The sequence below is a fragment of the Brevundimonas sp. genome, from assembly GCF_031412435.1.
Taxonomy (GTDB): domain Bacteria; phylum Pseudomonadota; class Alphaproteobacteria; order Caulobacterales; family Caulobacteraceae; genus Brevundimonas.
The window spans coordinates 1-46,364 of sequence record NZ_JANODA010000047.1 but is presented as its reverse complement, the minus strand read 5'-3'; the positions used below and the strand labels follow the sequence as shown (position 1 = coordinate 46,364).

At 69.4% G+C, this 46,364-nt stretch carries 52 protein-coding genes; 28 read left to right on the top strand and 24 right to left on the bottom strand.

The annotated features are described in order from the left end of the window. Positions 1-55: 55 nt before the first annotated feature. From RMO01_RS09870 to RMO01_RS09835, 8 genes are all read left to right on the top strand, one after another. Positions 56-268, top strand: coding sequence for a cold-shock protein (locus RMO01_RS09870; RefSeq protein WP_298158945.1), 213 nt, complete (start codon positions 56-58; stop codon positions 266-268). Between the two features lie 119 nt (positions 269-387). After that, on the top strand, positions 388-1,107 hold the full coding sequence (gene ccmC / locus RMO01_RS09865; RefSeq protein ID WP_309628880.1) for a heme ABC transporter permease CcmC: 720 nt from the start codon (positions 388-390) through the stop codon (positions 1,105-1,107). A 13-nt stretch (positions 1,108-1,120) separates the two neighbouring features. Beyond that, positions 1,121-1,273 (top strand): heme exporter protein CcmD, encoded by a 153-nt coding sequence (ccmD, locus tag RMO01_RS09860; protein ID WP_309628879.1) that lies wholly within the window; start codon positions 1,121-1,123, stop codon positions 1,271-1,273. After that, positions 1,270-1,869, top strand: a complete 600-nt coding sequence (locus RMO01_RS09855) for a DsbE family thiol:disulfide interchange protein (protein ID WP_309628878.1) — start codon at positions 1,270-1,272, stop codon at positions 1,867-1,869. The genes ccmD and RMO01_RS09855 overlap by 4 nt, the downstream gene beginning before the upstream one ends. A 97-nt stretch (positions 1,870-1,966) precedes the next feature. After that, a complete protein-coding gene (locus RMO01_RS09850; RefSeq protein WP_309628877.1) occupies positions 1,967-2,197 on the top strand; it encodes a hypothetical protein in 231 nt (76 codons plus the stop codon). Positions 2,198-2,275: 78 nt separating this feature from the next. Continuing rightward, positions 2,276-3,880, top strand: a complete 1,605-nt coding sequence (gene purH, locus RMO01_RS09845) for a bifunctional phosphoribosylaminoimidazolecarboxamide formyltransferase/IMP cyclohydrolase (protein WP_309628876.1) — start codon at positions 2,276-2,278, stop codon at positions 3,878-3,880. 207 nt (positions 3,881-4,087) lie between these two features. Beyond that, positions 4,088-4,861 carry a dienelactone hydrolase family protein gene (locus RMO01_RS09840; RefSeq protein ID WP_309628875.1) on the top strand — a complete coding sequence of 258 codons (774 nt, stop codon included), beginning with the start codon at positions 4,088-4,090 and terminating at the stop codon, positions 4,859-4,861. Further along, positions 4,861-5,607, top strand: coding sequence for a dienelactone hydrolase family protein (locus RMO01_RS09835; RefSeq protein ID WP_309628874.1), 747 nt, complete (start codon positions 4,861-4,863; stop codon positions 5,605-5,607). Before RMO01_RS09840 ends, RMO01_RS09835 begins: the two co-directional genes overlap by 1 nt. A 1-nt stretch (position 5,608) precedes the next feature. Here RMO01_RS09835 and RMO01_RS09830 read toward each other — a convergent pair whose 3' ends face one another. The 9 genes from RMO01_RS09830 to RMO01_RS09790 all read right to left on the bottom strand — a co-directional run bounded on the left by RMO01_RS09830 (position 5,609) and on the right by RMO01_RS09790 (position 17,492). Continuing rightward, complete coding sequence (locus RMO01_RS09830; protein ID WP_309628873.1) at positions 5,609-6,070, bottom strand: OsmC family protein; 462 nt, start codon at positions 6,068-6,070, stop codon at positions 5,609-5,611. 12 nt (positions 6,071-6,082) lie between these two features. Beyond that, positions 6,083-6,772: a GNAT family N-acetyltransferase gene (locus tag RMO01_RS09825; protein ID WP_309628872.1), complete on the bottom strand. Its 690-nt coding sequence runs from the start codon at positions 6,770-6,772 to the stop codon at positions 6,083-6,085. Positions 6,773-6,844: 72 nt separating this feature from the next. Continuing rightward, positions 6,845-7,888, bottom strand: a complete 1,044-nt coding sequence (gene trpS, locus RMO01_RS09820; RefSeq protein WP_309628871.1) for a tryptophan--tRNA ligase — start codon at positions 7,886-7,888, stop codon at positions 6,845-6,847. A gap of 47 nt (positions 7,889-7,935) precedes the next feature. Beyond that, positions 7,936-9,513 carry a murein biosynthesis integral membrane protein MurJ gene (gene murJ, locus RMO01_RS09815; protein WP_309628881.1) on the bottom strand — a complete coding sequence of 526 codons (1,578 nt, stop codon included), beginning with the start codon at positions 9,511-9,513 and terminating at the stop codon, positions 7,936-7,938. A 168-nt stretch (positions 9,514-9,681) separates the two neighbouring features. After that, on the bottom strand, positions 9,682-12,357 hold the full coding sequence (gene glnD, locus RMO01_RS09810) for a [protein-PII] uridylyltransferase (RefSeq protein WP_309628870.1): 2,676 nt from the start codon (positions 12,355-12,357) through the stop codon (positions 9,682-9,684). A 143-nt stretch (positions 12,358-12,500) separates the two neighbouring features. Beyond that, positions 12,501-15,194, bottom strand: coding sequence for a DNA mismatch repair protein MutS (mutS, locus tag RMO01_RS09805; RefSeq protein WP_309628869.1), 2,694 nt, complete (start codon positions 15,192-15,194; stop codon positions 12,501-12,503). Positions 15,195-15,240: 46 nt separating this feature from the next. Continuing rightward, positions 15,241-16,131, bottom strand: a complete 891-nt coding sequence (locus RMO01_RS09800) for an aldo/keto reductase (RefSeq protein WP_309628868.1) — start codon at positions 16,129-16,131, stop codon at positions 15,241-15,243. A gap of 78 nt (positions 16,132-16,209) precedes the next feature. Further along, on the bottom strand, positions 16,210-16,842 hold the full coding sequence (gene maiA, locus RMO01_RS09795) for a maleylacetoacetate isomerase (protein ID WP_309628867.1): 633 nt from the start codon (positions 16,840-16,842) through the stop codon (positions 16,210-16,212). After that, entirely contained in the window at positions 16,839-17,492 is a 654-nt protein-coding gene (locus RMO01_RS09790) for a fumarylacetoacetate hydrolase family protein (RefSeq protein ID WP_309628866.1), read from the bottom strand. The genes maiA and RMO01_RS09790 overlap by 4 nt, the downstream gene beginning before the upstream one ends. Positions 17,493-17,687: 195 nt before the next feature. Here RMO01_RS09790 and RMO01_RS09785 point away from each other — a divergent pair, with 195 nt between their 5' ends. The 3 genes from RMO01_RS09785 (at position 17,688) to RMO01_RS09775 (ending at position 18,735) form a co-directional block, all read left to right on the top strand. Next, positions 17,688-18,065: a glycine zipper domain-containing protein gene (locus RMO01_RS09785; RefSeq protein WP_309628865.1), complete on the top strand. Its 378-nt coding sequence runs from the start codon at positions 17,688-17,690 to the stop codon at positions 18,063-18,065. After that, positions 18,065-18,466, top strand: coding sequence for a hypothetical protein (locus RMO01_RS09780; RefSeq protein WP_309628864.1), 402 nt, complete (start codon positions 18,065-18,067; stop codon positions 18,464-18,466). Before RMO01_RS09785 ends, RMO01_RS09780 begins: the two co-directional genes overlap by 1 nt. A gap of 92 nt (positions 18,467-18,558) precedes the next feature. Next, the gene (locus RMO01_RS09775; RefSeq protein ID WP_309628863.1) at positions 18,559-18,735 is read left to right on the top strand and encodes a DUF1328 domain-containing protein; all 177 of its coding nucleotides are present in this window, start codon (positions 18,559-18,561) and stop codon (positions 18,733-18,735) included. Between the two features lie 152 nt (positions 18,736-18,887). On the opposite strand, the gene RMO01_RS09770 is transcribed toward RMO01_RS09775, so the two are convergent. Continuing rightward, positions 18,888-19,148, bottom strand: coding sequence for a helix-turn-helix transcriptional regulator (locus RMO01_RS09770; protein ID WP_309628862.1), 261 nt, complete (start codon positions 19,146-19,148; stop codon positions 18,888-18,890). Next, positions 19,148-19,750, bottom strand: coding sequence for a DUF2975 domain-containing protein (locus tag RMO01_RS09765; RefSeq protein ID WP_309628861.1), 603 nt, complete (start codon positions 19,748-19,750; stop codon positions 19,148-19,150). Before RMO01_RS09765 ends, RMO01_RS09770 begins: the two co-directional genes overlap by 1 nt. A gap of 80 nt (positions 19,751-19,830) precedes the next feature. Between RMO01_RS09765 and RMO01_RS09760 the strand changes: the two genes are divergently transcribed. Then, the gene (locus RMO01_RS09760) at positions 19,831-20,781 is read left to right on the top strand and encodes an MBL fold metallo-hydrolase (RefSeq protein WP_309628860.1); all 951 of its coding nucleotides are present in this window, start codon (positions 19,831-19,833) and stop codon (positions 20,779-20,781) included. Here RMO01_RS09760 and RMO01_RS09755 read toward each other — a convergent pair whose 3' ends face one another. The 3 genes from RMO01_RS09755 to RMO01_RS09745 are packed head-to-tail and all read right to left on the bottom strand — an operon-like array spanning position 20,782 to position 23,009. Further along, on the bottom strand, positions 20,782-21,633 hold the full coding sequence (locus tag RMO01_RS09755) for a metallophosphoesterase (RefSeq protein ID WP_309628859.1): 852 nt from the start codon (positions 21,631-21,633) through the stop codon (positions 20,782-20,784). It abuts the gene before it with no gap. Positions 21,634-21,635: 2 nt separating this feature from the next. Continuing rightward, positions 21,636-22,607 carry a diacylglycerol kinase family protein gene (locus RMO01_RS09750; RefSeq protein ID WP_309628858.1) on the bottom strand — a complete coding sequence of 324 codons (972 nt, stop codon included), beginning with the start codon at positions 22,605-22,607 and terminating at the stop codon, positions 21,636-21,638. Positions 22,608-22,652: 45 nt separating this feature from the next. Further along, positions 22,653-23,009 carry a hypothetical protein gene (locus RMO01_RS09745; RefSeq protein WP_309628857.1) on the bottom strand — a complete coding sequence of 119 codons (357 nt, stop codon included), beginning with the start codon at positions 23,007-23,009 and terminating at the stop codon, positions 22,653-22,655. Between the two features lie 159 nt (positions 23,010-23,168). Between RMO01_RS09745 and RMO01_RS09740 the strand changes: the two genes are divergently transcribed. Together RMO01_RS09740 and RMO01_RS09735 are read left to right on the top strand one after the other, a co-directional pair. Beyond that, positions 23,169-23,516, top strand: a complete 348-nt coding sequence (locus RMO01_RS09740) for a YMGG-like glycine zipper-containing protein (protein ID WP_309628856.1) — start codon at positions 23,169-23,171, stop codon at positions 23,514-23,516. A gap of 81 nt (positions 23,517-23,597) precedes the next feature. Beyond that, positions 23,598-24,050 carry an OmpA family protein gene (locus RMO01_RS09735; RefSeq protein WP_309628855.1) on the top strand — a complete coding sequence of 151 codons (453 nt, stop codon included), beginning with the start codon at positions 23,598-23,600 and terminating at the stop codon, positions 24,048-24,050. Here RMO01_RS09735 and RMO01_RS09730 read toward each other — a convergent pair. Further along, positions 24,047-24,931 carry a methyltransferase domain-containing protein gene (locus tag RMO01_RS09730; protein ID WP_309628854.1) on the bottom strand — a complete coding sequence of 295 codons (885 nt, stop codon included), beginning with the start codon at positions 24,929-24,931 and terminating at the stop codon, positions 24,047-24,049. The two genes, RMO01_RS09735 and RMO01_RS09730, sit on opposite strands and share 4 nt — an antisense overlap. Between RMO01_RS09730 and RMO01_RS09725 the strand changes: the two genes are divergently transcribed. The 7 genes from RMO01_RS09725 (at position 24,930) to RMO01_RS09695 (ending at position 29,167) form a co-directional block, all read left to right on the top strand. Further along, on the top strand, positions 24,930-25,736 hold the full coding sequence (locus RMO01_RS09725; protein ID WP_309628853.1) for a phosphoribosyltransferase family protein: 807 nt from the start codon (positions 24,930-24,932) through the stop codon (positions 25,734-25,736). The genes RMO01_RS09730 and RMO01_RS09725 overlap by 2 nt on opposite strands. Positions 25,737-25,806: 70 nt before the next feature. Then, entirely contained in the window at positions 25,807-26,064 is a 258-nt protein-coding gene (gene grxC / locus RMO01_RS09720; RefSeq protein WP_309628852.1) for a glutaredoxin 3, read from the top strand. Continuing rightward, positions 26,065-26,901 carry a carbon-nitrogen hydrolase family protein gene (locus tag RMO01_RS09715; RefSeq protein ID WP_309628851.1) on the top strand — a complete coding sequence of 279 codons (837 nt, stop codon included), beginning with the start codon at positions 26,065-26,067 and terminating at the stop codon, positions 26,899-26,901. It abuts the gene before it with no gap. Beyond that, on the top strand, positions 26,898-27,329 hold the full coding sequence (locus RMO01_RS09710; RefSeq protein ID WP_309628850.1) for a DUF1178 family protein: 432 nt from the start codon (positions 26,898-26,900) through the stop codon (positions 27,327-27,329). Before RMO01_RS09715 ends, RMO01_RS09710 begins: the two co-directional genes overlap by 4 nt. A 3-nt stretch (positions 27,330-27,332) precedes the next feature. Continuing rightward, positions 27,333-28,154 carry a DUF6597 domain-containing transcriptional factor gene (locus RMO01_RS09705; protein ID WP_309628849.1) on the top strand — a complete coding sequence of 274 codons (822 nt, stop codon included), beginning with the start codon at positions 27,333-27,335 and terminating at the stop codon, positions 28,152-28,154. 45 nt (positions 28,155-28,199) lie between these two features. Next, positions 28,200-28,667: a DUF6265 family protein gene (locus RMO01_RS09700; protein ID WP_309628848.1), complete on the top strand. Its 468-nt coding sequence runs from the start codon at positions 28,200-28,202 to the stop codon at positions 28,665-28,667. 26 nt (positions 28,668-28,693) lie between these two features. Next, positions 28,694-29,167: a GNAT family N-acetyltransferase gene (locus RMO01_RS09695; protein ID WP_309628847.1), complete on the top strand. Its 474-nt coding sequence runs from the start codon at positions 28,694-28,696 to the stop codon at positions 29,165-29,167. Here the strand turns inward: RMO01_RS09695 and RMO01_RS09690 are convergent. Continuing rightward, positions 29,164-29,388 carry a hypothetical protein gene (locus RMO01_RS09690; protein WP_309628846.1) on the bottom strand — a complete coding sequence of 75 codons (225 nt, stop codon included), beginning with the start codon at positions 29,386-29,388 and terminating at the stop codon, positions 29,164-29,166. The genes RMO01_RS09695 and RMO01_RS09690 overlap by 4 nt on opposite strands. A gap of 96 nt (positions 29,389-29,484) precedes the next feature. Beyond that, positions 29,485-30,273, bottom strand: a complete 789-nt coding sequence (ubiG, locus tag RMO01_RS09685) for a bifunctional 2-polyprenyl-6-hydroxyphenol methylase/3-demethylubiquinol 3-O-methyltransferase UbiG (protein ID WP_409013063.1) — start codon at positions 30,271-30,273, stop codon at positions 29,485-29,487. Between the two features lie 84 nt (positions 30,274-30,357). Here ubiG and RMO01_RS09680 point away from each other — a divergent pair, with 84 nt between their 5' ends. The 4 genes from RMO01_RS09680 to ispG all read left to right on the top strand — a co-directional run bounded on the left by RMO01_RS09680 (position 30,358) and on the right by ispG (position 36,470). Beyond that, on the top strand, positions 30,358-31,632 hold the full coding sequence (locus tag RMO01_RS09680; RefSeq protein WP_309628844.1) for an aspartate kinase: 1,275 nt from the start codon (positions 30,358-30,360) through the stop codon (positions 31,630-31,632). Positions 31,633-31,678: 46 nt separating this feature from the next. After that, positions 31,679-33,952 (top strand): phosphoenolpyruvate--protein phosphotransferase, encoded by a 2,274-nt coding sequence (ptsP, locus tag RMO01_RS09675; protein WP_309628843.1) that lies wholly within the window; start codon positions 31,679-31,681, stop codon positions 33,950-33,952. A gap of 254 nt (positions 33,953-34,206) precedes the next feature. After that, positions 34,207-35,211: a helix-turn-helix domain-containing protein gene (locus RMO01_RS09670; protein ID WP_309628842.1), complete on the top strand. Its 1,005-nt coding sequence runs from the start codon at positions 34,207-34,209 to the stop codon at positions 35,209-35,211. Positions 35,212-35,333: 122 nt separating this feature from the next. Continuing rightward, positions 35,334-36,470 carry a flavodoxin-dependent (E)-4-hydroxy-3-methylbut-2-enyl-diphosphate synthase gene (gene ispG, locus RMO01_RS09665; protein ID WP_309628841.1) on the top strand — a complete coding sequence of 379 codons (1,137 nt, stop codon included), beginning with the start codon at positions 35,334-35,336 and terminating at the stop codon, positions 36,468-36,470. Between the two features lie 2 nt (positions 36,471-36,472). On the opposite strand, the gene RMO01_RS09660 is transcribed toward ispG, so the two are convergent. Next, positions 36,473-37,240 (bottom strand): sulfite exporter TauE/SafE family protein, encoded by a 768-nt coding sequence (locus tag RMO01_RS09660; protein ID WP_309628840.1) that lies wholly within the window; start codon positions 37,238-37,240, stop codon positions 36,473-36,475. Positions 37,241-37,346: 106 nt separating this feature from the next. Further along, the gene (locus RMO01_RS09655; protein WP_309628839.1) at positions 37,347-37,967 is read right to left on the bottom strand and encodes a response regulator; all 621 of its coding nucleotides are present in this window, start codon (positions 37,965-37,967) and stop codon (positions 37,347-37,349) included. Between the two features lie 196 nt (positions 37,968-38,163). On the opposite strand from RMO01_RS09655, the gene prfA reads away from it, so the two are divergent. After that, positions 38,164-39,231: a peptide chain release factor 1 gene (prfA, locus tag RMO01_RS09650; protein ID WP_309628838.1), complete on the top strand. Its 1,068-nt coding sequence runs from the start codon at positions 38,164-38,166 to the stop codon at positions 39,229-39,231. Here prfA and ligD read toward each other — a convergent pair. The 3 genes from ligD to greA form a co-directional block, all read right to left on the bottom strand. Beyond that, positions 39,228-41,828: a DNA ligase D gene (gene ligD / locus RMO01_RS09645; RefSeq protein ID WP_309628837.1), complete on the bottom strand. Its 2,601-nt coding sequence runs from the start codon at positions 41,826-41,828 to the stop codon at positions 39,228-39,230. The two genes, prfA and ligD, sit on opposite strands and share 4 nt — an antisense overlap. 36 nt (positions 41,829-41,864) lie before the next feature. Beyond that, a complete protein-coding gene (locus RMO01_RS09640; protein WP_303694703.1) occupies positions 41,865-42,032 on the bottom strand; it encodes a hypothetical protein in 168 nt (55 codons plus the stop codon). 79 nt (positions 42,033-42,111) lie between these two features. Then, positions 42,112-42,588, bottom strand: a complete 477-nt coding sequence (greA, locus tag RMO01_RS09635; protein WP_309628836.1) for a transcription elongation factor GreA — start codon at positions 42,586-42,588, stop codon at positions 42,112-42,114. Positions 42,589-42,653: 65 nt separating this feature from the next. Between greA and RMO01_RS09630 the strand changes: the two genes are divergently transcribed. Continuing rightward, complete coding sequence (locus RMO01_RS09630; RefSeq protein ID WP_309628835.1) at positions 42,654-43,889, top strand: TIGR03862 family flavoprotein; 1,236 nt, start codon at positions 42,654-42,656, stop codon at positions 43,887-43,889. Continuing rightward, positions 43,886-45,034 (top strand): serine hydrolase domain-containing protein, encoded by a 1,149-nt coding sequence (locus RMO01_RS09625; RefSeq protein ID WP_309628834.1) that lies wholly within the window; start codon positions 43,886-43,888, stop codon positions 45,032-45,034. Before RMO01_RS09630 ends, RMO01_RS09625 begins: the two co-directional genes overlap by 4 nt. Here the strand turns inward: RMO01_RS09625 and rarD are convergent, their stop codons facing one another. Continuing rightward, positions 45,035-45,952 (bottom strand): EamA family transporter RarD, encoded by a 918-nt coding sequence (gene rarD / locus RMO01_RS09620; RefSeq protein ID WP_309628833.1) that lies wholly within the window; start codon positions 45,950-45,952, stop codon positions 45,035-45,037. A 4-nt stretch (positions 45,953-45,956) separates the two neighbouring features. After that, positions 45,957-46,364, bottom strand: a 408-nt coding sequence (locus tag RMO01_RS09615; protein WP_309628832.1) for an Asd/ArgC dimerization domain-containing protein, incomplete at its 5' end; no start/stop codon positions are given.

Genomic DNA, 46,364 nt, shown 5'->3' with positions numbered 1-46,364 from the left:
CCGACAGGCTTCAGGCGCTCTTGCCTGATGCAAACTGCTAACGGAGGTCCTTAAAATGGCTACCGGCACTGTCAAATGGTACAACTCCACTAAAGGCTACGGCTTCATCGAGCCCTCGGACGGCGGCAAGGACGTGTTCGTGCACGTTTCGGCCGTTGAAGGCGCAGGCATGAACGGCCTGAACGAAGGCCAGAAGGTCTCGTATGAAGTCGAACGCGACCGTCGCACCGGCAAGGAATCTGCCGGCCAGCTGAAGGCCGCTGAATAGTCCTTCACGGATTTTTCAAGTGACTGACGGGGTCGGGGCGCAAGTCCCGGCCCCGTTTTCGTATCCGCGACCCGGCGTGCGCTTGCTCCATCCCGCCGTGGCGCGTAATCGCGCGGACGATGTTCGGCCTCGCCAATCCCGCCCGCTTCATGAGTTTCACCCGGCCGTTGACGCCGGTGCTGTGGGCGATTGCGGCCGTTCTGCTGGCCGTGGGGACCTGGCTCAGCTTCGCAGCGCCCGGCGACTATCAGCAGGGCGACACAGTGCGGATCATGTTCATGCATGTGCCGGCCTCCAGCCTTGGTCTCGGCGCCTATGCCGCACTGGGCGTCTCCAGCTTCTTCGCCCTGGTCTTCCGCCACCCCCTGGCCGATGCGGCGGCCCGGGCGGCCGCCCTGCCCGGCGCGGCCTTCACGGCCCTGGCCCTGATCACCGGCTCGCTCTGGGGCCAGCCGATGTGGGGGACCTGGTGGGTGTGGGACGCGCGGCTGACCAGCGTCCTCGTGCTGTTCCTCTTCTACCTCGGCTACATGGCGCTGCGGGCGTCGATCGACGATGAGGCCAAGGCCGCCCGCGCAGCCGCCGTCCTTGGTCTCGTCGGCCTGATCAACCTGCCGATCGTCAAGTTCTCGGTCGACTGGTGGAACACCCTTCATCAACCGGCCTCCCTGCTGCGCGCTGGAGGATCGAGCCTCGATCCGGTCTTCCTCGCGCCCCTGCTCACCATGATGGCGGCCTATGGCGCGCTGTTTCTGGCCATCTGGCTGACCTCGATCCGCACCGAGATCACCCGCCGCCGCGTCCAGACCCTGCGCGCGCGACAAGCCCAGGAAGCGTAAAGGAAGGCCTGAGATGCTCGACCTCGACATGAGCCCCTACGCCGCCTTCGTCTGGCCCGCCTGGGGAATCAGCGCCCTTGTGCTCGGAGCGGTCGTCGCGCGTGCGGTGGCCGCTTCGCGCAAGTGGAAAGCCGAGCTCAAGCGGCTGGAGGAGGACGCGTCGTGAGCAGGTGGCTGACCGTCATCCCGCTGGTCGTGCTGGCCGCGCTCGCCGCCCTGTTCATCGGCTGGTCCCTGAAGCGCGATCCCGAGTTCAAGCCGGACGCCCTCGTCGGCCAGACCGTGCCCGAGACCGTCCTGCCCATCCTTCAGAACGGCGTCGCCGGTCCCCAGAACGTGGACATCCGCACCGCCGGCGTGGGCAGGCCGATGATCGTTAACGTCTTCGCCAGCTGGTGCGCACCCTGCCGCATCGAGCATCCACGCCTTCTGGCCCTGCAGGCGCAGGGAATCGCCGTCGTCGGCGTCGCCTACAAGGACGAACCCGAAGCGACCCAGGCCTTCCTCGACGAACTCGGCGATCCCTTCGCCATGGTCCTGGTCGATCGCGAGGGCCGCGCCGGCCTCGACCTCGGCGTCTCGGGCGTGCCCGAAAGCTTCGCGGTCGACGCCATGGGCCGGATCGTCGCCAAGTCGTCCGGGCCGCTGCTGACCGACGAGGATGTCGAACGCCTGACCTCGGCTCTGAACGCGCCGCTACGGCCGCTCCCGACCGCCACTACGCTGGAAGAGGTGCAAGCCCGCCGCGACGCCGCGAACTGACGCCCTCGGGCTCGAGCAGCGAGCGACCGCGTCGTGAGCGGTAGCCATCGACAAGACTGTTAACCTTTTTTCGACAGGTTTCGTTAACCCTGTCGTCATGAGCGCGATCCGGCCCGACATTCCTCAGTCCCTGCCCGCCACGACCCCCGCGGGTCCGTCGGCGCAAGCCAAAGCGGCCCAGGCGGCCTTCTTCCGCGCCGCGCTCAACGAGGTGCAGGCGACGGCGCCCCGCCCGCAGTCCGCGCAGACAGCCCAGACCGCCGCGGCCATCGAGCCGGAACAGCCCCGCCTGCCCCGTCCCGGCCAGCTTCTCGACATCCGGGTCTAGTTTCCCGTCGCCAAAGGTGACCCCGGCCGCAGCCGGTGCTAGACGCGCGCGCATCCGCCCTCCCCCAGGATTCGCTCCATGCCCGCCGCCCCCGACTTTCCCCCCGCCCCCGACGCGGTGAAGCCCGTCCGCGCCCTGATCTCCCTCTCGGACAAGACAGGGCTGGAAGCCGCCGCGCGCGCGATGCACGAGGCGGGCGTCGAGCTGGTCTCGACCGGCGGCACCCGCGCCGCCATCGCCGGGTTCGGACTGCCGGTGAAGGATGTCGCCGACCTGACCGGCTTCCCCGAAATGATGGACGGCCGGGTCAAGACCCTGCACCCCCTGGTCCACGGCGGCCTGCTGGGCGTCCGCGACGCCGCCGAGCACAGGGCGGCGATGGACGAACACGGCATCGGCCCGATCGATATTGTGTGGATTGATCTGTACCCGTTCGAATCAACTGTCGCCTCGGGCGCCGGTTTCGACGCCGTGATCGAGAATATCGACATCGGCGGCCCCGCCATGATCCGTTCGGGGTCGAAGAACCACGGCTATGTCGCCGTCGCCGTCGACGGCGAGAGCATCGGCCTGATCGTCGAGGCGCTGAAGGCCTCGGGTTCGACGTCCCTGACCCTGCGCAAGCAACTGGCCGCCCGCGCCTTCGCCCGCACAGCCGCCTATGACGCCGCCGTCTCCGGCTGGTTCGCCGGTCAGCTCGAAGACGCCGCCCCGGCCCGCAAATCGATCGCCGGCAGCCTCGCCCAGACCCTGCGCTACGGCGAGAACCCGCACCAGACCGGCGCCTTCTACCGCACCGGCGAGGCCCGTCCCGGCGTCGCCCACGCGACCCAGATCCAGGGCAAGGAACTGGGCTACAACAACATCGCCGACGCCGACGCCGCCTATGAACTGGTCGCCGAGTTCGAGAGCCCGGCCTGTGTCATCGTCAAACACGCCAACCCCTGCGGCGTGGCCGTCGGCAAGGACCTCGGCGAGGCCTACGCCCGGGCCCTGGAATGCGACGCCGTTTCGGCCTTCGGCGGCGTCATCGCCGTCAACCGTCCGCTGAACGGCGCCGACGCCCGGGCCATAACCGAGATCTTCACCGAGGTGGTCATCGCCCCCGGCGCCGACGACGAGGCGAAGGAAGTCTTCGCCGCCAAGAAGAACCTGCGCCTTCTGATCACCGACGGCCTGCCGGATCCGCACGGCCCGGGCGAGGTCTTCCGCAGCGTCGCCGGCGGCTTCCTGGTCCAGTCGCGCGACCGCAGCCTGATCAGGCCCGCCGACCTCAAGATCGTCACCCGCCGCCAGCCGACGCCGCAGGAGATCGAGGACATGCTGTTCGCCTTCACCGTGGCCAAGCACGTCAAGTCGAACGCCATCGTCTATGCCAAAGACGGCCAGACCGCCGGCATCGGCGCCGGCCAGATGAACCGCCGCGACAGTGCCCGTATCGCCGCCATCCGCGCCCGCGAGGCCGGCGAAGCCAAGGGTCTGGCCCATTCCCTGGCCGAGGGGTCTGCCTGCGCCTCCGAGGCCTTCTTCCCCTTCGCCGACGGTCTGCTGGAAGCGGTCGCGGCGGGAGCCACCTCGGTGATCCAGACGGGCGGCTCCATGCGCGACGCCGAGGTCATCGCCGCCGCTGACGAGCAAGGCATCGCCATGGCCTTCACCGGGGTTCGCGTGTTCAGGCACTAGATCCCAATCCCTCTCCCCTTGCGGGAGAGGGAGCCCGCACACGGCGGCGCAGCCGTCGTCCTCGTGCGGTCGGGTGAGGGGTGAAACGCACTCTCACCGGGGACCCGCTTCTCGACGCACCGCATCTGCTTACGCAGACCCCTCATCCGACTTCGCTTCGCTCAGTCACCTTCTCCCTCAAGGGGAGAAGGGACTAAGGTGCCTCCCATGGACACCCTCTCCGACCGCTGGGCGAAGCTCGAGCCCCTTATCCAGGTCGTCGGCCCCGACGACGACCTGCCGCGTCCGACCGTCCTCCTGTTCCACGGCTGCGGCGGGCTGCGCGGCCATCTGCCGATGTACGCGGCGGCTGCGAAGGAGGCCGGCTGGCGGGCGGTGATCGTCGACTCCTACGCCCCCCGCGGCTGGAGCCGGGAGTTCGCCATGGCCACCGTCTGCACCGGCCTTCTGCTGCGCGGCTGGGAGCGGGGCGGCGACGTGCTCGCCGCGATCCAGGGCGTCTCGGCCCGGCCCGACGTGGACGCGACCCGCATCGCCCTTGCCGGCTGGAGCCACGGCGGCTGGGGCATCATGGAGGCGATGAGCTGCGACCCGAATCCGGCCGGAGCGCTCGGCGTCCGCGACGCGGAGACCGCCGACCTGTCGGGCGTCAAGGCGATCTACCTGGCCTATCCCTATGTCGGGGTCGCCGCCCTGAACCGGATGCGGCCGTGGCGGCATTGTCCGAAGATCCTCGCCGTCATCTCACAGCGGGACCACCTGACCACCGTCCGCAACGCCGAGCGGGTCCATGACATGGTCCGCAACTGCGGCGCAGAGGTCGAGACCTGGGTCGCACCGGGCACCCATAGTTTCGACGAACCGATGACGGCTCTGCCGATGAAATACGACGCCGAACTGACCGGCGAGGCGATCCGCCGGTTCAGCGCCCTGCTGGAAGACGTCGCCATCGCGCCGCGCCCGGTCAACGCCGCCGCCTGATGGACACCCTGGCGGAACGCTGGGCCCGCCTGAAACCGTCGCTCGTCATCCGGCGTCCCGACGGTCCTGGCCCGTTTCCCGTCGTCCTGATCTTCCCCGGCTGCGGCGGGGTGCGCTCTCATCTGCACCGCTACGCCGAGGCGGCGGCCGAGGCCGGCTGGATGGCCGTGACGGTCGAGAGTTTTATCGCCCGTGGCTGGTCCGACGCCTTCGTCCGCATTTTCGTTTGCACAGGCCTGCTGCTGCGCGGCGGGACGCGGGCGGGCGACGTGATGGCGGCGGCGACCTTCGTGAAGAGCCTGCCCGACGCCGACCCCGACCGCATCGTCCTGGCGGGATGGAGCCACGGGGCCTGGGCCATCATGGACCTGATGACCGAAACGCTGGAAAAGCGCGGCGAGGCGATGATTGCCGACCCGATAAACGCCAACCTCTCGGGCGTCATCGGGGCCTTCATGCCCTATCCCTACGTCGCCTTCCCGACGCGCAGCCGCTGGTTCCGCTGGCGGCGGGCGCTGGACGCTCTGGTCATCCTGCCGACACGGGATCACCTGGCCAGGCGTCCCGACTACGAGCGCGTCCTGAAACGGGCCCGCGAGGCGGGATCGGAGATCGAGGAATGGGTCGTCGACGCCACCCACGCCTTCGACGAACCCGGTCTGACCCATCCGAAGATCCGCCATGACCGCGAGGCGACGAAGGAGGCGATCCGCCGTTTCGCCGGTTTCCTGAAGACGCGGACCTGATCTAGCCGATCGTCGCCTCGATCGTCATCGTCGCCCGCACGCTATGGGCCATCTCGCAGTGATCGTGTGCCGCGTGGTGCAGGGCGTCGAGCTGGTCCTGCGTCGGGGCCGGGCCGGCGAAGGCCGTGACCGGCCGCAACGTCACCCGAGCCAGATAGCGGCGGCCCTCCGGGTTGCGATCCAGCGCGCCAGAGGCCTGGTCGAAATAGCGGTCGACGACCCAGCCGGCCTTGGCCGCGAAGGCCAGGAACCACAGCATGTGGCAACTGGACAGGGAGGCCACCATCGCCTCCTCCGGGTCGACGGCCGAGGCGTCCGAATAGGGCAGGGGCACGCTGGCCGGCGCCGAGGAGCCCGGCACCACCGCCCCGCCGTCGAAGCGCCAGACGTGGGCGCGGGAATACTTGTTATCGACGTAGGCCTGATCGCCCCGGGTCCACTCGATCGTCGCGTCGTAGTTCATGCCGCCCTCCCGCTATTTCAGAATCGTATAGGTCATCCGCGCCCGAACCTCGAAGCCCAGCGACCGATAAAAGGCGATGGTCGCGTCATGTTCGGCGAAGGCGTGCAGGAACACCCCCTCGCCCGAGGCCAGAATCTCGCCCGTCACGGCCCGTGACAGGCCGGCCGCATAGCCGAGCCCCCGATGATCCGGGTGGGTGCAGACGCCGCTGAGTTCGGTGAAGCCCTCGACCCGCAACCGCCGCCCCGCCATGGCGAGCAGCCGTCCGTCCTGTTTCACCCCGATGAAGGGCCCCAGCCGCCGCGTCGCTGAGCGGAACGGCCCCGGCTTCGTCAGGGTCGCCAACGCCAACATCTCGGGCGCATCGGCCTCGGTCAGGGTCTCATAGGCGAGGTCCGGCCCGCCGGGCGTCAGGGCCGTGCAAACCATCTGCACGAGCGGAACGCGGTTGACGACCTCGACGCCTGGCAGATCCAGCGCGCCCGTCGGCCCGCCGGTCAGCTCGACCATCCCCGCCCCCGGGTGGCGCCGGGCCAGGTCCGCCATGGCCTTCAGCGTTTCGGGTTCCGCATCCTCCCCTGAGACGAAGATTCCCACGTCCGGATCGATCCGCACGGCGCGAACGTCGGAGTCCTCCGTGACGAAGCCCGACAACCGGGTCGTCAGGGCGTTCCACACGGCGCGGTCCAGCGGATGGCTCATGACGACGCTTTAGCGCGCGGGCGATTCCGCGTCAGCCCCGCCGAGGAGGCCACGTCCGAGACCCGCGAATGCTTACGCCTGCCAGAAGCCGACGATCTTCTTGACCTCGGCGACGACCGGATCGGCGATCCCGGCGGCGCGTTCGGCGCCGTCCTTCAGCACCCGGTCAATCTCGGCCGGATCGTCCATCAGACGGCGCATCTCGGCCGTGACCGGGGCGAGCGACGACACGGCCAGATCGGCCAGGGCCGGCTTGAAGGCGCCGAAGCCCTGGCCGGCGAACTGGGCCGTGACCTGTTCGCGCGTCTGGTCCGACAGGGCGGCGTAGATGGCGATCAGGTTCTTGATCTCGGGCCGCTCGTCCAGGCTCTCGCCCGGCTCGGGCATGACGCCCATGTCGGTCTTGGACTTGCGGATTTTCGACGCGATCGTGTCGGCGTCGTCGGTCAGGTTGATGCGCGACTGGTCCGAGGGATCGGACTTGGACATCTTGGCGGCGCCGTCGCGCAGGCTCATGACCCGCGTCGCCGGACCCTGGATCAGGGGTTCGGGCAGGGGGAAGAAGCCTGGCGCGTTGAAGTCGTTGTTGAACTTGCCGGCGATGTCGCGGGTCAGTTCCAGATGCTGTTTCTGATCCTCGCCGACCGGCACCTCGGTCGCCTTGTACAGGAGGATGTCGGCGGCCTGGAGCACGGGGTAGGTGTAGAGGCCGACCGAGGCCCGTTCCTTGTGCTTGCCCGACTTCTCCTTGAACTGGGTCATCCGGTCCAGCCAGCCGAGGCGGGCGACGCAGTTGAAGATCCAGGCCAGTTCGGCGTGGGCGCGCACCGCCGACTGCGGGAAGATGGTCGACTTCGCCGGATCGAGACCCGAGGCGATATAGGCGGCGGCGATCTCGCGCGTCTGGGCGGTCAGCAGGGCCGGGTCCTGCCACACGGTGATGGCGTGCATATCGGCGACGAACAGGAAACAGGGCGCACCTGAGTCCTGCAGCGCCGTGAACCGCTTCAACGCGCCCAGATAGTTGCCCAGATGCAGGGCGCCGGAGGCCTGGATGCCGCTGAGGATGCGGCGCGGGCCGGTGTAGGCGGGAACGGTCGGGGAGGCGTCAGACATGGCTCGGGCAATGCCCTAGCGCGGGTCACAGGGCAAGACGTCGAGCGTCACCGGGAGCGTCTCACCAGACCCTTGACCTCGGCGAGGGTGATCGCCCGCGTGGCGAAGGCCATGGCGACGTAGGTCAGGCCGCCGGCGGCGGCGACCAGAACGACGGTGATCTCCTTGCCGCCGTGGGCCGATCCAAGGGCGGACAGGACCGCCTCGACCCCTCCCTGCATCCACGGCCGCGCTCCGGAAGCGAACGCCACGACGACCGCCAGACCCGCACTGGCCAGGGCGATCCGGGCCAGTCGCGAGGTCGCCGCCACGCTGGGCCGATAGTGGCCGCGCTTCCACAGGAAGCCGCCGAGCAGAAGGGCGTTGGCCCAGGCCCCGATACTGGTCCCCGCCGCGATCCCGGGCACGCCGAGACCGAGGTTATAGAGCGCCAGCATCCCCGCCGACCCGACCGCCACATTGACCAGGGCGAAGATCATCGGCGAGCGCGTGTCTCGCCGGGCGAAGAAGGCCGGGGCGAGGATGCGGATCAGGACAAAGGCCGGAACACCCCAGCCGAAGTGGAAGAGGGCCGCCGCCGTCTGTTCGGCGTCGACCTGCAGGAAGGCGCCGCGCGTGAACAGGGCGTCGATCAGGAAATAGGGCATGGCCATCAGGGCCGCCGCCGCCGGCAGGGTCAGGGCCATGGACAGGGCCAGGGCCTCGTCCATCGAGGACTGTTGCTGCTGATGGTTGTCTGACGCCACCGCCGCCGACAGACGCGGTAAAAGAGCGATGCCGATCGCCACCCCGACGAGCCCGAGCGGCAGCTGATAGAGGCGGTCCGCCGTCGCCAGCCAGGTCCGCCCCCCCGCCTGGAAACTGGCGAGGTTGCCGGAGATGAAGACGTTGATCTGCGTCGCGGAATTGCCGATGGCGGCGGGCACGGCGGTGATGATGATGGCCTTCACCGCCGGGGTCAGGCGCGGCAGAGCCAGGCGGATGTTGGCTCCGGCCTTGCGAACGGCCCACCAGCACAGGCCCGCCTGGGCGACCCCGGCGACAAGCACCGCCCAGGACGCAGCGTAGGCCGCACCGATCTGGTCGCCGCGCGCGGGCCAGACCGCCGCCAGCATGATCAGGTTGAGCAGGATCGGATAGGCGCCCGAAACGATGAACCGTCCGCGTGCGTTCAGCGCCCCCGACAGCAGGGCGGCGACTGCCATGCAGGGCAGATAGGGCATGGTGATCTGGGTCAGGATCACGGCCAGCTTGAAGCGGGCCGGATCGTCAAGGAAGCCGATGTTGATCACGGTCATGATCCACGGCATCGCCAGCTGGGCCGCGATGGTCAGGGCGACGGTGACAAGGGCTACGGCGGCCAGCGCATCCGTGGCGACCCTGTCGGCGGCTTCGGGTCCCTCGGTCTGCAGCGTCTTCGCGTAGGCGGGCACGAAGGCGGCGGCGAAGGCCCCCTCGGCGAAGATGCGGCGGAACAGGTTGGGGAAGCTCAGTGCGGTGTTGTAGGCGTCCGCTGCGGGCCCGTTCGACGCCCCAAGCGCCGCAGAGATCACCACGTCGCGGGCGAACCCGGCCAGCCGGCTGATCAGGGTCAGGCCGCTGAAGATCGCCGACGACCGCATCATGCCGCCGCCCTTGCCGGATGTGGTGGCGGAGGCCGGTGGCTGGACGATGGGCTCGACGGTGGCGGTGGCGCCGGCGATCGGGGCGGCGGGCTCGATCGGTTCGGGGAGATCAGGCTTGGACACGGACGAACCTCGATTGCCGTGCCCGGGCGCGCGGCGAAATGTCGCTTAACCCGCTTCCGGCGCGGGCGAAACGGGCTTCCTCGGCCGCAGGTCGGAGACGTCGCGGGCGCTGGCCCGGGCGGCTGTGATCCGACGTCCCTCGGGGGCGGCGGGCGCGCGGTCCAGCACGGCCTCCAGCGCCGCATGGACATCATCCAGCAGACCATCAGACTTCAGCTTCCGCCCCTTGCGGTCCGTCACATAGAAGCTGTCGACCGCCCGCTCGCCGAAGCCGGCGACATGGGCCGAGCGGATCGACAGGTCGTGGTCCGACAGGGTGCGCGACAGCTCGGCCAGCAGTCCCGGCCGGTCGGCGCCCGAGACCTCGATCACCGTGGCGTCGGCGGAGGCTGCGTTGTCGATCATCACCACCGGCCGCACGTCGAAGACGGCCCGGCGCGGCGAGGGGTTGGGCATGGCGGGCGGCTGGACGGGGGTCTCGCCCCTCGCCGCCGCCTCCAGCGCTGCGATCAGGGATTTGAGCCGACGCGGCTCGGCCTGGCCATAGGGCTGGTCGGCGCCGTCCTGCACCTGAAACACGTCGAGCACCGTGCCGTCGGGCGCGGTGGCGACCCGCGCCCCTGTCACATCGGCGCCGGCGGCGGCCAGCACGGCGGCGAGGTCGGCGAAGAGGCCGGGCCGGTCGCGGGCCGCCAGCGCGATCTCCGTCGTCTCCTCGATCCGCCCGGCGACACAGGTCCGGGCCTCGACCGCCGCCCCGCCTTCCAGGGCCCGGGCGACGAGGTCGGCGTGTTCGGCCAGGGGATCGACGGTCTGGATGTCCTCGCCCCGGAACAGGGCCTCGACGGCCGCATAGAGGCTGCGCATCAGCTGGCCCTTCCAGCTGTTCCACACCCCCGGCCCCACGGCCCGGATATCGGCGACGGTCAGGACCAGCAGCATCCGCAGCCGCTCCGGATCGCCGACGATCTCGGCGAAGGCCTGGACCGTCGCCGGGTCGGAAATGTCCCGCTTCTGGGCGTAGTCGCTCAGGGCCAGGTGGTGCCGCACCAGCCAGACGACGATCTCGATCCGGCGAGGATCGACGCCCAGCCGCTCGCACGCCCGGCGGGCGGCGATCGCCCCGTCCTCCAGCTGCCCCCGTTCCCCGCCCTTGCCGACGTCGTGCAGCAGCATGGCCAGCATCAGGGCCTCCGGGTCCGCGATCAGGTGGATCACCTCGGTGGCCAGCGGATGGTCGTCCTTGAGCTTGCCGCGCTGGATATCGTTGATGATGCCTATGGCCTGGAGGGTGTGCTCGTCGACCGTATAGGCGTGGTACATGTTGAACTGGGTCTGGCCGACGATCCGGCCCCATTCCGGCAGGAATCGGCCGAGCAACCCCGCCTCGTTCATGATGGTCAGGACCCGATAGGGCCTCTGCCCGTGCGCCAGCACATGAAGCAACGCCGCCGTCGCGCGCGGATCGCGCCTCAGCTTCGGCGTCACCAGGGCCAGCGAGCGCGTCACGGCCGAAAAGGCATGCGGATGGACGTCGAGGTCGTGTTGGTCGGCGCAGACGAACAGAGTCAGCAGCTTGACCGGGTCCCCGGCGAAGACCTCGGGTCCTGTGACGGACAGTCGCCCGCCGTCCTCGATGAATCCCTCCACGCCGAGATTCCGCTTCCGTCCCGGGATCAGCCGCGACAGGCTCATGGTCTTCTTCTGCTGGCGCGCCTCCAGCGTGGCGCTCATGGCCCGGGTCAGGGCGCCGACGTCGCGGGCGACGAGGAAATAGCGGCGCATGAAGCGCTCGACCGCCGGCTCGTCGCCCCGGCCGCGCCAGCCCATCCGCCGCGCCACCTCGGGCTGCAGGTCGAAGGTCAGCTTCTCCTCGGCCCGTCCCGCCGCCAGATGCAGATGCGCCCTGACCCGCCACAGGAAGTCGAACGCCTCCTCGAAGGTCCGGCGCTCGCGCGGCGTCAGCAGTTCGTCCAGCACCCGCGCGCCCAGGGGACTGTCGGGCGCCAGGGACCGGGCGATCCAGAACAGGGTGTTGAGGTCGCGCAAGCCCCCCTTGCCGTCCTTGATGTTCGGCTCAACGCGGTAGCGGACCGCGCCGGTCCGGGAATGGCGGCTGTCGCGTTCCTCCATCTTGGCGGCGATGAAGGGGCGCGGATCGGCGTTGGTGACCATGCCCCGGAAGCGCCAGAGGAAGTCCTCGGTCAGCCTCTCGTCGCCCGCCAGCGGCCGCGCCTCCAGCAGGGCCGTGCGGATGGTCATGTCGGATCGGGCCAGGCTCAGGGCCTCCTCCACCGACCGCGCGGACGACCCGACCTTCAGTCCCAGATCCCACAGAACGTAGAGCATGAACTCCGCCACCGTCTCGGTCCGGGCGGTCGTCTTCCAGGGTCTGAGGAAGACGAGGTCGAGGTCCGAGAACGGCGCCAGCACGCCCCGGCCGTAGCCGCCGACCGCGATCAGGCTGAGCTTCTCCGCCTCGGTCGGATTGTGCGACGGATAGAGAGTCTCGGTCGTGAAGCGCCACAGGGCGGTCAGCAGTTCGTCGGCCGCCGCCGAATACAGCCGCGCCACCTCCACCCCCGGCAGACCGTTGGCCAGTTTCGTCGCGATCTTCTCGCGCGCCGCGTCGTAGTGGGCTTTCAGCACCGCCGCGACGGCGGGCCGGACGCCCGGACCGGAAACAATGGCGTCGAGGCGGGCGTCGAGGGCGGACGACATCTATTCCTCCCCCATCGGGGGAGGTGGCGCGGCGCCGCTTTGCGCCGTGACGGAGGGGGCTCGCCGCGCGTTCGGTGTCTGCGGCCGGCCCCCTCCACCACTTCGTGGTCCCCCTCCCCCGATGGGGGAGGAATGGCGCGGCGTCACTTCGCCAATCCCTTCAGCCGGTAGAGCGCCTCCAGCGCTTCTCGCGGGCTGAGCGTATCCGGATCCAGCGCCGCCACCGCGTCGTCGATCGCGGACCTCATCGGAGGCGGCGGAGGTTCGGCCATGGCGAACAACGGCAGGTCGTCCAGCCGCCCGTGCGCCGCCTTCTCCGTCTCCAGCCGGTCCAGCACGGCCCGCGCCCGCGCCACCACCGCCGGAGGCACGCCCGCCAGTTTCGCGACCTGGACGCCATAGGAGCGGTCCGCCGCCCCGGGCGCCGCCTCGTGCAGGAAGACCAGTTCGCCGTTCCACTCACGCGCCCGCATGGACAGGTTGCAGACGTGGTCGAGCCGTTCCTCCAGCCGGGCCAGCTCGTGATAGTGGGTCGCGAACAGGGTCCGGGACCGGTTCACGTCGTGCAGGGCCTCGGCGCAGGCCCAGGCGATGGCCAGTCCGTCATAGGTGGCCGTGCCACGCCCGATCTCGTCCAGAACGATAAAGCTCTGCGGCGTCGCCTGGGTCAGGATGGCGGCCGTCTCGACCATCTCCATCATGAAAGTGGAACGGCCGCGCGCCAGATCGTCGCCTGCTCCTACCCGGCTGAACAGCCGGTCGACGGCGCCCAGCCGCATCGATTTCGCGGGCACGAAGCATCCGCCCTGCGCCAGCACCACCAGCAGGGCGTTCTGGCGCAGGAAGGTCGACTTGCCGGCCATGTTCGGCCCGGTGACGATGCTGAGGCGCGCACAACCGACGCCATCCCCATCAAGTCTGCAGTCGTTCGGCGTGAACGGATCGCCCGCCTTTTTCACCGCCGCCTCGACCCCCGGGTGACGCCCGGCCTCGACCACGAAGACCTTCGAATCGTCCACCATCGGCCGCACGGCCCCGACCTCCTCGGCCCATTCGGCGAGGGCGGCGGTCGCATCGAGTTCGGCGAGCGCATCGGCCACGGCCTGCAAGGCCATGGCCAGCGACTGGACCGTCTGGCGCCAGGTCTCGAAGGTCTCGCCCTCCATGGCCAGGGCCCGGTGCCCGGCCTGGCTGATCTTCGCGTCCAGTTCCGACAGTTCGACGGTCGTGAACCGCACCTGGGCCGCCAGGGTCTGACGGTGGATGAAGGGGCTCTCCGGCCCGGCCCGGAACAGGGGTTCGGCGTGCTTGGCCGTGGTCTCGAGGAAGTAGCCAAGCACGGCATTGTGCCGGACCTTGAACGGCACACCGCTGTCGGCCACGGCGCGGGCCTCCAGATCGGCGACGACCCGGCGGCTGTCGTCGCGCAGGGTCCGGGCCGCGTCGAGCTCCGGCCGGAAGCCCGGCTTCACGAAGCCGCCGTCGCGCGCCAGATGCGGCGGCTCCTCGGCCAGACCCTCGGCCAGATCGAGCCTCAGTCGCGCCAGGTCGGGCGACAGGGTCAGCCGGTCGAGACAGCCGACGATCCGCTGCGGCGGCCCGGTCAGGGGATCGGGCGAGACGATGAACAGGCCCGCGAGCGCCTCGGCGATGGTCAGACCTGCCCGGATCGCGGCCAGATCGCGCGGCCCGCCGCGCCCCAGCGCCAGTCGCGACACGGCCCGGGCCAGATCGGCCGACGCCTTCAGCCCGTCGCGCAGGTCCCGCCGCAGGGCGCGCCGCTCCAGCAGCCATTCGACCGCATCCAGTCCATGATTGATTTCGACAGGATTCCGCAGCGGCCGGGCGATCCGCTCGGCCAGGGCCCTGGCCCCGCCCGAGGTCACCGTCCGGTCGATACAGGCCAGCAGCGATCCCTCGCGCTCGCCCCTCTGGGTCCGGTCGATCTCGAGACTCAAGCGCGTCGCCGGGTCGATGGCGAGGAAGCCCGTCTCGCCCGAGCGGCGCGGCGGCGACAGGGCCGGGACCTTGCCGGCCTGGGTCGTCTCCAGATAGGCGGCGATGAGCCCGAGCGCGGAGACCTCCGCCTCCTCGAACGCCCCGAACCCGTCCAGCGAAGCGACGCCGTAGAGGCGCGCCACCCGACCGCCCGCCGCCGCCGGCTCGGCCACCGCCGAGGCCAGGGCCTGGACCACGCCGCCCGACCCGTCGAGCGCGCCCTTCAGATCGGGATCGGAATAGAGTTTGTCGGTGACCAGCACCTCCGACGGCCGGAACGCCGCCAGGGTCCCCCCCAGGTCGCCGATGTCGCAGGCGACGCAGTCCACCGCCCCGGCCGACAGCTCGACCACCGCCACGGCCGCCCGGCCGCGCCGGATGGCCACGGCCGCCAGCCGGTTGGCGCCGCGCGCATCCAGCAGCGAATCCTCGGTCAGGGTGCCCGGCGTCACGACCCGCACGATGTCGCGACGGACGATGGCCTTGGAGCCGCGCTTCTTCGCCTCGGCGGGATCCTCCATCTGCTCGCAGATGGCGACGCGGAACCCCTGGCGGATCAGCCGGGCGATATAGCCCTCGGCCGCATGGTGGGGCATGCCGCACATGGCGATGTCCTCACCCAGATGCTTGCCGCGTTTGGTCAGGGTCAGGCCGATGGCGGCCGCCACCAGTTCCGCGTCCTTGAAGAACAGTTCGTAGAAATCGCCCATGCGGAAGAACAGCACCGCATCCGGCTGCGACGCCTTGGCGGCCAGATACTGGGCCATAAAGGGCGTGACGACGCCGGGGTCAGGGGCGGTCGCGTCAGTCTTTGGCGGATGGGAGAGGGGGGCGTTCATGACGTCCCGTCAGGGTGACGGATCGTCGGCGTCGGCTCAAGCTATTCTAGGCCGCGACCTGCTGGCGGTATCCGGCGCTGAGCACGGCGGGCTCCTGGAAGGCCAGGGCGTCCCAGTCCAGATCGGGGCGCGGGGCGTGGGCGGCGGCCAGGACCGCGCGCAGCTCGGCGGCCGAGGCGACGCTGGCGACCACGGCGGCGGCCGGCGGCAAGCCGAGGCAGAAGGCCAGGGCCGCCTGCATCGGATCGATCCGCGCCTCGGCGAGCCGACGACGCGTGCGCGACAGGGCGACGCCGTGACCGGCCAGGTGCGGCGGCAGGTTTTCCTGGTTGGTGAACAACAGGCCCCGGGCGAACACCGACGAGACATGGACGTCGACACCGAGACCGGCGAGTTCGCTCAGGGTTCCCTCGGTCACCGGCCGTTGATCGAGAATATTGCAGGGCATCTGCACCACGTCGGGCTGGAAGCGGCGCGCCAGCAGCACCGGCCCGTCCTCCATCGTCGCCATGAAGCCGATGCGTTTGTACAGGCCGCGGTCCTTCAGCGCCCGCATCCGGTCCCACAGGGCGCGGCCCTCGGCCCCGGCCAGGTCTGAGGCGCCTGACGCCAGCAGGACGTCGCCGCGCGGCAGGCCCATCCGCTCCAGCGAACGCCGGGCGCGGGCCTCGACCCGGTCCAGTCCTTCGGACAGGGCCACGGTGCGCACGGTGACGGAAAAGGGCGAGGGGAAGGGCCAGGCCTGTCCCAGCAGTCGCTCGCCATCGCCGTTCGGGCGAGTCGCGATCAGGGCGACGCCGGCGTCTGCGGCCGTCTGCAACAGGGTGCGCATCGCCTCTTCGCGCGCGCCGACGGGAATCGGCAGCGCGCGCTCAGGCTCGGTCACGACCGCGAGGGCCAGCTTCGCGGCCGGGGAAGGGGAAACGCGTGATTTCACCCGGCCATTCTGCACAGCAATGCTTAAGCGATGCTGAGGGAGACCCTACCGGTTCCTTACCAGACGAACGTGAATCGGTCAGTCGGCGCCCGGCTGAAGGTCCGGATGGGCGGCGGCGAAGGCGGGGTGGACCAGCGCCCGCTCCTCGATCGCCGTCAGCGCCGGGAACGGCGACAGGTCCACATGGAACCGCCGCGCCGAATAGAGCTGGGGAATCAGATAGCAGTCGGCCAGGGTCGGCGCGGCGCCGTGCAGCCAGCCCTTCCCCTGTCTCGCCGTCAGCGCCGTCAGGGCCTCGAACCCCGGAATCATCCAGCGCCCGGCCCAGGCGTCGATCTGCGCCTGATCGGCGCCGAAGGTCCCGCGCAGTTCGCTCAGGACCCGCAGGTTGTTCAGCGGATGGATGTCCGAGGCGATCAACCCGATCATCCCCCGCACCTGCGCCCGGCCGATGGCGTCGCCCGGCATCAGCGCCGGCTCGGGGAAGGTCTCGTCCAGCCATTCGAGGATGGCCGTGCTCTGGGTGATGACGGTCCCGTCCACCTCGAGCGCCGGCACCAGCCCCTGCGGGTTCAGCTTGAGGAAGGCCTCGGACCGTTGCGCCCCGGTGCGCAGGTCGATGTCGTGCTGTTCGTAGGCGACGCCCTTCAGGTTCAGGGCGATTCGCGTCCGGTAGGCCGCGCTCGAGCGGAAATAGCCGTGCAGGATCATTTGACGATAAACCTGAGCGTTTCGAGGCCCGCGATGGTCGCCTCGACGACATCGCCCGCGACCAGCGGCCCGACGCCCTCGGGCGTGCCGGTGAAGATCAGGTCGCCGGGCTGCAAGGCCCACAATTCGCCGGCCTTTTCCACGATCTCGACAGGGTTCCAGATCATCTCCGCCAGGGTCGACATCTGCTTGGTCTCGCCGTTGACGGTCAGGGCGATGGCGCCCGCCGCTTCCGGCAGGGCGCCCAGCGTCAGCGGGCCGCAGGGCGCAGACTGGTCGAACCCCTTGGCCGCGTCCCACGGCCGACCCTTTTCCTTGGCCCTGGCCTGAAGATCGCGCCGCGTCAGATCGACGCCGACGGCCCAGCCGGCGATGGCCCCGCCCTCGCCGATCGCCGCCACCAACTCGACCTCGTAGTGCAGGTTCTCCGTTGCGGACGGATAGGCCGGGTCGCCGCCGTCGGTGACGATGGCGTCGGCGGGCTTGGAGAAGAAGAAGGGCGCCTGGCGGGTCGGGTCATTGCCCATCTCGCGGGCATGGGCCGCGTAGTTCTGGCCCACGCACAGGATGCGCCGCACCGGGAAGCGGCGATCATCGCCGACGATGGGCAGGGACACGATCGGTGCGGGGGCGAACAGGAAGGAGGTCATGGATGCGGTTGTAGAGCTCTCGCGGGGTTTGAGAAGTGGCTCGTGGCTGGTGACTGGTGGCTACAGACCGTCCGCACCAGCCACCCGTCCCAGCCACGGTCTTTGCTGCACCGCAAAGGAACCGCCACGGCAATATGGCGTTCAGCGGACTAGGCCTGTATCTACGGCAAAGCTGACAAAACGGAGCGCGGCATCATGGCGACCTCAAAGGCACGTGAAGACATCAAGAACGACCTCAACACTCTCAAGGAGGACCTGAAGGTCGGGGCCCGCGAGGAGACCGCGCGGCTGAAGGCCAAGGCGGCCGAGACCGAGGCCCGTCTGCGCGAGAAGGCCGCCGAGGCCGACGCCCGCATCCGCGAGCGCGCCGACGAACTGCGCGACCAGGCCCGCGGCTACTACGACCAGGCCCGCGTGCGCGGCCGCGAGTATTATGACGACGCCTCGGAGCGTTTCGATGAAGCCCAGCGCTACATCACCGAACGGGTCCAGGAGCGTCCGGTGCAGTCAACCGCCATCGCGCTGGGTGTCGGCGTCGTGCTCGGTCTGCTGCTGGCGGGTCGTCGCCGCTGATGATCGGCAAGGGGCTGGTCAAGAAACTGACGGCGGCCTTCGTGGTCGCCGCCAGCGCCTTCGTCGCCATCGTGGCGCTGGGCGCGACCCTTTACTACGCACTCGCGCTCGTCCTGCCGGCGCTCGGCGCTGCTGCGATCACGGCCGGGGTCTTCGCCCTGATCGCAATCGCCGTCGCCATCGTCTTCCTCAACGCCGCGGGCATGATGGACGACGAGGACGACTACGAGGACGAACCCCATGGTCTGGGCGGCCGGGCCTACGCCCTGTTCCGCTCGCGACCGATCCTCGGAACGGTCGCGGCCCTCGCGGGCGGCTGGATCTTCCTTCGCAACCCGGCGCTGGCGACCATGGTCGCGGCGGCCTTCACCGAGAAATCGCACACGCGGTACCGGCGATAGGCGGAACGGCGACGCCTTCGGGACGTTGATCGGACAGGCGGCGTCGAGGTTGGGCGGCGCCTGTCATCAACCCCCTTTGAAGGAGGGCCTCCATGATCCGCTGGGCCATCATCTTCCTCGTTGTCGCCCTCGTCGCCGCCGTTCTCGGCTTCGGCGGGATCGCCAACTTCTCGTTCGAAATCGCCAAGTTCGTCGCCGTCATCGCCATCATCCTGTTCGTCATCTCGCTGGTCGCGGGCGGACTCAGGGGTCGCGGGACGCGCATATAGCCAGCTGACGCCAGCAGAAGACAAAAGGCCGCGCCCCTCGGGCTGCGGCCTTTTTCTTGGTCCTGCATCGCCCAGCAGAGTGACCCGAAACGGCTCGCCCCTCTGACAGCCCCGGCACGGTGCGCGCGTTGCGGCCGGCATCCATCGGTTGCTCAGCCCCGCCAGACCCCGACGGTGCGAGGTTTGGTCACGTCTTCTTCTGTCGCGGCGTCCGGCGCATACTCGAGAATGTCATCGGGCGTGCAGTCCAGATAGCGGCAGATGGAATCCAGGGTCGCGAACCGGACGCCCCGCACCTTGCCTGACTTGAGCAGGGACAGGTTGGTCTCGGAGATCCCGATGGCGCGGGCGAGCACCTTCGAGCGCACCTTTCGCCGGGCCATGATGACGTCGAGGCGGACGATGATGGGCATCAGACGAACTGCGACGCGTCGTCGTGGACCTCGGCGGCCCACGCCATGACCCGGGCGACGACGAACAGGATCAGGCCGAGTCCCAGGGCCTTCGCACTGTCCATCCGCAACCAGCCCTCGTCGTCGAACCCGGCCAGGGACACCACGACATGGCCCAGGGTCGGGGCGATCGCATAGGCCATCAGCCAGAGCGCGATCGCCGTCATGCAGCGGGCGTTCACCGGCTCCAGTACGACACCGGCGCCGTAAAGCCGGAACAGCCGCCGCAACTGCCACAACACCGCCAGGGCCGGGCCCATCATCAGGGTGGCCGACGTCGCCAGAGCCAGCTTCTGGATCACCGGCAGGCTGCCCACCGTCCACCAGCCCGGATGCAGGGCCGGCGTCTCGGCCTCGATGAAGATCTGCATCCCGCCGGGCCGGACCTGCAGCCGCGTCCCGGCGTAGAAGAGGACCGCGACCACCGCCACGGCGAGCAGAACCGCGCCGAGAGCGAACAGCCCCGTGAACAGCCATTCCAGCGGCCGACTCAGACGCCGGATGCGCTCGAACGCAGGCGGGGCGGACGGCAACGGCGGCGGAAACTCGAGAAGCAGGGCCATGGGCCGGTCAAATATTGTCTGATTGACAGTTATATTTTTATGTATTTCGATATGCTCAGGAATGCAATCGAGGATATCCCATGTCGCGCCCGATCATGTCTCTTCTCGTCGGGCTGGGGTTCGCAATCGCGGTCTCGGCCTGCGCGACCCCGACGACCCGCCACCCGGTGATCGCCGCCGACCTCGGCGCCCCGGCCGCGTCCTCGGACATGGCGACCAGTCTGGCGCGGCCGGGAGTCGTGACCTTCCAGCGAGTCGCCTTCGCCCACTGGACCGGCGGACGCGGAACCTTCATCGACCGCGACGACCCACGCACGGCTGAGGTCCCGCAGGGTAGCGAAGAGGCGACCATCTACGCCTACGTCATCGACCACCCCCGGTTCGGGCGGGTCCTGATCGACGCTGGCGTCTCGGCTGAACTCGACGACCGGCTCAACTGGATCATGCGGCGCAGCGTGCGCGATCTCAACGTCCGGATCGAGCGAACGACGGCTCAGTGGCTGGCTGGCCAGACCGCGCCGGGCGCCGTCTTCCTGACCCATCTTCATTTCGACCATGTCGGCGGACTGATCGACCTGCCTCTGGCGACAGCCGTCTATCTCGGTCCCGGCGAGGCGCAGGAAGGCAGCCGGATCAATCTCCTGCTCGGAAGCCCGGCCGACGCCATCCTTGAGGGCCATGGGCCGCTGCGCGAATGGGCCTTCCAGCCTGACCCCGAAGGCGACTTCGATGGCGTCCTGGACGTGTTTGGCGACGGCTCGGTCTGGGCTCTCAGCGTTCCCGGCCACTCGGCAGGCTCCACCGCCTATATGGTCAACGCCATCGACGGGCCGAAACTGATCGTTGGCGACGCGGTCAGCACCCGCCTGGGCTGGGAAGACGGCATGCCCCAACCCGTCCCGGCCGCCGCCCGCGCCGCCGCCGACCGCTCGGCCGAGCGCCTGCGACGCTTCGCGACCGCCCATCCGTCGGTGGAGGTCTTCCTCGGCCACCAGTCGCGCACGGGTCAGCCGGGGACGCAGCCGGACTGATCAAACCGCCGCCTTTTCCTTTACCCCGGGCACGGCGGGATCGGGCGCGGTCTCGGCATGCCGCGTGTCCTGACGGCGGGGGAGCTTCCAGGACTGGCCGCATTCAAACCGCTCGCCGGTCCAGGCGATGGCGTTGATCGTGATCTGGTGCTTGTCCCAGACAATCTCGTTGAAGCTGGGCGGCGTGCCCCGCTCGCGGTGCGACAGGGTCCCGCAGCCGATGGCGTAGGAACATCGGTCAGACAGGTCGATCGGCAGGGCGAAGGGCACATGCACATGGCCCGTGGTGATCAGATCGACTCCGGCCTCGGCGAAGATTCCGGCCGCCGCGGCGCCGCGCTTCACTTCGCCGGTCATGGGCGCGCCGATCATCTCGATCAGCGGATGGTGACAGGCCAGAATCCTCAGCGCCCCGACCGGGGCGGCGCGCAGGGCCTCTGCCGCGCGTCGGGTCTGGTCCAGGTCGATCACCCCCTTGGACCAGTTGGCCCGCGCCTGCCAGCCACGGGCCGTGGTCACGCCACGCACCATGACGGTGTCCGAGACGAATTCCCCGTCGTGGGCCGGGTGGCCGGTCGCCGTTTCGAAAGCCTTCCACGGCCAGAACAGCCGCGCCGCCACGTCCCAGTAGGGGACGTCGTGGTTGCCGACGATGACGAATCGGGGCGTCGGCATGGCCTTGATCCAGGACCCGGCCGCCGAAAACTCGTCCGGATAGCCCTTCTGGGTGATGTCGCCGGTGATCAGCATCAGGTCGCTGGGCGCGGCGTGGGCATAATCGAGCGCGGCGGCGCAGGCATGTTTGTGCTCGACCCCGAAATGGATGTCCGAAAACTGGAGGACGCGACCCATGCTCAGACCGCGCCCTCGGCCGACGCGGGCTCGGGAGCGTGCAGCTCGGGAACCAGGGCGTTGAAGGCCTTGGCGATGAAGGTCACCGTCGTGTCGTGGGGCAACAGGGTCGGCTCGCCGTCCAGAACCGCCGGGATGCGCGAACGGGCCTTGATGCGGATGCGTCTGGCTGGCCGCGTCATGACCGACGGGTCCTGGCGCCAGTCGCTGAACAGGGCCGCGGCCGCCAGGCGGAAGGCCTGGGCCGCGTCGGCGGGATCCATCGCGGCGGCTTCCAGCCCCACCGGTTCGTCCATGGCCGTGGAGATCATCGGACTGATCAGGACCAGGGCCTCGCTCCTGCGCGCCTTGCCGCCGTCCAGCTCGACCCGAATCTTGCCGGAGAAGGCCCGCCGCAACGCGCGACGCCCATAGGTCCAGGCCAGGCTCAGCTTTCCGGTCCGCATGGCCTCGCGCGCCGGGGCCCACAGGGCGGGCGAGCCGAAGATGCCGGCGCAATAGAAGGCCTGGCTCTCGACCGAGCCGCCGGAGACGCACTGCGACCGGCCGTGCTCCAGGGCGTTTCGCAGGGCGACCTTCCAGTCGGTCGTGCCGTAGAGGGCTTTCGGCAGCATGTTCATGGTTCCGCCCGGAAGGGGGGCGACCAGCGGACCCTTCGGCCCGGCCCTGGACGCCGCCGCCCGCGCGGTGCCGTCGCCGGCCAGGACGAACAACACGTCGGGCGCGGACGCCAGGGCCGTGTTGATCTGGGCGTCCATGGTGTCGCCGACCAGTTCGACGACCTCCGCCTCACACGGATACTCGGCCAGGATCGCTGCGACCTCGGCCGCCGCGCGCGGGCCGACCGAACCGGACAACGGATTGACCAGAACCACCACCCGCCTGATTTCGACATGTGTCGTCAGCGTGCGCGGCTCGGAAGCTGCGTCGTCGGGCGTCGAGGTCTCGACGTCAGGCGTGATCGTATCGGTCATTCGCCCCGAACGCACCGCAAAGCCGGGCGTTCCGGCGAAGCTTCACTATTGTGTCTTGAGCGTCTCGGCCGTGGTCGCGGCGCCGGCTTCCAGGGCGTCGCCGGTCTTCTCGGCGGCTTCACCCGCCTTGTCTGCGGCGACTTCTGCGGCTTCCGGGGCCTGACCGATCAGTGTCTTGCCCTGATTGACGCCGGCTGTGATCCATCCGTCCATCATCGCTCCGCCCTCGGCCAGCGACTGTTCCTTGATGCCCAGCACCGCGGTCAGCACGCCGAACAAGGCCAGCAGGGTCACGATCAAGCCGACGAAGCCGCCGCCTCCGCCGCTCGAACGCCGCTTGGGACGGGCCCAGACAGGGCTGGCGTGATCGTCCGCACTTCGGACCGGTTCAGGAAAACGCATGGTGACTCCCCCTCGGACTGTCGTTTCGCGGGCCACGCCCCTCGCGCGCACGCTTCGACACTCATATGACATCGTTAACCGGGAGCATAGGCGCGGAACCTCTGCCATAATCCAGCGTTCTCGCTTTCGGGGCGAACATCAGGAATGAAGGACTATCCCATGAACAAGGCGATTATCGCGATCGGGGCCGCCGGCCTGCTGGCTACGGCCTGCGCCAGCGATCCTTACGGCAACAGCAGCAGCAACCAGACCGTCCGCCAGGGCGCCATCGGCGCCGGCCTCGGCGCCGTCGCCGGCGCCATCATCGGCAACAACGTCGGCTCGGGTAACGCCGCCACCGGCGCGCTCATCGGCGGCCTCGCCGGCGGTGCCGTCGGCGCTGTCCGCGGCTCGCAAGCCGACCGCAACGCCCAGCAGCGCTACCGCGACAACCGCGGAAATTACTACTACTGCTACGACAACCGCCAGGACGAGTGCTACTGGGAAAACGGTCAGCGTCGCTACTAAGAGGCTGAACCGAAAGGTTTTTGAGGGCGGCTCGTTGAACGACGGGCCGCCCTTCGCATGAAAAGATCACGGAGTGGGCGAATGACGATGCGATCGACGATTCTGGCAGCGGGTCTGGCGGCGGTGGCGCTGGCGGGCTGTTCGACCATGCGCACGCCGAGCCGGGATGAGCTGGTCGCCGAGCCAACGGCCTGCACCGCCAAGCGGTTCGACATCTATTTCGCCGAGGATCAGGCGACCCTCACCGACGCGGCGCGGACGGCCATCGGCCTGACCGCGACGCAGTTGCAGGGCTGCAGGATCAACACGGTCCGGGTGCTTGGGCTGGCTTCGTCAACAGGCGACGCCGACGCCAATCAGGCGCTGTCCGAGCAGCGCGCCCTGGCCGTCGCCGAGGCCCTGACAGCCGCGGGCTGGCCGACGCCGGCGTTCGAACTGACCGCGGCGGGCGACCAGGGGGCGACGACCGCGGCCGGCGTGGCCGAACCCCTGCGCCGCCGCACCGAGGTTCTGGTCGAGGCCGCGCCGCTCTAGTCAGGCTTTCGCCCGTGCTCAACGACGCCCAGGGCGTCGGCGAGCCGGACCCTGGCCGAGCCGCGCGGCAGAGGCTTGGGCTGGCTCTCGTGCGGGGCCCATCCGGCCAGGTTGACGATCTCGAACGTCGCCGGGATACGCCCGTCCGCCTCGCCATAGCGCTGCGAATACAGAGCCGCGGCCCGGGCGATGATGGGTCGCGTCAGGGGACGGATGGTTCCCGCCAGCACATTGGTCTCGCCCATGGCGCGCAGGTCGCGGATCAGGGCGAACAGGTCCGGATAGCGCACCGTCAGCCGATCCACGTCCGCGACAGGCAGGGCGAATCCCGCGCGCTGCAGCAGACCCGCACCGTCAAAGCCGTCGGCGAAGGGCGAAACCCGCGCCTGGGCTCCGCCGCGCTCGGCGAGCTCGGCCTCGGTCAGCACCCCGCGCAGCTCCTTCAACGTCCCGGCGCCCAACAGGGTCCCAAGGAACAGGCCATCGGGCTTCAGTGCGCGCCGGACCTGGCGCAGAGCGCCCGGCAGGTCGTTGGCCCAGTGAAGGGTCATGAGCGACACGATCAGATCGGTCGATCCCACCTCGATTTCCAAAGTCTTCGCCCCCGGCCCGGCCCGCTCCGACCGGTCCCCGACCGCGCGCGGCGCCCCGACCCGACCGGCGGCGTCGCTGTCGCCCAACGCCTCTGCGAACGGCCCCGGATGCGCCGACAGGTCGACGGCGACCGGAAACTCCCGCAAGGTCGCCTCCAGGCTGAGCACGGCGTTCTCGGCGGCGCGGCGGTGCAGGAAGTCGGCGTCGGCAAACAGCCGCTCCGATCGCGCCAGCCGGGCCGCACGCCGTGCGGCGTCGAAGATCAGGGGAGGGCCGGTTTCGGTCATGGCTGTTCAGGATGGGGGCTGGGGCGAGCGTTGGGAAGACGGCCGGTCGCGGATCGGTCGCGTCCTGACGTCTTTCGGCCGCGGTCTGGCCGACCTGATCCTGCCGCCCATGGCCCACGACAGCCACGAGGCCACGGCCGCCGCGGGCCTGACGGCCAACGCCTGGAGCCGGGTGATCTTTCTGGAGGACCCGGTCTGCGACGGATGCGGGGCCGCGTTCGAATACGACGGCGGAGACTTCGCCTCCGACCGATGCGCCGCCTGTGTCGCCCAGCCCTACGCCTTCGCTCGCGCCCGCGCCGCCTGCATCTACGACACGGCTTCGCGCGGCCTGATCCTCAAGTTCAAGCATGGCGACCAGCAGCAGTTCGCGACCCTGTTCGCCCGCTGGCTGGGGCGCGCCGCCGCGCCCCTGGTCGAGGATTGCGACGCCATCGTGCCCGTACCCCTGCATCCATCCCGTCTGCTGGCCCGGCGCTTCAACCAGGCCGCCGAGATCGCCCGACCGATGGCCCGGGCGGCGAAGCGCGACTACCTGCCCGCCGCCCTCGTCCGCGCCCGTGCGACTGCGACCCAGGGCGGGCGCAGCCTGCGGGGCCGCAAACTCAATGTGAAATCCGCCTTCGCCGTCAGCGAGTCCGGGGCGCGACAGGTGCGCGGACGAAGGATTCTTCTGGTCGATGATGTCCTGACCACCGGGGCGACGGGCGAGGCCTGTGCGAAGGCGCTTCTGGACGCCGGAGCCCGCGCCGTGGATCTCGCCGTCATCGCGAGGGTGCGAACTGCGCGGGAACTGCCTAGATAGGCGAACGGTTCGACCTGCACGGCCTTTGCACCGTGCACGGTCGATCAGATTGAACTTTCGGAGATCCGCCTTGGCCGACGTCGTCCTCTACACCAAACCCGGTTGCCCCTACTGCATCGCAGCCGTGAGCCTGCTGAAGCGCAAGGGTGTCGATTTCACCGAGATCGTGGCCTCCAACGATCCGGAGAAGAAGGCCGAGATGATCCAGAAGTCGGGCGGCAAGGCCACCTTCCCCCAGATCTTCATCGACGGAAAACACATCGGCGGCTCCGACGACATGAGCGCCCTGGACCGCCGCGGCCAGCTCGACGCCCTTCTGGCGGCCTGAATGTCAGCGGGCCTGCCCATCGCCCTGATCCAGACCCGCACGCCCGCGACCCAGGCGGCGGCGCTGGCCCATGTCGAGCCCCTGATCCGCCAGGCGGCGGCCGAGGGCGCCAAATTCATCCTGACGCCCGAGGGATCGAACCTGCTGGAACAGCGCAAGGACCGGCGCGGCCTGGCCATCGTCAGCGAGCGGCAGGACGCAGTCGTTCTCGGCCTTCGCCGGCTGGCGGCGGAACTGGGCGTCTGGCTCCTGATCGGCTCGGCCATCGTGAAATCCGAGCATGAGGGCGACGACCGGGCGGCCAACCGGTCCCTGCTGATCGACGCCAACGGCGGCATCGTCGCCCGCTATGACAAGCTGCACGTCTTCGACGTCGACCTGCCCAACGGCGAGACCTATCGCGAGAGCTCGACCATCCGCCCCGGCGACGGGGCGGCCGTGGCCGATACGCCGTGGGGCCGTCTGGGGATGGCGGTCTGCTACGACATCCGCTTCCCCCATCTGTTCCGCCAGCTGGCCAAGGCCGGCGCCTGCATGATCTCCGTGCCCGCCGCCTTCACCGTCCCGACGGGCGAGGCCCACTGGGAGACCCTGTTGCGCGCCCGCGCCATCGAGACCGGCGCCTTCGTCCTGGCCCCGGCCCAGGGCGGGACGCACGAGGACGGCAGGAAGACCTGGGGGCGTTCGACCGTCGTCGGCCCGTGGGGTGAGGTGATCGCCAGACTGGATCACGACGAACCGGACATTCTGCACGCGAAACTGGACTTCGCCGCCGTCGAAAAGGCCCGCGCCTCGATCCCCGCCCTGCGTCACGATCGCGAGTTCGCGGCGCCATGATCCGCTACGCCCTTGCCTGCGACCACGACCACCCGTTCGAAGCCTGGTTCGGCTCGTCCTCGGACTATGACGACCAGGCGGCGCGCGGTCTGGTCGAATGCCCCTTCTGCGGCTCCACGGCCGTGTCGAAACAGATCATGGCCCCGGCCGTCGCCGGCACGAAAAAGCGCGACGCCACGCCCGATCTCGGCAAGATTCAAACGATGATGATGCAGGCCGCGCGCGAGGTGCGCAGCCATGTCGAGGCCAACTTCGACTATGTCGGCGACACGTTCGCCCGCGAGGCCCGCGACATCCACGAGGGCAGGTCCGAGAAACGCGAAATCTACGGCGAGGCCACCCCCGCCGAGGTCAGGGCGCTGAAGGAAGACGGCGTCCCCTGCGCCGCCCTGCCGCCCGCCCTCGTCGATCCGGCCAAGGCGAACTGAGGCGTGGGCGAGGGGGAGCGCTACGCCGAGTTTCCGCCGCCGCCGTCCCTGGCGCCCTGGGTCAAGGTGGTCTGGACCTACGCCAATCCCGAGCCGTCCGACACCGTCCAGCGCATCGCCCCGGACGGCTGTCCCGAACTGATCCTCGACATCGGCGCCCCCTATGAGGAGGAAGGGTCCGGGGGCCTCTGGACCCTCCAGCCCCCGGCCCTTTTCGCCGGCCAGATGACCCGGCCCATCGCCATCCGGCCGGTCGGGCCGGTAGAGCTCGTCGCCGTCCGCTTCCACCCCGACGGCGCCCGCGACTGGCTGGGCGCCCCGCTGAGCACGGCGACGGACGGTCGGCTGGACATGGTCGCGCGGCTGAAGGGCGTCGCCCCGCCCGCCGGGGATCCCGAAGCCCAGGCGAAAGCCATGACCGACCGGCTCGAGGCGCTGCGGCTCGCCCAGGGCTGGACCGTCGATGCAGTCGTCCGCGCCGAGGTCGAGGCGATGATGGACGACCGACCCGCCCCCGATCGCGCGCCCGCCGACCAGCGCGCGATCCAGCGCCGCTTCCTCGACCGGGTCGGGGTCTCGCCGCGCATGCTGCGGTCGGTGATGCGGTTCCGGCGGGTGTTCGACCATGCCCTGGAGCCCGGCGAGGAATCGTCCGGCTGGCTGGAAGCCGGTCTGGGCGCCGGCTATTTCGACCAGCCCCAGATGGCGCGGGACTTCCGCCGCTTCCTCGGCTGCACGGCGACCGAATGGGCGCGCGAACAGGTCGAACTGGCCCGCGCCATCGCGTCGCAAACCTACAAGCCGGGTCCGCCGCGTCTGGCCTAGGTCTTGAGCGGTCGCCGCCCGACGCGGCCGCATGGAGGACCCCGAATGACCATCCTGACCGCCCTGTTCGCCGCAGGCATGATGCAGACCGCCCCCGTCACCGCCGACCAGTTGTCGTGGATGAGCGGCTACTGGCTGGCCTGCGACGAGGGCCGCGAGGTGTCGGAGACCTGGAGCGATCCGCGCGGCGGGCTGATGGCAGGCCACGCGGTGACCCTGCAGAACGGCCGGGCCAGCTTCGAACTGTCGCGTATCGCCCCGACCGGGCCCGGCGCAGGTGTCGCCTATTTCGCAGGCGTCGGGGGCGCCCCGGCCGTGGTCTTCCCCGCCGTCGAGGCCGGCGGAACCCGCGTCGTTTTCGAGAACGCCGCCCACGACTTTCCCCAGCGCGTCATCTACGAACGCGACGGAGATGTCCTGAAGGCCCGGATCGAGGGCCATATGGGCGACCGTGAACAGGCGATGGCATGGGAATATCGCAAGGCGGACCTGAACGCGCGCTGTCCGGGCTAACCCCGGACAGGGCAGGCTGGCGGTCGATGACGGCCGCCGATCTGGACCGGGTCGCCGGGATCGCCACGATCGGCTTTCCCGACCATTTCGAGGGCCGCCCCTGTTTCGCCAACCGGCTCGCCCTCAACCCGGCGGGCTGTTTCGTGCTCCAGACGCCAGGCGGGCTTGAGGGCTATCTCGTCGCCTATCCGTGGACGAGGGACGCGGCGCCGACGCTCAACACCCTTTTCGAGGCGATCCCGGCGGATGCGGGGGTCCTGTATCTGCACGACCTCGCCCTGACCCCGGCGGTCCGGGGTCAGGGCTGGTCGAAGCCCGCAGTGGCCGCAGTGGTCGATCTGGCGAAGGCGGGCGGCTGGGCGACAATCGCCCTGGTCGCCGTCAATGACGCCGTCGACTTCTGGCGCGGTCATGGCTTCGACGTGCGGGAGACGCCGGAGATGGCCGCCAAACTGACCAGCTATGGCTCCGACGCCCGCTATATGGTTCGAACCGTCTAGTTCCGGGTCCAGCCCTTCTCGGCCATGCAGGCGCGGAAGGCGTCGCGGCTCTCGGTGCGTTCGTCGCAGTCGTCACGGGCGGCGTCGAACGGCTGGGCGTTGTTGCCATGCCAGGCGGCTTCGTCGCTCATGTCGGCGCCGTTCACCATGATACAGCCCGAGGTCATCAGGGCGGAGGCGAGGACAGCCGCGGTCGCGGTCAGGGTCAGAAAGCGTTTCATCTGGAAGTCTCCATTGCGATACCTTCCGTTGCCACCGCGCGCAGCCACAATCCCGTTACAAGTCGGACAGCTGGATGAAATCGCCGTAAGGTGGCGCTAGTCCCGCGCGGCCAGCATCATGAAATTGATGTCGGCGTCCGCGCTCTCGCTCCAGCGATCGGTCAGGGGCGAATAGTTCAGACCGAACGGGCCCGTCACCGCCACCGGCTCGGCGGACAGCATCATCCGGATTTCGTCGGGCTTCAGGAACTGGCGCCAGTCGTGGGTTCCGGCGGGCACCCAGCGCAGGATGTATTCGGCCGCGACCTTGCCGAGCGCCAGGGACTTCAGTGTCCGGTTCAGCGTCGCCACCACCATGATTCCGCCCGGGGCGACCAGACGCGAACAGGCGCGGATGAAGGCCTCGGGGTCGGCGACATGCTCGATGATCTCCAGCACCAGCACGACATCAAACGGCCCCGCGCCTTCGGCCTCGACCTGTTCGACGGTCGCGGCGCGGTAGGCGATTTCGAGGCCCTGTTCGGCGGCATGCGCCCGGGCCGTGCCGATATTCTCGGACGAGGCGTCGACGGCCGTGACCTCGAACCCCATCCGCCGCATCGGTTCGGCGATCAGCCCGCCGCCGCAGCCGATGTCGATCAGGGTCAGCCCCTCGAACGGCGCGCGCGTCTTCGGGTCGCGTCCGAACCGTTCGGCGACACGGTCGCGGATGAAGGCGAGACGCGCGGGATTGAATTTGTGAAGAGGCGCGAACGGCCCGGTCGCGTCCCACCATTCGGCCGCCTGGGCCGAGAACCGGGCCACATCGGCGGGGTCGATGCTGGCGCCCTGCGCAGGCTCGGGGGCCGTATCGGAAAAACCTTGCCCCGTTTGGGGTTTGCGCATCGGCGACGGGTGGGTAGAAGCGGCCATGGGCGCAAGGGTGAACCCCTTTTGCGACCTTCTGGCAAGACGGGGACCAACGCCACGATGACGCGGCCGACCAACACGCGACTGGTGATGAAATTCGGCGGCACCTCCATGGGTGACCTGGAGCGGATCCGCCGCGCCGCCCGCATCGTCGCCGCCGAGGTCAAGGCCGGCCATTCGGTCGCCGTCGTCGTCTCGGCCATGGCCGGCAAGACCAACGAACTGGTGGCCTGGACCGACGGCGCCGGCGGGGCCGCGCCCGGCCTGCCCCTGTCGGACGACGAATACGACGTCGTCGTCGCCTCCGGAGAACAGGTGACCTCGGGCCTGCTGGCCATCACCCTGCGCAACATGGGCTTCAACGCCCGCAGCTGGATGGGCTGGCAGATCCCGATCATCACCGACGAGGATCACGCCCGCGCCCGCATCGTCGACGTGCCGGGCGAGGTCCTGGGCGCCGCGCTGGACGCCGGTGAGATCGCGGTCATCCCGGGCTTCCAGGGCGTGTCGCCCTCCGGCCGGATCACCACCCTGGGCCGGGGCGGGTCGGACACCTCGGCCGTGGCCGTGGCCGCCGCGCTCGGTTGCGCCTGCGACATCTATACGGACGTGGACGGGGTTTACACGACCGACCCGCGTATCGAATCCCGGGCCCGGCGGCTGGAGAAGATCTCCTACGAGGAGATGCTGGAGATGGCGTCGCTCGGCGCCAAGGTGCTCCAGACCCGCTCGGTCGAACTGGCCATGGCCAAACAGGTGCCGGTGCGCGTGCTGTCCAGCTTCATCGAACCCGACGAAAACGGCGTGCTGCCCGCCAAGTCCGGCACGCTCATCTGCGACGAGGAGGAAATCGTGGAAAAACGCATCGTGTCCGGCGTGACCATGAGCCGCGACGAGGCCCGCATCACCCTGCTGGGCCTCAGCGACCGGGTCGACGCCCCCGCCGACGTCTTCACCCTTCTGGCCGACGCCAGCGTCAATGTGGACATGATCGTCCAGTCCCAGGCCCGCACCGAGGGGGCGGTCAATCTGACCTTCACCACCGGCCGCCGCGACGCGGCCCGCGCCGCCGAGCTGATGCGCGCCGCGCAGGAACAGATCGGCTTCGAGGAAATCCGCGTCGACGAGGACGTGGCCAAGGTCTCCGTCGTCGGCGTCGGCATGCGCAGTCACGCGGGTGTCGCCCAGACCATGTTCAAGGCCCTGGCGGACAAGGGCGTGAAGTTCCAGGCCATCTCGACCTCGGAAATCAAGATCAGCGTCCTGATCGACGCCGCCTATGCCGAACTGGCCGTTCGCGCCCTGCATTCGGCCTATGGGCTGGAAGCGGTATAGTATCGGCTGAACCCGTCCCCGTTCCGGGGGCGAACACGGAGACCGGATGGCCATAGCGGGCGGATCATTGACCCGGGGACCCCGCGTCCTTCTGCGCCAGATCCGTGAGGCGATGGCTGACGGCGGCCCGGCCCAGGGACGGCTGGACGTCGTCGTGCGCACCATCGCCCAGTCGATGGTGGCCGAGGTCTGCTCCATCTATCTGCGCCGCGCCTCGGGCGAGCTCGAGCTGTTCGCCACCCAGGGCCTGAACCCCGAAGCCGTGCACAACACGCGGCTGAAGCCGGGCGAGGGTCTGGTCGGCGAGGTCGCACGCCTGGCCCAGCCGATCAGCCTGTCGGACGCGCCGTCCCACCCCAGCTTCGCCTATCGGCCGGAGACGGGCGAGGACCCGTATCACGCCTTCCTCGGCGCCCCCCTGCTGCGCGGCGGCCGGGCCATCGGCGTGCTGGTCGTCCAGAACCGGGCCGAGCGCCGCTACGATCCCGACGAGGTCGAGGACATCCAGACCATCGCCATGGTTCTGGCCGAGACCGTGGCCTCGGGCGAACTGCTGGCCCAGGACGAACTGCGCGACATCGAGGTCGCGCCTCACCGTCCGGAGCGCATCAAGGGCCAGAGGTTCGCCGAGGGCATCGCCTTCGGCCACGTCGTCCTGCACGAGGCGCCCCTGCCGCCGGAACGACTTCTGGCCGAGAACCAGCAGGTCGAGGAGATCCGCCTGCGCGAAGGCCTGACGGTCCTCAAGAAATCCATCGACGCCCTGCTCGACGGCGGTCAGGGCAAGCTGGCCGGCCAGTCGTTCGAGGTGCTGGAAACCTACCGGATGTTCGCCGACGACCGGGGCTGGAACAGGTCGCTCGAGGAGGCGGTGCGCGGCGGCCTGACCGCCGAGGCCGCCGTCGACCGGGTGCGAAACGAACACCGCGCCCGCTTCGCCCAGGCCCGCGACCCCTACATCAAGGAGCGGCTGCACGATTTCGAGGACCTGGCCAACCGGCTGCTGCGGGTGCTCGGCGGCGAGAACCCGGGCCAGCGCGAACTGCCTGACGACGCCATTCTGGTGGCGCGCAACCTCGGTCCCGCCGACCTGCTGGAGTATCCGCGCCACAAGCTGAAGGGCCTGCTGATCGAGGAGGGCTCGGCGGCCAGCCACGCCGCCATCGTCGCCCGCGCCCTGCAGATCCCCTGCGTCGGGCGCCTGCAGGGCGTGCGCGACCGGCTCAGCGAGGGCGACCTTGTCATCGTCGACGGCGAGACCGGCGAGGCCCATCTGCGACCCCGCCCGGACATGCTGGAGTCCGTCCGCTCGCGCATGGCGCTGCGCGAACAGCGCCAGGCCGAGTTCGCCAGGCTGCGCGACGTGCCGGCCGTGACGGCCGACGGCACACGGATCACCCTTCTGACCAACGCCGGCCTGGCCGTGGACCTCGAGAACCTGGACGAGACGGGCGCCGAGGGCATCGGCCTGTTCCGCACCGAGTTCCAGTTCATGGTGTCCGAGGAACTGCCGCGCCTGAACTCACAGACGGCGCTGTACAAGCTGGTGCTGGATGCGGCGGGCGACCGGCCGGTCACCTTCCGGACCCTCGACATCGGCGGCGACAAGGTCCTGCCGTACATGGAGACGACCGAGCGGGAGGAAAATCCCGCCCTCGGACGGCGCGCGATCCGCCTGGGTCTCGATCGTCCGTCGCTGCTTCGCCTCCAGTTGCGCGCGCTGTTGGCCGCCGGCGCCGGGCGCGAGCTTCGCGTGATGTTCCCGATGATCGCCACGGTGGACGAGTTCCGCGCCGCCCGCGAACTGGTCGACGTCGAATGCGAATGGGCGCGGCGTCGCGGCCGGCCCCTTCCGGCCCTGCTTCGGGTCGGCGCCATGATCGAATGCCCGAGCCTGCTTTGGCACCTGGACGCCCTGTTGCCGATGACCGATTTCGTCTCGATCGGCTCGAACGACCTGTTCCAGTACATGTACGCCGCCGACCGGACCAATCCCCTGGTCTCGGATCGCTACGACGCCCTGTCGCCCCCGGCCCTGCGCGCCCTTCAGTCGATCCAGAAGGCCTGCACCGAAACCGGCACGCCCGTGTCGGTCTGCGGCGAACTGGCGGGCCGGCCGCTGGAGGCCTTCGCCCTGATCTGCCTCGGCTTCACCCGCCTCTCGGCCCCGGCGGGCGGCGTCGGTCCGGTCAAGCGCATGATCCTGTCGACCGATCTCACGGCGGCGAAACGCGGCATGAACAACCTGCTCGGATCCTCGGCCGGGTCGATCCGCAGCGAAATCGAAAGCCTGGCCCGGAAGTTGAACGTCGGTCTGTGAGCAATCCCGGAACGGGATCGATTCACGATTAACAAGACGTTGAACCGGCGGCTGAAATGGGTTATCCACAGGACGATACGCGTATGCCTCCGGGGGGAGGCGGGGACCGTCACAGCAATGTGGTAAGCGGGCCCTGGTCGAGTACGGCGCGGCTGGATTTCTCAGTCGGGCCGAGTGTGGGGCAAGGCGTCATGGCGCTGGATACGGGGAACGTCCCCGACGAGTTTCGGGCTCATCCGGACTGGAAGGACCCTGTGCCCTCCATCACTGATGCGGCGACGCTGGGCGAGGGCCTGCGCAAGGCGCGTGAGCTGTCCGGCAGGTCGCTGGCCGAACTGGCCGCCGATACTCGCGTGCACGAACGCTATCTGCGCGCGCTCGAGGAAAACAACATCTCCGCCCTGCCGTCGCGCGTCTTCGCTATCGGCTATGCGCGCGCCTATGCCGGCGCCCTGGGCCTCGACGAACAGTTGGCGGTCGAACGCTACAAGCGTGAGACGCCGGACGGTTCGGTGCCGCTCCAGGCCCCGACCGGAGTGGCCTTCGAGGAGGTCCGCCGCTATTCGCCGCGCATCGTCGGCGTCATCGTGATCCTGGCCCTGGCCGTCATCGGTTGGAACGTGTTCCAGCGCGTCAGCCTGATCCGCGCGCCCCAGCCGTCAGACATCGCCGAGGTTCCGGAGAGCTGGAGCCTTGGAGACGTTCCCGGTCAGGGCGGCCTGCGCGTCGGCGCGCCGCAACCGGCCCCGGCCGACCAGACCACGCCCGTCCTCTACATCACGCCGGGCCTCGAGGCTCAGCTGACGGGCGTCGATCCGGCCGATACCGCAGCCCTTGCCGCCGCGACGACCGCCAGCGCTCCGCCGGTCCAGGCCGCCTTCAACCCGCGCGGCGCCATTTACGGCGCGCCGGCCAACGCCTCCCAGGTCGTGCTCCAGGCCCGCAAGGCCGGCGCCCTGGTCGTCCGTCTCGCCGACGGCCGCGTCCTGTTCGCCCGCCAGCTGGCGGCCGGAGAAGCCTGGCGCGCCCCGGCCGGCGTCGCCGCCACCATCGACGTGTCCGACCCGACCGCCTTCGACGTCTATCTTAACGGCGAACACGGCGGCGCCCTGACCGGCGTCCTGACCCCGCTGAGCCAGCTGAACAGCCGCGCCGCCGGTCTGGCGCGCCAGACCGCCGCCCAGGTCCAGGCCGAAGCCCTTGCAGCCCAGACCGCTGCGGCCCGCGCGGCGGCGACTACGCAGGCGGCCGCGCTCTAGACGTCCTCCACCGGGCACGACAGTCGCGCGCTGAACTTGTCTCCTTCGTGTCGCGATGCGATGGGGAGGTGGCAGCAAGCGTCATGGCCTTGTGACCTCGGCAGGCCTATATTGAGCCTGTCATGAGCGACCACTCCCACATCCGTCCCTGGCGCCATATCGAGCGCCGGAAATCCCGCCAGATCATGGTGGGCTCGGTCCCGGTCGGCGGCGACGCCCCGATCAGCGTCCAGTCGATGACCAACACCCCGACTTCGGACGCCAGTGCGACGATCGGCCAGATTCGCGAGCTGGAAGAGGCCGGGGCCGACATCGTCCGCGTCTCCTGCCCGGACGAGGAATCCACCGCCGCCTTCCGCACCATCGCCCGCGAGGCGAAGGTCCCGCTCGTCGCCGACATCCATTTTCACTATAGGCGCGGCATCGAGGCCGCCGAGGCCGGCGCCGCCTGCCTGCGGATCAATCCCGGCAATATCGGCAATGCGTCCCGCGTGCGCGACGTCATCCAGGCCGCCAAGGACCACGGCTGCTCCATGCGCATCGGCGTCAACGCCGGCTCGCTGGAGAAGGAACTGCTGGAAAAATACGGCGAGCCCTGCCCCGACGCCATGGTCGAGTCAGCCCTCAACCACGCCCGCATCCTGCAGGACCACGACTTCCACGAGTTCAAGATCTCGGTGAAGGCCTCGGACCCCTTCCTGACCGTCGCGGCCTACCAGCAACTGGCCGAGGCCATCGACTGCCCCCTGCATCTGGGCGTCACCGAGGCGGGGCCGCTTCGCACGGGCACGATCAAGTCCGCCATCGGCATGGGAAATATGCTGTGGGCCGGGATCGGCGACACCATCCGCGTCAGCCTCGCCGCCGATCCGGTGGAGGAGATCAAGGTCGGCTTCGACATCCTGAAGTCCCTGGGCCTGCGCCACCGGGGCGTCAACATCATCGCCTGCCCGTCCTGCGCCCGTCAGGGCTTCAACGTCATCGAGACCGTCGGCGTACTGGAAGAGAAGCTGGCCCACATCGCCACCCCGATGTCGCTGTCGATCATCGGCTGCGTCGTCAACGGCCCGGGCGAGGCCCTCTATACCGACGTTGGCTTCACCGGCGGCGGCAAGGGGGCGGGCATGGTCTATCTGAACGGCAAGATCGCCCACAAACTCGACAACGCGAAACTGGTCGACGAGATCGTCGAACTGGTCGAGGCCAAGGCGGCCGAACTCAACGCGGCCCGCGAGGCTGCGCTTCAGGCGGCCGAGTAGGTCTAGAACACACCGGCCAGCTGCAGCCCCTGGAAGCCCGCCAGCACCAGCAGCAGGCCGCCCACCGCATAGGTCAGGGCCCGCTGCGGAATGATCTTGGTGATGTAGCCCGCGAAGGGCGCCGCCAGCAGACCGCCGACCACCAGTCCGGCCACGGCCGAGGCATGATTGGTCAGGGCTTCGGCATCCTTCCAGTGCCCGGTGACGAGCGCCCAGACGAAGGTCGCCGAGATGGCCACGGTCAGAAAGAACTCCGCTGTATTGGCCGTGCCGATGGCGCGGCGCGGTTCGGACCCGGCGCCGACGAGGGTCGAGGACACGGTTGGGCCCCAGCCGCCCCCGCCGATGGCGTCGAAGAAGCCGCCGACCGCGCCCAGAGGCGCCACGATCCAGGCAGGCCGGATCCGCTTCGGCGGCACATTCCGCGTCGCCCTCCACAGAATGTAACAGCCCATCAGGGCCAGATAGGCGACCACGAACGGCTTGATCACCTCGCCCTCGATGCCCGCCAGCACATAGGCCCCCAGCACCCCGCCGATCACCCCGGCGATCGCCAGCGGGACGAACAGTCGCCATTCGACGTTCTTGTGCCAGATGTGCGACCCGGCCGAGGCTGCGGTGGTGAAGACCTCCGCCCCGTGCACGCTGGCCGAGGCCGTGGCGGGCGGCACGCCGAAGGCCAGAAGCACCGACGACGAGATCACCCCATAGGCCATGCCCAGGGCGCCATCGACCGCCTGGGCGACCACGCCGACCAGCAGAAACAGCAAAAATGTGTCCATTCAGCGCCTGAGAGCCAACGATCGTGCGCGCCGGGAAGCGTCGCTGTATCCGGCTTAACCGATTTCACCGGTTCGGGTTGCCCTCCCGACGCCCTCACACGGAATTGTCACCGGGGACTCTCCGCAGAGCCCCAAGCACATCGGCGCCGCGATACGGCTTGATGATCATGGTCTCGGCGATGTCCGCATGACGGGCGGCGGCCACGTCGCCGGACAAGAAGATGACCTTAAGCCCCCAACGCGTCTTCAATCCGCGCCCCAGCGTCCCGCCGTCGACCGGTCCCGACAGGTTGATGTCCAGCAGGGCGACGTCGATCGCGTGCAGGCCGGCCGCGACCTCGGCCGCCTCGGCGCTGTGGAAAGGACCGACGACATCATGGCCGGCCTCGACCAGAAGGACCGGCAGGTCCTGCGCCATTTCCGGGTCGTCCTCGACGACCAGCACGGTCAGGGCGTCCGCCTCGTCGGCGGGCACAGGCTCTTCGACCACCCTCGGGCTCTGGGCCGTCAGCACGGCGCGCACGTCGGGCCACAGGTCCTGCGGCGGTCGCGCCGTGTCGAGATCAAAGATCCCCGCCAGCGCGTTCAGGTCCGTGGCGTCCTCGGGCGTGATTCCCGCCGGATCGTCCATCAGCGTGTCGTACCGCTCAAGGATTGCGTCGAGATTGGCCCGGTCTCCCTCGGCGGTGTCGGGGTGGATGGCGCCATCGAACATGGTCGCTCCTTACTGATTGCGTGGAACGGACCTAGGCGCCCGGCCAGGCCCGCGTAACCGTTCTGACGCCAACGTCATCGCCGCTCACAGGCGTCGCAACAGTGCGTGAACGCGACGCTGCGACGCGGGCGCATCGACACGGAGAGCCCCGGCGGAGTAAGACCGCGCCTCGCTTCTTCCGATGGATACACCGCCCTTGCGCCTGCCCCAGTCCAAGCTCGACCAGGTCCTGGACCGTTTCCACCAGGTGGAGGCGCGCATGGGCGCGGCCACCGACGGTCAGGAGATCGTGCGCCTGTCGAAGGAGCACGCCGAGATGAAGCCGGTCGCCGACGCCGTCATGGCCCTGGCGAAATCCCGGGCCGAAATCGAGGACCTGCAGGCCATGGCCGAGGACCCCGAGATGGCCGCCATGGCCGCCGACGAGCTGGAAACCCTCAACGCCCGCCTGCCGGACATGGAGCGCGACGTCGCCCTCCTGCTGGCCCCGCGCGACGCCGACGAGAACGCCTCGGCCGTGCTGGAAGTCCGCGCCGGCACCGGCGGGGACGAGGCCGCCATCTTCGCCGGCGACCTGTTCCGCATGTATTCCCGCTACGCCTCCACGCGCGGCTGGAAGGTCGAACTGGACAGCGCCACCGAGGGCGACGCCGGCGGCTACAAGGAGATCATCGCCACCGTCACCGGCGACGGCGTCTTCGGCCGGCTGAAATTCGAGAGCGGGGTCCACCGCGTCCAGCGCGTCCCCGCGACGGAAGCCCAGGGCCGCATCCACACCTCGGCCGCCACGGTCGCCGTCCTGCCCGAGGTCGAGGACGTCGAGATCGAGATCCACGACAAGGACATCCGCATCGACACCTTCCGCGCCTCGGGCTCGGGCGGCCAGCACGTCAACAAGACCGATTCCGCCGTCCGCATCACCCACTTCCCGTCCGGGATCGTCGTGACCTCGTCGGAGAAGTCCCAGCACGTGAACCGCGACAAGGCGATGAAGAACCTGCGCGTCCGCCTCTACGACCAGCAGCGCCAGATGAAGGACAACGCCCGGTCCGACACGCGCAAGTCCCAGGTCGGCTCGGGCGACCGGTCGGAGCGCATCCGCACCTACAACTATCCCCAAGGACGGGTCAGCGACCACCGCATCAACCTGACCCTGCACAGTCTGCCCCAGATCATGGAGGGCGACCTCGACCCCTTGCTCAACGCCCTGATCGCCGAGGACCAGGCCGCCCGCCTGTCGGACCTCGAGGCGGAGTTCGCCTAGACCCCGACCTTCTTCAACAGCGGCTTCAAACTCACCGCGCCCGCCCTGAACTCCGCCCAAGGATCGGCCTTCTTCAGCAGCGCCGGCCAGGTCCTCAGGTTGAACGCCTTCGGATCCAGCCCCGACTTCACCTGAACCCAGCTCAGCGGATACGCGATCCCCGCCCCTGGCCGGGCACGCGGCGACCAGGGAGCGACCGCCGTCGCCATCCGGCCGTTGCGCAGATAGTCGAGGAAGATCTTTCCGCCCCGCGCCTTCTTGGCCAGGGTCGTGGTGAACCGGTCCGGCGCGTCCAGCCGCACCTGTTCCGACACGGCTTTCGCAAAGGCCTTGCACTGGTCCCACTCGATCCGGCTGCGGGCGTCCGTCTTGATCGGCACGACGACGTGCAGCCCCTTGCCGCCCGTGGTCTTGCAGAAGGGGTTGAGCCCCAGCCCCTCGAGACGGACCTTCATCGCCTTCGCCGCCGCGATCACATCGGCGAAATCCAGCCCCTCGTCGGGGTCGAGGTCGAAGGTGATCTGGTCCGGCGTCTCCGGATCGCCCGGCGCGCAGCCCCAGGGATGGACCTCCAGCCCGCCCGACTGGCCGATGGCCACCAGACCGCCGACGTCGACCACGCCCACATAGGGTTTGCGCTCCTTCACATCGATCAGCTTCAGCCGGGGGTTGGACCCCGGCATGGCGTGACGCTGGAAGAAGACCTCGCCAGCGATTCCTTCGGGCGCCCGGATGATCGACACCGGACGGTCGGCGACGTGCGGCAGGATCCGCTCCGCCGCCGCCTCGTAGAACTGGACCAATTCAAGTTTGGTGATCGCCGGGTGACCGTCGACGGCGGGCCACAGCACCCGGTCGGGATTGGAGATGGTCAGCCCCGCCACCACCGCCTTGGCCTTGCCGGTCAGGGCGATCTTCAGCTGGGGCGGCGCCGCGGCCGCGCCCTTGCCGGATTTCGCCGGTTTGGCCGCCTCCTGCGGCGCCGTATCAACCTCGGTCGCCGGTTTGTCCTCGCGCAGGCCCTTGAACGCCGCCTGCCGCAGCGATCCAGTATCGGTGTAGCCGCCGTGCTCGATCTCGGCGACCAGCACCGGCTTGACCCAGTTGATCCCCGGCCCGCCCCTCGGGGCGCCCTTGCCCACGAAGGGCGACTTGTCCGCCGCCGCAGCCTTCAGCGCCGGCAACAGGGTCTTGATCAACGGTTGAGAATAGCCGGTCCCGACCCGGCCGAGGTGCCGCAACCCGTGGCCGGCCTTCGCATCGACGTCCTGGACGCCGACAATCAGGGAGCGGAACCGCGGCCCCTCCGAAGTCCAGCCGCCGATCACCACCTCGTCGCGGCCACGGCACTTCGACTTGACCCAGGTCGTCGACCGCCCGGCCGAGTACGGGGCGTCCAGCGTCTTGGAGATCACTCCTTCGAGGTCCATCCGGCAGGCGCTCTCCAGCACCGCCTGACCGGTCGAGGCGAAATGCTCGACATAGCGGATGCGTGACCGCGCCGCCTTCGGGATCCGATCCAGATAAGCCTGCAGGCGCGCCTTGCGATGCGACAGCGGCAGCTTGCGCAGGTCCTCGCCGCCTTCGAACAGCAGGTCGAAGGCGAAATAGATCAGCCCGCCCGTCTCGCCGTCCGAGATCGCCGCCTGCAGGGCCGAAAAGTCCGGCATGTGATCCTCGGCCAGGGCGCACAGCTCCCCGTCGACCACCGCGTCCGGCCATTTCGCCGCATCGGCCGCCTGCTCCGGAAACTTCGCCGACCAGTCGAGACCCGACCGCGTGTAGAGCTTCGCCTGTCCGCCGCCGACGGCGACCTGCATCCGGTAACCGTCGAACTTGATCTCGTGCGCCCATCCCGCGCCCGCCGGCGGGTTGTCCACCACCTTGCACAGCTGGATCGGGACGAAGGCGGGCGGCTTCGTCGCCGCACCGGCCAAAGCCTTCGACGCCTTCGGTTTCGGCGGCGCCTTCTGGCCGGTCTTCTTCGACGAGACCCGTTGGGCCTTCCCCCCTGCGATCTCCGCCAGCGAGCGGCCGGTGGTGACCGAGGCGTCGATCTCCATCAGGGCGTCGCCTTCGCCCGCGACGGCGAACTCGTCCTTCTCCTTGATCAGCAGCCAATTCGATCGTTTGGAAGGCTTGCCGCGATCGGATTTCAGCCGGATCAGCGCCCATTTCCCGACCAGTCGCTCGCCGTGCAGGATCATCTTGATCTGGCCCTTGGCGAAGGCGGCTTCCAGATCGGGTTCCTGAGGCTCCCAGGTTCCGGTGTCCCACATCTGCACGGTGCCGGCGCCGTAGTTGCCGGCGGGGATGGTCCCTTCGAAGCCGCCGTAGTCCAGCGGGTGGTCCTCGACCTCGACCGCCAGCCGCTTGACCGAGACATCGCGTGACGGCGCCTTGGTCACCGCCCACGACTTCAGGACCCCGTCGATCTCGATGCGGAAGTCATAGTGCAGCCGCGTCGCCGCATGACGCTGGATCAGATAGCGGCGCGGCGCGGTCGTCTTCGCGACAGCCTTGCGGCCCCTGGGCTCGGGGGTCTCGTCGAAGCGGCGCTTGGCTTGATAGGTCTCGAGCTCGCCACGCGCCGCCATCGCCGTCTCTCCACGGCCCCGCCTTGAAGCCCGAGCTTAAACGGCTTCGTCTTCCGGCGGTTGCCAGTCGGGGTGGTCGACGTCCTCGCCGCGGGCTTTCGCTTCCTTCTTCGCCAGCTTGGCGGCGGCCTTGCGGGCGGCCTTCTCGGCGTCCGCCTTGTCGCGTTCCATACGTTCAAAGCCGTAGTTGGGTTTTCTGGCCATCTAGAACTGGATCCTTTGTCAGTGCTTCTCGTGGGCGCCGGTGGCGCTTGTCCGCCCCAATGTGGGGTGGACCGGGCCGTCAGTCCACCGCGATGATTTCCACAGACTGTCCGGCGACCACGGCCTCATCGCCGACGCCCTTGCCGATCAGGGCGCGGGTCAGGGGCGAGACGTGGCTGACAGAGCCGTTCGCCGGGTCCGCTTCGTCCTCGCCGACGATCCGCCAGGTCTGGGTCCGGCCGTCGTCCCGCTCGATGGTCACCGAGCCGCCGAAGCGCACCCGGCCGTCGGCCTCGGTTTCGACCAGCTGCGCCGTGGCGCGCCGCGCGGACCAGTAGCGCAGGTCTCGCGTCGCCCGCGCCATCGCGGTCCTGTCGGCCTCGATCGAGCCGGACGCCTGGGCGCTCGCATAGGCGGCGCGCGCCGAGGCCAGGGCGTCCTCGATGGCGGCGAGGCCTGCGACGGTCACCAGATTCGGATGGGTGGAGATGGGGCGGTCGGGCAGATCGGCGGCCGTGGCCTCCAGATCCTCCTCGCGGGTGAAGGCAACGCTCATGATCGGACAAGCGTATGCGGGGTTCAGACGTTCCCGCGCAAGGCCGGGCAGGCTAGAGGAGCGCCATGACCACGCCCACCGACCACGCCGTCCACATCATCGGGGCCGGACCCGCAGGCCTGATGGCCGCAGAGACCCTGGCGACGGCCGGCGCCCGCGTCGTGGTCCACGACCGCATGCCGTCAGTGGGGCGCAAGCTGCTGATGGCCGGGCGCGGCGGGCTGAACCTGACGCACTCCGAACCGCAGGAGGCCTTCCTCGCGCGCTATGCGGAGGCGCAGGCTCCGGTCGCAGACTGGCTCGACGCCTTCTCCCCCGACGACATGGTCCAGTGGGCGCAGGGCCTCGGCCAGCCGACCTTCGTCGGCTCCAGCGGCCGGGTCTTCCCCCGAGCCATGAAGGCCTCGCCCCTGCTTCGCGCCTGGCTGGGTCGATTGAACCACCTGGGCGCCGAGATCCGCACCCGTTCGCGCTGGACCGGCTGGAAGGGCGAGGCTCTGACATTCGAGACGCCGGATGGCGAACGCATCGAAGACCCGGCCGCCACCGTCCTCGCCATGGGCGGCGCCAGCTGGCCCCGGCTGGGCTCCGACGGGGCTTGGGTCCCGACGGTCGAGAGCGAGGGCGTCGCCGTCTCGCCCCTCGTCCCCGCAAACGCCGGCTTCGACGTCGTCTGGTCCGACATCGTGATCGAGCGGTTCGCGGGCCAGGTCCTGAAACCCGCTGCGCTGACCTTCGGCGACCAGACCGTGCGCGGCGAGATGGTCGTCACCCGCTACGGCGTCGAGGGCGGGGCCGTCTATGCCCTGTCGTCCGCCCTGCGCGCCGCTATCGCCGCCGAGGGCTCCGCCACCCTCGTCGTCGACCTGCGTCCCGACCTGACCGTCGAGGCCCTGGCCGAACGGCTCGGCCGCCCGCGCGGCAAGGACTCCATGACCAACCATCTGCGCAAGGCCGGCGGCCTGTCCCCTGTCGCCGTCGCCCTGTTGCGCGAGATCGGCGACATTCCGCCGGGGTTCGACAAGCTGGCCAAGCGGATCAAGGCCGTGCGTCTGAAGCTGACCGGCATCCAGGGGCTGGAACGGGCCATCTCCACGGCCGGCGGCGTCCGTTTCGACGCCCTCGATCCATCGTTGATGCTGACCGCCCGGCCGGGCGTTTTCGTCGCGGGCGAGATGATCGACTGGGAGGCGCCCACCGGCGGCTATCTGCTGCAGGCCAGTCTCGCCTCCGGCGTCGTCGCGGCCAAAGGGGTTCTCGGGTGGCAGGCATCGCAAACCGCCGATAAAAGCCCCGCATGACGATTTCAGTGCCCGAGATTTCCGGCGTCTGCCCGGCCCGCTTCCATGCGGTCAAGGACGCCTTCGCCGCCAACTTCACCGACGCCCCCGACGGCCTGAACGAACAGGCGGCCCGCTTCTCGGTCGTCATCGCGGGCGAGACGGTCATCGACCTGTGGGCCGGGCTCGCCGATCCGCGCGAACAGACCCCCTTCACCGAACGGACCCTCGTACCCGTCTTCTCGTCGGGCAAGGCGGTCATGGCCCTTCTGATGGCCTCGGCGGTCGAGCGCGGCAAACTGGCCTATGACGAGAAGGTCGCCCACCTGTGGCCCGCCTACGCGGCGAACGGCAAGGCCGGGATCACCGTCGCCCAGCTTCTGTCGCATCAGGACGGCCTGCCCGGTTTCGATGAACCCGTCGATCCCGCCATCTGGTTCGACCAGCGCGCCGTGCTCGACCGTCTGGCCGCCCAGGCGCCGATGTGGCCGCCTGGAACGGCGTCCGGCTACCACCCCGTCACCGTCGGCTTCCTCGCCAACGAGGTCCACCGTCTCGCCGACGGCCGCAGTCTGGGTCAGACCCTGCGTCAGGATTTCGGCCGGCCCCTCGGCCTCGACCTGTGGATCGGCCTGCCCGAGGTCGAACACGACCGGGTCGCCGTCCTGCGCAAGCCGTCGAAGGCCCCCGACCTCGGCCCCATCGACGCCATCAAGACCGCCGCCTTCCTCGACAGGGGCTCGGCCCCCGGCGGGCGCGGCTCGACCGAGTGGCGCTCGATCGAGATCCCGTCCGCCAACCTGCACGGCACGGCGCTCGACCTCGCCCGCATCATGGGCGTCGTCGCCGACGAGGGTCGTCTTGACGGCAAGACCGTCCTGTCGCCCGCCGTCCTCGCCGAAATGACGGCCCCGCGCATCTCGGGCCCGGACAAGGTCCTGCCCTACGACATCACCTGGGCGGCGGGGCTGATGCGGAACGAGGGACTGAACATCTTCGGCCCCAACCCGGATGCGCTCGGCCACTGCGGCTGGGGCGGCAGCTGCGTCATGGCCGATCCGGACGTGAAGCTCTCGGCCGCCTACGCCATGACCCGACAGTCGCCCTATCTGATCGGCGACCCGCGGGCCCTGCGGTTGATCGAGGCCCTCTACGCGGTCTTCTGATCAGATCGGCTCGACGACCGCCATCGCCCGCCTGGCCGCCCGCGCCCGCAACAGGGCCGCCGCCGCGAACACCCCGGCCCCGAGCCAGATGAAGCCGAACGAGACGGCCCGGAGCGGGGTGAACAGCTCGCCTGTCGCCAAGCCGACGCAGAACTGCAGCGTCGGAGCCAGGAACTGGATGAAGCCCATGGTCGACAGCGGCATGCGCCGGGCCGCCCAGGCGAACAGGACCAGCGGCAGGACTGTCGCCGGCCCGTTCAACAGGGCCCAGCCGAACCCTTCCCACGTCGCGAACCCGTGCCCCAGTCCCTGCGTCTGCAGCCAGACCACGAACATCAGGCCGAACGGCAGCAGCAGCAGGCATTCGATGAACAGCCCCGCCTGGGCGTCCACGGGGATCCGCTTCTTGATCACCCCATAGGCGCCGAAACTGAGCGCCAGGGCGATGGAGATCCACGGCGGCCGCCCGAGCGCCAAAGCCTGAAACAGCACGCCCACGGCCGCCAGACCGATGGCGACCCAGCCCCAGCGGTCGATCTTCTCGCGGAACAACCACAGCCCCACGACCATGTTGAGCAGCGGGTTGATATAGTAGCCGAGGCTGGCTTCCAGCGTCGCATGGTGGGTCGTGGCCCAGACGTAGAGGCCCCAGTTGATCGCGATCAACACGGTCGCCAGCGCCAGCCAGGCCAGGGTCTTCGGCTGGCCCAGAACGGCCCGCACCTGTTTCGACTGCCCGGCCAGCAGCACAAGGCCTCCGGCGAACAGCACAGACCACAGGGCCCGGTGCGACAGGATCTCGGGCGCGGAAAAGCCCAGCGCCGCCTGCCCCATGAACAGCAGGGGCATGAACCCCCACATGACATAGCAGCCCACCGCCGCCAGGAAGGCGGCGCGGGTCGGGGTCGGCGGCGCCATGCCCCTAGACCGTCAGGGTGCGATACCCGCTCTTGGGCTTGATCGTGCCCGTCTCGTCCAGCAGCTGGGCGATCTGGACCGCGTTCAGCGCGGCGCCCTTGCGCAGATTGTCCGACACCACCCAGAAGACCAGGCCGTTCTCGACCGTGTGATCCTTGCGGATGCGCGAGACATAGACGGCATGCTCGCCGGCCGCGTCGACGGGGGTGATATAGCCGTCGTGCTCCTGCTTATCGATCACCTGGACGCCCGGCGCCTCACGCAGGATGGCGCGCGCCTCGTCGGGGCTGATGGGCTTTTCGAACTCGACCGTCACGGCCTCGGAGTGGCCGACGAAGACCGGCACGCGGACGCAGGTGACCGTCAGCTTGATGTTCGGATCCAGCATCTTGTGGGTCTCGTCCCACATCTT

What these genes read in the sequence shown, in the direction of transcription:
- RMO01_RS09825 (WP_309628872.1), bottom strand. Translation starts at nt 6,772, where the DNA reads ATGAGCCATCCGCTGGACCGCGCCGTGTGGAACGCCCTGACGACCCGG.
- greA (WP_309628836.1), bottom strand. Translation starts at nt 42,588, where the DNA reads ATGAGCGTTGCCTTCACCCGCGAGGAGGATCTGGAGGCCACGGCCGCC.
- RMO01_RS09785 (WP_309628865.1), top strand. Translation starts at nt 17,688, where the DNA reads ATGGCGACCTCAAAGGCACGTGAAGACATCAAGAACGACCTCAACACT.
- ispG (WP_309628841.1), top strand. Translation starts at nt 35,334, where the DNA reads ATGAGCGACCACTCCCACATCCGTCCCTGGCGCCATATCGAGCGCCGG.
- ccmC (WP_309628880.1), top strand. Translation starts at nt 388, where the DNA reads ATGTTCGGCCTCGCCAATCCCGCCCGCTTCATGAGTTTCACCCGGCCG.
- RMO01_RS09850 (WP_309628877.1), top strand. Translation starts at nt 1,967, where the DNA reads ATGAGCGCGATCCGGCCCGACATTCCTCAGTCCCTGCCCGCCACGACC.
- RMO01_RS09870 (WP_298158945.1), top strand. Translation starts at nt 56, where the DNA reads ATGGCTACCGGCACTGTCAAATGGTACAACTCCACTAAAGGCTACGGC.
- RMO01_RS09640 (WP_303694703.1), bottom strand. Translation starts at nt 42,032, where the DNA reads ATGGCCAGAAAACCCAACTACGGCTTTGAACGTATGGAACGCGACAAG.
- RMO01_RS09700 (WP_309628848.1), top strand. Translation starts at nt 28,200, where the DNA reads ATGACCATCCTGACCGCCCTGTTCGCCGCAGGCATGATGCAGACCGCC.
- RMO01_RS09625 (WP_309628834.1), top strand. Translation starts at nt 43,886, where the DNA reads ATGACGATTTCAGTGCCCGAGATTTCCGGCGTCTGCCCGGCCCGCTTC.
- RMO01_RS09680 (WP_309628844.1), top strand. Translation starts at nt 30,358, where the DNA reads ATGACGCGGCCGACCAACACGCGACTGGTGATGAAATTCGGCGGCACC.
- ubiG (WP_409013063.1), bottom strand. Translation starts at nt 30,273, where the DNA reads ATGCGCAAACCCCAAACGGGGCAAGGTTTTTCCGATACGGCCCCCGAG.
- RMO01_RS09715 (WP_309628851.1), top strand. Translation starts at nt 26,065, where the DNA reads ATGTCAGCGGGCCTGCCCATCGCCCTGATCCAGACCCGCACGCCCGCG.
- murJ (WP_309628881.1), bottom strand. Translation starts at nt 9,513, where the DNA reads ATGATGCGGTCGTCGGCGATCTTCAGCGGCCTGACCCTGATCAGCCGG.
- RMO01_RS09655 (WP_309628839.1), bottom strand. Translation starts at nt 37,967, where the DNA reads ATGTTCGATGGCGCCATCCACCCCGACACCGCCGAGGGAGACCGGGCC.
- mutS (WP_309628869.1), bottom strand. Translation starts at nt 15,194, where the DNA reads ATGAACGCCCCCCTCTCCCATCCGCCAAAGACTGACGCGACCGCCCCT.
- RMO01_RS09695 (WP_309628847.1), top strand. Translation starts at nt 28,694, where the DNA reads ATGACGGCCGCCGATCTGGACCGGGTCGCCGGGATCGCCACGATCGGC.
- RMO01_RS09630 (WP_309628835.1), top strand. Translation starts at nt 42,654, where the DNA reads ATGACCACGCCCACCGACCACGCCGTCCACATCATCGGGGCCGGACCC.
- RMO01_RS09710 (WP_309628850.1), top strand. Translation starts at nt 26,898, where the DNA reads ATGATCCGCTACGCCCTTGCCTGCGACCACGACCACCCGTTCGAAGCC.
- glnD (WP_309628870.1), bottom strand. Translation starts at nt 12,357, where the DNA reads ATGTCGTCCGCCCTCGACGCCCGCCTCGACGCCATTGTTTCCGGTCCG.
- RMO01_RS09780 (WP_309628864.1), top strand. Translation starts at nt 18,065, where the DNA reads ATGATCGGCAAGGGGCTGGTCAAGAAACTGACGGCGGCCTTCGTGGTC.
- RMO01_RS09690 (WP_309628846.1), bottom strand. Translation starts at nt 29,388, where the DNA reads ATGAAACGCTTTCTGACCCTGACCGCGACCGCGGCTGTCCTCGCCTCC.
- RMO01_RS09790 (WP_309628866.1), bottom strand. Translation starts at nt 17,492, where the DNA reads ATGACCTCCTTCCTGTTCGCCCCCGCACCGATCGTGTCCCTGCCCATC.
- ptsP (WP_309628843.1), top strand. Translation starts at nt 31,679, where the DNA reads ATGGCCATAGCGGGCGGATCATTGACCCGGGGACCCCGCGTCCTTCTG.
- RMO01_RS09760 (WP_309628860.1), top strand. Translation starts at nt 19,831, where the DNA reads ATGTCGCGCCCGATCATGTCTCTTCTCGTCGGGCTGGGGTTCGCAATC.
- RMO01_RS09775 (WP_309628863.1), top strand. Translation starts at nt 18,559, where the DNA reads ATGATCCGCTGGGCCATCATCTTCCTCGTTGTCGCCCTCGTCGCCGCC.
- purH (WP_309628876.1), top strand. Translation starts at nt 2,276, where the DNA reads ATGCCCGCCGCCCCCGACTTTCCCCCCGCCCCCGACGCGGTGAAGCCC.
- RMO01_RS09725 (WP_309628853.1), top strand. Translation starts at nt 24,930, where the DNA reads ATGGCTGTTCAGGATGGGGGCTGGGGCGAGCGTTGGGAAGACGGCCGG.
- RMO01_RS09770 (WP_309628862.1), bottom strand. Translation starts at nt 19,148, where the DNA reads ATGCCCATCATCGTCCGCCTCGACGTCATCATGGCCCGGCGAAAGGTG.
- RMO01_RS09765 (WP_309628861.1), bottom strand. Translation starts at nt 19,750, where the DNA reads ATGGCCCTGCTTCTCGAGTTTCCGCCGCCGTTGCCGTCCGCCCCGCCT.
- RMO01_RS09750 (WP_309628858.1), bottom strand. Translation starts at nt 22,607, where the DNA reads ATGACCGATACGATCACGCCTGACGTCGAGACCTCGACGCCCGACGAC.
- trpS (WP_309628871.1), bottom strand. Translation starts at nt 7,888, where the DNA reads ATGTCTGACGCCTCCCCGACCGTTCCCGCCTACACCGGCCCGCGCCGC.
- RMO01_RS09735 (WP_309628855.1), top strand. Translation starts at nt 23,598, where the DNA reads ATGACGATGCGATCGACGATTCTGGCAGCGGGTCTGGCGGCGGTGGCG.
- rarD (WP_309628833.1), bottom strand. Translation starts at nt 45,952, where the DNA reads ATGGCGCCGCCGACCCCGACCCGCGCCGCCTTCCTGGCGGCGGTGGGC.
- ligD (WP_309628837.1), bottom strand. Translation starts at nt 41,828, where the DNA reads ATGGCGGCGCGTGGCGAGCTCGAGACCTATCAAGCCAAGCGCCGCTTC.
- RMO01_RS09830 (WP_309628873.1), bottom strand. Translation starts at nt 6,070, where the DNA reads ATGAACTACGACGCGACGATCGAGTGGACCCGGGGCGATCAGGCCTAC.
- RMO01_RS09835 (WP_309628874.1), top strand. Translation starts at nt 4,861, where the DNA reads ATGGACACCCTGGCGGAACGCTGGGCCCGCCTGAAACCGTCGCTCGTC.
- RMO01_RS09745 (WP_309628857.1), bottom strand. Translation starts at nt 23,009, where the DNA reads ATGCGTTTTCCTGAACCGGTCCGAAGTGCGGACGATCACGCCAGCCCT.
- maiA (WP_309628867.1), bottom strand. Translation starts at nt 16,842, where the DNA reads ATGATCCTGCACGGCTATTTCCGCTCGAGCGCGGCCTACCGGACGCGA.
- ccmD (WP_309628879.1), top strand. Translation starts at nt 1,121, where the DNA reads ATGCTCGACCTCGACATGAGCCCCTACGCCGCCTTCGTCTGGCCCGCC.
- RMO01_RS09730 (WP_309628854.1), bottom strand. Translation starts at nt 24,931, where the DNA reads ATGACCGAAACCGGCCCTCCCCTGATCTTCGACGCCGCACGGCGTGCG.
- RMO01_RS09840 (WP_309628875.1), top strand. Translation starts at nt 4,088, where the DNA reads ATGGACACCCTCTCCGACCGCTGGGCGAAGCTCGAGCCCCTTATCCAG.
- RMO01_RS09740 (WP_309628856.1), top strand. Translation starts at nt 23,169, where the DNA reads ATGAACAAGGCGATTATCGCGATCGGGGCCGCCGGCCTGCTGGCTACG.
- RMO01_RS09755 (WP_309628859.1), bottom strand. Translation starts at nt 21,633, where the DNA reads ATGGGTCGCGTCCTCCAGTTTTCGGACATCCATTTCGGGGTCGAGCAC.